At 66.5% G+C, this 55,287-nt stretch carries 61 protein-coding genes and 1 pseudogene (1 of these 62 only partly in view); 31 read left to right on the top strand and 31 right to left on the bottom strand.

Going from position 1 to position 55,287, the window contains the following annotated elements; all coding sequences use genetic code 11:
• The 5 genes from EV647_RS22915 to EV647_RS22935 all read right to left on the bottom strand — a co-directional run.
• A protein-coding gene (locus EV647_RS22915) for a DUF1707 domain-containing protein (RefSeq protein ID WP_134006171.1) crosses the window boundary here: on the bottom strand, positions 1–537 show its 5' portion. 18 nt of this gene lie to the left of the window's left edge; 537 of the gene's 555 nt are visible here — the first part of the coding sequence; the start codon lies at positions 535–537; its stop codon lies off the left edge, out of view.
• Complete coding sequence (locus tag EV647_RS22920; RefSeq protein WP_134006173.1) at positions 534–1,229, bottom strand: PadR family transcriptional regulator; 696 nt, start codon at positions 1,227–1,229, stop codon at positions 534–536. Before EV647_RS22920 ends, EV647_RS22915 begins: the two co-directional genes overlap by 4 nt.
• Positions 1,230–1,304: 75 nt before the next feature.
• Complete coding sequence (locus tag EV647_RS22925) at positions 1,305–2,024, bottom strand: DUF2993 domain-containing protein (RefSeq protein ID WP_134006175.1); 720 nt, start codon at positions 2,022–2,024, stop codon at positions 1,305–1,307.
• A complete protein-coding gene (locus EV647_RS22930) occupies positions 2,014–2,922 on the bottom strand; it encodes an NAD-dependent epimerase/dehydratase family protein (protein WP_134006177.1) in 909 nt (302 codons plus the stop codon). The genes EV647_RS22925 and EV647_RS22930 overlap by 11 nt, the downstream gene beginning before the upstream one ends.
• Before the next feature lie 54 nt (positions 2,923–2,976).
• On the bottom strand, positions 2,977–3,201 hold the full coding sequence (locus tag EV647_RS22935; protein WP_134006179.1) for a hypothetical protein: 225 nt from the start codon (positions 3,199–3,201) through the stop codon (positions 2,977–2,979).
• A 173-nt stretch (positions 3,202–3,374) separates the two neighbouring features.
• On the opposite strand from EV647_RS22935, the gene EV647_RS22940 reads away from it, so the two are divergent.
• Positions 3,375–3,905, top strand: a complete 531-nt coding sequence (locus tag EV647_RS22940) for an ATP-binding protein (RefSeq protein WP_255517912.1) — start codon at positions 3,375–3,377, stop codon at positions 3,903–3,905.
• On the opposite strand, the gene smpB is transcribed toward EV647_RS22940, so the two are convergent.
• The 7 genes from smpB to EV647_RS22975 form a co-directional block, all read right to left on the bottom strand.
• Positions 3,902–4,381: an SsrA-binding protein SmpB gene (smpB, locus tag EV647_RS22945; protein WP_134006183.1), complete on the bottom strand. Its 480-nt coding sequence runs from the start codon at positions 4,379–4,381 to the stop codon at positions 3,902–3,904. The genes EV647_RS22940 and smpB overlap by 4 nt on opposite strands.
• 102 nt (positions 4,382–4,483) lie before the next feature.
• The gene (locus EV647_RS22950) at positions 4,484–5,053 is read right to left on the bottom strand and encodes a hypothetical protein (protein WP_134006185.1); all 570 of its coding nucleotides are present in this window, start codon (positions 5,051–5,053) and stop codon (positions 4,484–4,486) included.
• 1 nt (position 5,054) lies between these two features.
• Positions 5,055–5,582 carry a DUF6286 domain-containing protein gene (locus tag EV647_RS22955; protein ID WP_134006187.1) on the bottom strand — a complete coding sequence of 176 codons (528 nt, stop codon included), beginning with the start codon at positions 5,580–5,582 and terminating at the stop codon, positions 5,055–5,057.
• The gene (locus tag EV647_RS22960; protein WP_134006189.1) at positions 5,579–6,010 is read right to left on the bottom strand and encodes an Asp23/Gls24 family envelope stress response protein; all 432 of its coding nucleotides are present in this window, start codon (positions 6,008–6,010) and stop codon (positions 5,579–5,581) included. Before EV647_RS22960 ends, EV647_RS22955 begins: the two co-directional genes overlap by 4 nt.
• A 13-nt stretch (positions 6,011–6,023) precedes the next feature.
• Complete coding sequence (locus EV647_RS22965) at positions 6,024–6,206, bottom strand: hypothetical protein (protein WP_133782675.1); 183 nt, start codon at positions 6,204–6,206, stop codon at positions 6,024–6,026.
• A complete protein-coding gene (locus EV647_RS22970; RefSeq protein WP_202876286.1) occupies positions 6,203–6,583 on the bottom strand; it encodes an Asp23/Gls24 family envelope stress response protein in 381 nt (126 codons plus the stop codon). The genes EV647_RS22965 and EV647_RS22970 overlap by 4 nt, the downstream gene beginning before the upstream one ends.
• On the bottom strand, positions 6,580–7,068 hold the full coding sequence (locus EV647_RS22975) for an Asp23/Gls24 family envelope stress response protein (RefSeq protein ID WP_134006191.1): 489 nt from the start codon (positions 7,066–7,068) through the stop codon (positions 6,580–6,582). The genes EV647_RS22970 and EV647_RS22975 overlap by 4 nt, the downstream gene beginning before the upstream one ends.
• 125 nt (positions 7,069–7,193) lie before the next feature.
• Between EV647_RS22975 and EV647_RS22980 the strand changes: the two genes are divergently transcribed.
• From EV647_RS22980 to EV647_RS22990, 3 genes are all read left to right on the top strand, one after another.
• Positions 7,194–7,790, top strand: coding sequence for an RNA polymerase sigma factor (locus EV647_RS22980; RefSeq protein WP_202876287.1), 597 nt, complete (start codon positions 7,194–7,196; stop codon positions 7,788–7,790).
• The gene (locus EV647_RS22985; RefSeq protein ID WP_134006193.1) at positions 7,787–8,227 is read left to right on the top strand and encodes a hypothetical protein; all 441 of its coding nucleotides are present in this window, start codon (positions 7,787–7,789) and stop codon (positions 8,225–8,227) included. Before EV647_RS22980 ends, EV647_RS22985 begins: the two co-directional genes overlap by 4 nt.
• 138 nt (positions 8,228–8,365) lie before the next feature.
• Positions 8,366–8,767 carry a hypothetical protein gene (locus EV647_RS22990; protein WP_134006195.1) on the top strand — a complete coding sequence of 134 codons (402 nt, stop codon included), beginning with the start codon at positions 8,366–8,368 and terminating at the stop codon, positions 8,765–8,767.
• A 698-nt stretch (positions 8,768–9,465) separates the two neighbouring features.
• On the opposite strand, the gene aac(3) is transcribed toward EV647_RS22990, so the two are convergent.
• The gene (gene aac(3) / locus EV647_RS22995) at positions 9,466–10,314 is read right to left on the bottom strand and encodes an aminoglycoside 3-N-acetyltransferase (RefSeq protein WP_202876288.1); all 849 of its coding nucleotides are present in this window, start codon (positions 10,312–10,314) and stop codon (positions 9,466–9,468) included.
• Between the two features lie 623 nt (positions 10,315–10,937).
• Here aac(3) and EV647_RS23000 point away from each other — a divergent pair.
• The gene (locus EV647_RS23000; protein ID WP_166680413.1) at positions 10,938–11,693 is read left to right on the top strand and encodes a nuclease-related domain-containing protein; all 756 of its coding nucleotides are present in this window, start codon (positions 10,938–10,940) and stop codon (positions 11,691–11,693) included.
• A 777-nt stretch (positions 11,694–12,470) separates the two neighbouring features.
• On the opposite strand, the gene EV647_RS23005 is transcribed toward EV647_RS23000, so the two are convergent.
• On the bottom strand, positions 12,471–12,911 hold the full coding sequence (locus tag EV647_RS23005) for a hypothetical protein (RefSeq protein ID WP_134006199.1): 441 nt from the start codon (positions 12,909–12,911) through the stop codon (positions 12,471–12,473).
• Positions 12,912–13,288: 377 nt separating this feature from the next.
• Positions 13,289–14,014: an HNH endonuclease family protein gene (locus tag EV647_RS23010; protein WP_134006201.1), complete on the bottom strand. Its 726-nt coding sequence runs from the start codon at positions 14,012–14,014 to the stop codon at positions 13,289–13,291.
• Between the two features lie 556 nt (positions 14,015–14,570).
• Between EV647_RS23010 and EV647_RS23015 the strand changes: the two genes are divergently transcribed.
• Positions 14,571–15,584 (top strand): pentapeptide repeat-containing protein, encoded by a 1,014-nt coding sequence (locus tag EV647_RS23015; RefSeq protein ID WP_166680414.1) that lies wholly within the window; start codon positions 14,571–14,573, stop codon positions 15,582–15,584.
• Between the two features lie 544 nt (positions 15,585–16,128).
• Here EV647_RS23015 and EV647_RS23020 read toward each other — a convergent pair.
• The 3 genes from EV647_RS23020 to EV647_RS42620 all read right to left on the bottom strand — a co-directional run bounded on the left by EV647_RS23020 (position 16,129) and on the right by EV647_RS42620 (position 19,041).
• A complete protein-coding gene (locus EV647_RS23020) occupies positions 16,129–16,668 on the bottom strand; it encodes a hypothetical protein (RefSeq protein ID WP_134006205.1) in 540 nt (179 codons plus the stop codon).
• A gap of 332 nt (positions 16,669–17,000) precedes the next feature.
• Entirely contained in the window at positions 17,001–17,453 is a 453-nt protein-coding gene (locus EV647_RS23025; protein WP_134006207.1) for a hypothetical protein, read from the bottom strand.
• Between the two features lie 298 nt (positions 17,454–17,751).
• Positions 17,752–19,041: a hypothetical protein gene (locus tag EV647_RS42620; protein ID WP_202876289.1), complete on the bottom strand. Its 1,290-nt coding sequence runs from the start codon at positions 19,039–19,041 to the stop codon at positions 17,752–17,754.
• A gap of 87 nt (positions 19,042–19,128) precedes the next feature.
• Here EV647_RS42620 and EV647_RS23035 point away from each other — a divergent pair, with 87 nt between their 5' ends.
• The 3 genes from EV647_RS23035 (at position 19,129) to EV647_RS23040 (ending at position 20,737) form a co-directional block, all read left to right on the top strand.
• Positions 19,129–19,452 carry a hypothetical protein gene (locus EV647_RS23035; RefSeq protein ID WP_134006209.1) on the top strand — a complete coding sequence of 108 codons (324 nt, stop codon included), beginning with the start codon at positions 19,129–19,131 and terminating at the stop codon, positions 19,450–19,452.
• 287 nt (positions 19,453–19,739) lie between these two features.
• Complete coding sequence (locus EV647_RS42625; protein ID WP_202876290.1) at positions 19,740–19,892, top strand: hypothetical protein; 153 nt, start codon at positions 19,740–19,742, stop codon at positions 19,890–19,892.
• A 92-nt stretch (positions 19,893–19,984) separates the two neighbouring features.
• On the top strand, positions 19,985–20,737 hold the full coding sequence (locus EV647_RS23040; RefSeq protein WP_134006211.1) for a hypothetical protein: 753 nt from the start codon (positions 19,985–19,987) through the stop codon (positions 20,735–20,737).
• A 375-nt stretch (positions 20,738–21,112) separates the two neighbouring features.
• On the opposite strand, the gene EV647_RS23045 is transcribed toward EV647_RS23040, so the two are convergent.
• The 3 genes from EV647_RS23045 to EV647_RS23055 form a co-directional block, all read right to left on the bottom strand.
• Complete coding sequence (locus EV647_RS23045) at positions 21,113–21,664, bottom strand: flavoprotein (protein WP_166680415.1); 552 nt, start codon at positions 21,662–21,664, stop codon at positions 21,113–21,115.
• Positions 21,661–22,854, bottom strand: coding sequence for a helix-turn-helix domain-containing protein (locus EV647_RS23050; RefSeq protein ID WP_166680416.1), 1,194 nt, complete (start codon positions 22,852–22,854; stop codon positions 21,661–21,663). Before EV647_RS23050 ends, EV647_RS23045 begins: the two co-directional genes overlap by 4 nt.
• 178 nt (positions 22,855–23,032) lie before the next feature.
• Complete coding sequence (locus tag EV647_RS23055) at positions 23,033–23,380, bottom strand: GntR family transcriptional regulator (RefSeq protein ID WP_134006217.1); 348 nt, start codon at positions 23,378–23,380, stop codon at positions 23,033–23,035.
• A gap of 116 nt (positions 23,381–23,496) precedes the next feature.
• Between EV647_RS23055 and EV647_RS23060 the strand changes: the two genes are divergently transcribed.
• From EV647_RS23060 to EV647_RS43110, 16 genes and pseudogenes are all read left to right on the top strand, one after another.
• Complete coding sequence (locus EV647_RS23060) at positions 23,497–23,745, top strand: helix-turn-helix domain-containing protein (RefSeq protein ID WP_134006219.1); 249 nt, start codon at positions 23,497–23,499, stop codon at positions 23,743–23,745.
• 110 nt (positions 23,746–23,855) lie between these two features.
• Positions 23,856–24,290 (top strand): hypothetical protein, encoded by a 435-nt coding sequence (locus EV647_RS23065; RefSeq protein ID WP_134006221.1) that lies wholly within the window; start codon positions 23,856–23,858, stop codon positions 24,288–24,290.
• Positions 24,287–24,802, top strand: a complete 516-nt coding sequence (locus tag EV647_RS23070) for a Pycsar system effector family protein (protein WP_134006223.1) — start codon at positions 24,287–24,289, stop codon at positions 24,800–24,802. The genes EV647_RS23065 and EV647_RS23070 overlap by 4 nt, the downstream gene beginning before the upstream one ends.
• A complete protein-coding gene (locus tag EV647_RS23075; protein ID WP_134006225.1) occupies positions 24,799–27,081 on the top strand; it encodes a type IV secretory system conjugative DNA transfer family protein in 2,283 nt (760 codons plus the stop codon). Before EV647_RS23070 ends, EV647_RS23075 begins: the two co-directional genes overlap by 4 nt.
• Positions 27,078–27,269, top strand: coding sequence for a hypothetical protein (locus tag EV647_RS23080; protein ID WP_134006227.1), 192 nt, complete (start codon positions 27,078–27,080; stop codon positions 27,267–27,269). The genes EV647_RS23075 and EV647_RS23080 overlap by 4 nt, the downstream gene beginning before the upstream one ends.
• Positions 27,269–28,039 (top strand): hypothetical protein, encoded by a 771-nt coding sequence (locus tag EV647_RS23085; protein ID WP_134006229.1) that lies wholly within the window; start codon positions 27,269–27,271, stop codon positions 28,037–28,039. Before EV647_RS23080 ends, EV647_RS23085 begins: the two co-directional genes overlap by 1 nt.
• A complete protein-coding gene (locus EV647_RS23090; RefSeq protein ID WP_134006231.1) occupies positions 28,036–29,532 on the top strand; it encodes a DUF2637 domain-containing protein in 1,497 nt (498 codons plus the stop codon). The genes EV647_RS23085 and EV647_RS23090 overlap by 4 nt, the downstream gene beginning before the upstream one ends.
• Before the next feature lie 247 nt (positions 29,533–29,779).
• The gene (gene mobF, locus EV647_RS23095; protein ID WP_166680418.1) at positions 29,780–34,447 is read left to right on the top strand and encodes a MobF family relaxase; all 4,668 of its coding nucleotides are present in this window, start codon (positions 29,780–29,782) and stop codon (positions 34,445–34,447) included.
• A gap of 449 nt (positions 34,448–34,896) precedes the next feature.
• Complete coding sequence (locus EV647_RS23100; RefSeq protein WP_134006235.1) at positions 34,897–36,615, top strand: DNA cytosine methyltransferase; 1,719 nt, start codon at positions 34,897–34,899, stop codon at positions 36,613–36,615.
• Positions 36,616–36,695: 80 nt separating this feature from the next.
• A complete protein-coding gene (locus tag EV647_RS23105) occupies positions 36,696–37,103 on the top strand; it encodes a hypothetical protein (protein ID WP_134006237.1) in 408 nt (135 codons plus the stop codon).
• Entirely contained in the window at positions 37,103–37,300 is a 198-nt protein-coding gene (locus tag EV647_RS23110; protein ID WP_134006239.1) for a hypothetical protein, read from the top strand. Before EV647_RS23105 ends, EV647_RS23110 begins: the two co-directional genes overlap by 1 nt.
• 120 nt (positions 37,301–37,420) lie before the next feature.
• Positions 37,421–37,942: a hypothetical protein gene (locus tag EV647_RS23115; RefSeq protein WP_134006241.1), complete on the top strand. Its 522-nt coding sequence runs from the start codon at positions 37,421–37,423 to the stop codon at positions 37,940–37,942.
• 2 nt (positions 37,943–37,944) lie between these two features.
• Positions 37,945–38,241: a hypothetical protein gene (locus EV647_RS23120; RefSeq protein ID WP_134006243.1), complete on the top strand. Its 297-nt coding sequence runs from the start codon at positions 37,945–37,947 to the stop codon at positions 38,239–38,241.
• Positions 38,238–38,480 carry a DUF3970 family protein gene (locus EV647_RS23125; RefSeq protein WP_134006245.1) on the top strand — a complete coding sequence of 81 codons (243 nt, stop codon included), beginning with the start codon at positions 38,238–38,240 and terminating at the stop codon, positions 38,478–38,480. Before EV647_RS23120 ends, EV647_RS23125 begins: the two co-directional genes overlap by 4 nt.
• 99 nt (positions 38,481–38,579) lie before the next feature.
• Positions 38,580–38,903: pseudogene (locus EV647_RS43740) on the top strand (bifunctional DNA primase/polymerase); the annotation flags it as partial.
• Between the two features lie 55 nt (positions 38,904–38,958).
• On the top strand, positions 38,959–39,381 hold the full coding sequence (locus EV647_RS43110; RefSeq protein ID WP_238177350.1) for a hypothetical protein: 423 nt from the start codon (positions 38,959–38,961) through the stop codon (positions 39,379–39,381).
• 87 nt (positions 39,382–39,468) lie between these two features.
• Here the strand turns inward: EV647_RS43110 and EV647_RS23135 are convergent, their stop codons facing one another.
• Both EV647_RS23135 and EV647_RS23140 read right to left on the bottom strand, forming a co-directional pair.
• The gene (locus EV647_RS23135; protein WP_134006247.1) at positions 39,469–39,903 is read right to left on the bottom strand and encodes a hypothetical protein; all 435 of its coding nucleotides are present in this window, start codon (positions 39,901–39,903) and stop codon (positions 39,469–39,471) included.
• 267 nt (positions 39,904–40,170) lie between these two features.
• Complete coding sequence (locus EV647_RS23140) at positions 40,171–41,088, bottom strand: aminoglycoside phosphotransferase family protein (RefSeq protein ID WP_166679805.1); 918 nt, start codon at positions 41,086–41,088, stop codon at positions 40,171–40,173.
• A 44-nt stretch (positions 41,089–41,132) separates the two neighbouring features.
• Here EV647_RS23140 and EV647_RS23145 point away from each other — a divergent pair, with 44 nt between their 5' ends.
• Both EV647_RS23145 and EV647_RS23150 read left to right on the top strand, forming a co-directional pair.
• Entirely contained in the window at positions 41,133–41,348 is a 216-nt protein-coding gene (locus tag EV647_RS23145) for a hypothetical protein (protein ID WP_134006251.1), read from the top strand.
• A gap of 173 nt (positions 41,349–41,521) precedes the next feature.
• A complete protein-coding gene (locus tag EV647_RS23150; RefSeq protein ID WP_134006253.1) occupies positions 41,522–42,571 on the top strand; it encodes an ATP-dependent DNA ligase in 1,050 nt (349 codons plus the stop codon).
• Here the strand turns inward: EV647_RS23150 and EV647_RS23155 are convergent.
• Complete coding sequence (locus tag EV647_RS23155; protein ID WP_134006255.1) at positions 42,564–42,980, bottom strand: hypothetical protein; 417 nt, start codon at positions 42,978–42,980, stop codon at positions 42,564–42,566. The genes EV647_RS23150 and EV647_RS23155 overlap by 8 nt on opposite strands.
• A gap of 192 nt (positions 42,981–43,172) precedes the next feature.
• On the opposite strand from EV647_RS23155, the gene EV647_RS23160 reads away from it, so the two are divergent.
• On the top strand, positions 43,173–43,556 hold the full coding sequence (locus EV647_RS23160) for a hypothetical protein (RefSeq protein WP_134006257.1): 384 nt from the start codon (positions 43,173–43,175) through the stop codon (positions 43,554–43,556).
• A gap of 279 nt (positions 43,557–43,835) precedes the next feature.
• Here the strand turns inward: EV647_RS23160 and EV647_RS23165 are convergent, their stop codons facing one another.
• Positions 43,836–45,980, bottom strand: a complete 2,145-nt coding sequence (locus EV647_RS23165) for a hypothetical protein (RefSeq protein WP_134006259.1) — start codon at positions 45,978–45,980, stop codon at positions 43,836–43,838.
• 616 nt (positions 45,981–46,596) lie between these two features.
• Between EV647_RS23165 and EV647_RS23170 the strand changes: the two genes are divergently transcribed.
• Together EV647_RS23170 and EV647_RS23175 are read left to right on the top strand one after the other, a co-directional pair.
• Positions 46,597–47,004 (top strand): hypothetical protein, encoded by a 408-nt coding sequence (locus EV647_RS23170; protein WP_134006261.1) that lies wholly within the window; start codon positions 46,597–46,599, stop codon positions 47,002–47,004.
• Between the two features lie 244 nt (positions 47,005–47,248).
• Entirely contained in the window at positions 47,249–47,575 is a 327-nt protein-coding gene (locus EV647_RS23175) for a DUF2283 domain-containing protein (protein ID WP_134006263.1), read from the top strand.
• 119 nt (positions 47,576–47,694) lie between these two features.
• Here EV647_RS23175 and EV647_RS23180 read toward each other — a convergent pair whose 3' ends face one another.
• From EV647_RS23180 to EV647_RS23195, 4 genes are all read right to left on the bottom strand, one after another.
• Positions 47,695–48,255 carry a hypothetical protein gene (locus EV647_RS23180; protein WP_134006265.1) on the bottom strand — a complete coding sequence of 187 codons (561 nt, stop codon included), beginning with the start codon at positions 48,253–48,255 and terminating at the stop codon, positions 47,695–47,697.
• An 11-nt stretch (positions 48,256–48,266) separates the two neighbouring features.
• A complete protein-coding gene (locus EV647_RS23185; protein WP_166680419.1) occupies positions 48,267–49,505 on the bottom strand; it encodes an ATP-binding protein in 1,239 nt (412 codons plus the stop codon).
• Between the two features lie 359 nt (positions 49,506–49,864).
• Positions 49,865–51,346 (bottom strand): hypothetical protein, encoded by a 1,482-nt coding sequence (locus EV647_RS23190; RefSeq protein ID WP_134006269.1) that lies wholly within the window; start codon positions 51,344–51,346, stop codon positions 49,865–49,867.
• Positions 51,343–52,035 (bottom strand): hypothetical protein, encoded by a 693-nt coding sequence (locus EV647_RS23195; protein ID WP_134006271.1) that lies wholly within the window; start codon positions 52,033–52,035, stop codon positions 51,343–51,345. The genes EV647_RS23190 and EV647_RS23195 overlap by 4 nt, the downstream gene beginning before the upstream one ends.
• Before the next feature lie 238 nt (positions 52,036–52,273).
• Here EV647_RS23195 and EV647_RS23200 point away from each other — a divergent pair, with 238 nt between their 5' ends.
• Positions 52,274–52,858: a hypothetical protein gene (locus EV647_RS23200; RefSeq protein WP_134006273.1), complete on the top strand. Its 585-nt coding sequence runs from the start codon at positions 52,274–52,276 to the stop codon at positions 52,856–52,858.
• Between the two features lie 427 nt (positions 52,859–53,285).
• Here EV647_RS23200 and EV647_RS23205 read toward each other — a convergent pair whose 3' ends face one another.
• Positions 53,286–54,497 carry a cupin domain-containing protein gene (locus EV647_RS23205; RefSeq protein ID WP_134006274.1) on the bottom strand — a complete coding sequence of 404 codons (1,212 nt, stop codon included), beginning with the start codon at positions 54,495–54,497 and terminating at the stop codon, positions 53,286–53,288.
• A 17-nt stretch (positions 54,498–54,514) separates the two neighbouring features.
• The gene (locus EV647_RS23210) at positions 54,515–54,841 is read right to left on the bottom strand and encodes a hypothetical protein (RefSeq protein ID WP_134006276.1); all 327 of its coding nucleotides are present in this window, start codon (positions 54,839–54,841) and stop codon (positions 54,515–54,517) included.
• Positions 54,842–55,287: the final 446 nt, after the last annotated feature.

Genomic DNA, 55,287 nt, shown 5'->3' on the forward strand with positions numbered 1-55,287 from the left:
GCGGCGGGACACGCCGCTGATCATGACGATCCAGAACATGCCCCAGAGCAGCCAGGGAGCGGTGAGTGCGACCGAGGTGATCACGAGGCCGAGCATCAGCACCGGCGCGAGCATCAGGAACGGCGGCGGCGGACCCGGCCGGCGACGGAGGTCGGCCGGTCCCGGCACGACCTGCAGTTGCGTCGAGTTCGGCAGATCGTCGAACAACGGCTCGAGATCGTCCGAGTACCGCGCCCGCGTCACCACCTCGCTCCGCTCCTCGAACTCGGCCTGCGTCAACCGCCCGGCCACGAAGTGGTCGCTCAGCAACGAAACGGCCTGGTCGCGCTCGGCGTCACCGATCCGCACCCGTTTCCGAGGTACGTCGACCCGCGCAGCCTCCGGTGGCCGGTCCCAGCCGACCTGGTTCCACGTGCGACCGCGCCAGTCGCCGGCGGACTCGTCGTACCAGCCCGGACCACTCCAGCCCGGCCCGCTCCAACCGTGCCGCCTGCCGGGACCGCCTCGGCGTCGGCGGTCCCGGTCGGCGGAGCTCATGAACGGTCCTGCTGGTCCGTGGCGTCGTCCTCCTCGGCGAGGATGCCGTACAGCTTCCGGCGCAGGTCGGCGACCGCGTCGCGCGCCCTCGCCTGCTGCTCCGGCGTACCACTCGCGAGAATCTGCCACATCGCCGTCGCGACCTGCCCGAGGAGTGGCTTGAACCCGTTCTCGTCGTCACCCGACGGCGCGCTCATCGCCTCCCACGGCGCGGACACCTCGTCCTGGTGCTCGGCGACGTACGCACGGCCCTCATCGGTCAACTGGAACGTCCGCCGCCCGACGGCCGCGTCCGCCGTCACCAGACCCTCGTCCTCGAGCTGCTGCAGCGTCGGGTAGATCGAGCCCGGGCTCGGCTTCCACACGCCGCCGCTGCGCTCGGCGATCTCCTGGATGATGCCGTAGCCGTTCATCGGCTGCTCGGCGAGGACGGCGAGAATCGCTGCCCGTACGTCGCCGCGGCGCGCCTTCGGGCCCCGCCAGCGCGGCGGAGGTCCCCACGGCGGACCGAACATCTGCCCGCCGCCGAACATGCTCCACGGCGGCCCGAAGTGCTGCTGGTGACTGCGCCCCTGGTGCCCGCGGTGGCCGCTCATCGCCGCGCGCAACTCGTCCTTGATGTCGTCGAAGGTTGAACAGTGCCGCGCGAACTGCGCCCAAGGCCAGCCCGCGGCGTACGCCGATCCGGTCATCTGGACCACCCGTCCCTCACGAAAGTGATTGCGATAGTTCGACGATATATCGCGAACCATCGCAACCCAAGAGACTCACGCCGTGAACTTCAGGTCCTTCGCGACGGCGGTCAGGACGACGGAGTTGTCCACGACAGTGATGCCGGTGAGCTGGGCGCCGAACGGCAACTCGGGGATCGTGATGCCGCTGGCGAGCTGGCTGCGGATCGCGCTCTGCACGAACGACGGAACCGAATCGGGCAACTCCCCGAGCGTCAGCGCGACCCGCCCGTCCTTCACCTGCGGCGTGATCGGTGCGTCGATGCTGATGCCGCGCACCGTCGCCTTCGCCTGCAGTTGACCGTTGACGACCGACATCGACAATCCCTGGAGCCCGGTACTGCGGACCGCGAGCCGAGCCAGCTCACGCGGCGACAACTGCAGCCGCAGATCGGTCGCGTCGACAGTCACCGCACCGGACTGCTGCGTCAGCAGCGACCGCGGCACGTGTACGTTCTGCAGCTCGACCTTCAGATCCTCACTTGGTATGCCGGAGAACGTCGGCTTCTCCATCGTCAGCGTGACCTTGGAGAAGTTCTCTTTGACCAGCTGCGGCAGGAACCCGAAGCCGCCGATCTTCACCGAGGTGCCGGCCGAGCGTACGTCGTACTGCCTGGCCTCCTTGTCGGCCATCGAGGCGAGCTGGTTCTCGGCCACGTACGCCGCGGCGCGGTCGACGACGATCGCCAGGACCGCCAGCACCACCAGCGTGACGACGAGGCGGCGCAACCACCGGCGCGGTCTCCTAGAGCTCATCCCTGCCCTTTCCGATCATTTCCCGGAGCGCGTCGGCGGCCGGCGTGGGTTTGATGCCGAAGGCAACAGTTGCCGCGGTCGAGTCGATGACGAACGGCCGCTGCCACTGGTACAGCATCTCCACCATCTCCCGCGCGGCCGGGTCGACGAGTCCCGCAAGCCGCAGTACCAAGGTAGGCATCGACGCAACCTTCGCCGGCGGCGCACCTGCCAGTTCGGCGGCACGGGTCGCCAGTTCGCGCACCGACAACGGCTCCGGCGTCGGAACGTGCCAGGCCCGTCCCCACGCGCTCTCGTCGTCGGCCACCGCGATCAGCAGCCGCGCGACATCACCGACGTACGTCCAGCTGTGCGGTACGTCGAGATCGCCCGGCATCATGCCGCGATTGCCGGCGATCACCTTGGGCAACACCGTCACGCTGAACGGTGACACCGCGCCCGCGCCCAGGTAGTCGGACCCGCGCACCTCCGCGGTCCGGATCCGCCCCGCCTGATGCGCGGCCAGTGCGGCGGCCCAGACCTTCGCCCGCACCTGCCCCTTCACGGTGTTCGGCAGCAACGGAAGGTCCTCGCTCATCGGCCCGTCCACCGCACCGTACCCGTACAGATTGCCGGTGCTCACCAGCACCGCTCCGGACGCCTCGGCGGCCGCGACCAGAGCCGCACCGAGCCGCGGCCATTCGGTAGCCCACTTGTTGTACGCCGGGCCTGCGCACGAGTAGATCGCCGTCGCGCCCGTGACGTAGTCCGTCAGACCGTTCTTGGCGTCCGCGGCAATCCGCTCCACCCCGTCCGGCCCGCTTCCGGACCTCGTGATCACTCGGACCTGCTCACTCCGCGCCACCAACAGCCGGGCGACCACACTCCCCACGGCCCCAGCTCCGACGACAACCTGCACGCCTTACCCCTTTGACTCGACGAAGCCCTCAGTATCCCGGGGCTGTCGGGTCGTTCAGGACGGCAGCCCGCTGCGCAGGCGAAGCTCGTCGCGGATCACGGGTGGCACAGGCAGCCGGTACTTCTCCAGGGCCCTCGCGTAGGCCCGCAGTGACAGCGCCAGCCGTCCGGTGTCGCTGCGTGCGTTCTCGCCCTGACGCCGCGGGCCGCCCCGCGCTACGCGCTCGGCGGCGCGGGCGGACACGACCTCGGCGAACAGGTGGGAGAGATCGTCGTTCATGACCGAACGGCGGCCGACATCGGCAAGTACGGAAGTTGGCCTGAACATCGGCATCGCCTCATAGGACCCGCGGGTTCCCGACACGCCGCCTGGTATGTCATCGCTCCGGAATACTGCCAGTCTATCCGCACTGGCAATGGGTGGAGGCTGGGAAAGGGATGTTCCTGCTGCAGATGTCGGGCGTGCCAGGGTCTGGGAAGTCCACCCTCGCCGCTCATGTCGTCGACACGTTCGGTGCGGTTGCCATCGACTACGACGTGATTCTGACCGCTGTTCTCGACGGAGGTGTCGAGGTCGCCGGTTGTTCCAAGGCGGCGTACGAGGTCCTGTACGCCGTCACTCGCAGCGTGCTCGCCCAGGGGCGCTCTGTGGTCGTCGACAGTCCCTGCTTCTGGCCGCGGATCCTCACCGAAGGCATGGACATCGCGCGAGCGCACAATGCGACGTACAGATACATCGAGTGCCAGGTGCATGATCTGAAGGTGGTGGACGAGCGCCTCAGGCAGCGGCCGCAGCTGCGAAGCCAGCGTCGCGGCGTGTCCACTCCACCGGTCGACCTCGGCGACCAGCCGGATGACGGGGCGGCGCTGTTTCGCACGTGGTTGGACCGCGTCCAACGTCCCGCGGACAACTACCTCCTGTTGGACATGCACCGCCCGCTGTCCGACGTACTGCCCGAGGTCGACCTCTACCTGAAGGGCTAGTCCGGACGGCCTTTCAGCCGACGGCTCACCGCGCGCTCGACCTCCCGGGCCGCCTCGCGTTCGGCGAGCGTATGCCGCTTGTCCCAGGTCTTCTTGCCCCGCGCCAGGACGATCTCCACCTTCGCGCGACCGTCCTTGAAATACAGGCTCACCGGGACGATCGTCAGCCCACCCTCGTTGACCTTGCGCTCGATCTTGTCGATCTGAGCCCGATGCAGCAGCAACTTCCGCTTGCGCCGCGACCCGCCGTTGAACCAGCGGGACTGCGAGTACTGCGGGATGTGCACCCCGTGCAACCAGATCTCCCGCTCCTCGACGATGGCGAACCCCCCAACCAGCGAAGCCCGCCCAGCCCGAAGCGCCTTCACCTCAGGCCCCTGCAACACAAGCCCCGCTTCCCACCCCTCACCCAGGTGATAGTCATGCGCAGCCTTCCGATTCCGCGCAACAACCGGCTCCACCTCAGACTTCTTCACAACCCAATTCTCCCCGACAGCCCTGGGTGCCCCCGTCAAGCCCTCCGTCTGCTGTGGATCGCCGCGACGGCTTGCCTACTTGTCGGCGCGTTCCTGTCGGATCTAGCGCACGCGGGCTGGAGTTTTCTCGTGTCGGGCGACGTGGAGCTGGACGCGGTGGTGCAGGTCGTCGCGTCCGACGATGCGGTGCAGGTCGTGGCTGGTCTGTTCGGCTGCGGCTTGGACCGTGCCGAGGTCGGCGGTCGGTTCGATCGTGAGGTTCAGTTCGGCGACGAGCTGCCCCCGATCGGAGACCATGCGTCCACTGGAGCTGCGCACGCCGGCGGTCTGAGTCAGTCTGTCTCCAGCCGCCGTGGCGGCGGCCTTCGCATCGGCGGTGAGCAGCCCGGTGTGGTCGCTGCCCGCCAACTGCAGTCGGCGGACACCGCGGCTGCGGAAGTGCCTGATCAGCCAGATCAGGCCGATCAGCACCAGGAGCACTCCGGCAGCCCCTGTTGCCCAGGGCCACCACGCGGTCCGGGTGGCGTCGGCTAGCCAGCTGAACCGCAAGCGCTCAGGTGCGTCGGGGATGAGGTCGAATCGCCATCCGAGGCCGCCGGCACCAGCCGCGACGAGCCCGACGCCGAGAACGAATGCGACCACCCGATCCACCGCGATCACTCCACGTCCCATCTCAGTCCTCCTCGACGACGCGCCTGCGGATCCGTGGCGGTGGTGACAAGATCGCGAGCCGTTCACGCACAGTGGTGTCCACGTCGGTGGCGACCCGGTCGGTGTCGCCAGTGGCCCGGACGGTGAGCCGCACCGTCCTCCGCCGGGACTTGGCCGTGGCCGAGACGACGGAGTCCACCGACTCCGCGGATTCGGCGGCCAGGCGGGCGATATCGCGGCGCCGGATCCAGACGCCGTCCCGCCCGACGGCAGAGTGGGTGACGCGGCGCGGTTTCAATGCCGCGACCAAGAAGTACAGGCCGACGACCACGGCGATGATGCCGGCCGGGATCATCCAGCCACCTGGTTGGATCGTCTCGAGTCTGCCGGCCAGCCATTCGGTCCACGATGGTCCGCGCACCGCGCCGGCGGCCTGCAGAGCGTCATGGACGCCGACGACGCCGATTGCGACGGTGGCAACCGCGGCCAGGATCCCGACCGGCGCGACGGCGGCCGTGCCGGTCGGCCGTTTGGCGGTTTCGTTGCTCATGTCACGTCCTCGTCCCCGGCACCGGTCGCCGCTTGTGCCGGCGCGTCGGCCGCGACGGCCACGATGCCAACCGCTACCGAATCGACGACCAGCCCGGTCAGCTCGGAGACTTGTTCGGCGACCTGCGAGCGGACAGCAGCAGCGGTCTGGGGCAGCGGCCGCCCCCAGCGCACGGCGACCTCCACATCCAGCCGGACATGTTGACCTGCCACCTTCGCAGTCGCGTTGGGTAGGCCGCTGCCGAAGGTGGCGGGCTGCCGCACCACCTCGTCCACCCGCCGAGCGGCAACCTGGGCGATACGTTCCACTACTCGGGAACCGATCTCCAAATGGCCCCGCCGGCCGCTGTCGGCAGTCGGGTTCGGAACACGATCGCCTGGTGGTGCGCCCGTTGCTGCCGGCGGAGCCGCCGATTCCGACGTACTCATGTCAGTGGATGTGTCAGCCACGCCTGCGGCGCGACATCAGGTCGTCGAACGACTTCGAACCGCCGTCGGCGAACAGGCCGACGGCGAAACCGGCCGCACCCAGAACCAGTGCGAGCAGGAAACCGATGAACCCGCCGGCTGCGGCCGCGACCGCGACCAGCAGCCCGGCGAACAGGCCAATAACAGGGATGCTCATGAATTCTCCTTCCGGAGGTGCCCAGCGCCTGACCGGCGCATCACTGGCGGCCCGGCAACCGACGGGTCACCGCCAGGCCGGGAGTCATCTGCATGCCGCTGCACGAGGTCTTCGACCGTCACATAGACCGGTAGGTCGACCAACGGTTCGACCGCGGATCGGACGGCGTCGCCGGTGGCACGCACGGGGTAGTCCAGATAGAGCGTGACGTGGACCTCGACCCGCCGATCTGAGACCCGGACACCGGTAACCCGGCCGCCGGGAAGGTAGGTCCCGATCTCGCCGAACATCCCACCGTGCAGGTCTGCCACACCCGGCACCGACCGGGCCGCGGTGGCGATCCGCCCGGACAGCTCGGATGCCTCGGCAGGGGTCACTGGACCCGGCGCTCCACCACGGCCTCGGCCTCGCCGGTGTCGTCCTCGTCGTCCTCGTCGAGGTGGATGTCGTTGACGGCGATGTTCACCTCGGTGACCTCCAGCCCTGTCATCCGCTCGACCGCGTCGATCACGTTACGCCGGATGCCTTGGGCGAGGTCGGCGATGCTGACGCCGTACTCCACCACGATCGCGAGATCGATTGCGGCCTGAGTCTCTCCGACCTCGACCCCGACGCCCTGGGACATGTTGGTCCGCGATCCCGGGATCCGTTCCCGCAGCATCCCCATCGCGCGCGCCGTACCGCCGCCGAGATTGTGTACCCCGGTCACCTCGCGGGTCGCGATCCCGGCGATCTTCGACACCACGGTGTCCGCGATCGTCGTCATGCCCTGCTCGCTGCTCAGTGCTCCGCTGCCGCCGGCACCGACTGCCCTGCCACCGGACGCCTTCACGGCCTCGGTGCCGGCCTTGGTCTCGGTCATCAGCTGGCCTTCTTCCTGTCTTTCCCGATGTCGCCTCATCAGGTTGGACGAGGCGGCCGGCCGAAACCTCACGCAATGACTCCCGAAAACTTCCGCGTCCCGTACTCATCGGTTTGAATCGTTGTGTGAACGGGGTTACACCCTTTCCCCTACGTGCTGGAGATGCCGAAGCAGAAGCCTGGGCCACCTCGAGCGACGCCACACTGCGGCGCGCTGCGGCGCTGGGCGATCTCGAAGCCTTCGCCGTGATCATCGACAGACACGGACCGTCGATGTTCCGCTACGCCCGCCGTATGCTCAACGACCAGGGTGACGCTGAGGAGGTGGTCCAGGATGCCTTTGTCGCAGCCTGGAAAGCCCTTCCGGACTTTCGGGGCGATGCCACGCTGCGGACCTGGCTGTTCACCATCACCGGCCGCAAGGCCGTCGACCTGTTCCGGAAGAAACGCGCCGTCCCGGTCGAGGAGACCACCCTTACCGACCTGGCTGCGCCGGGCACAGACCCGGCAGGGCAGGCAGTCGAGGCCGGTCTGCTCGACGCACTCGGAGCGGCCTTGGCCGACCTGCCCTGGCTCCAGCGAGCCGTCTGGTTGCTCCGCGAAGTCGAACAGATGAGCTACACCGAGATCGCCATCGTGCTCAGTACCAGCCCCACCGTCGTCCGCGGTCAGCTCGCCCGCGCCCGGGCCACGCTGAAACACCGGTTGGAGGCCTGGCGATGACCGACAACGTCCTGAGCCGCGCCGGCCACGCGGCCCGCACTCACGTCGAACCAGGCTGGGTCGACATTTCGGCCACCATCAAGCAGCGACTCCGGACCATCACGCGGCGGTCGCGGCCGATCCGCGCTGCTGCTGACAACGGCATCACGCTCTTCGTCACCGACCACGTGTTGATCAGCGCCCTCCGTCGGGCGATCGCCGAACTGCGCTGCGAGCTGGACCGGGTCCAGTTGATTTGCGACGGCGACACCTGCACCGGCGCCGTACTCGATCTCGTGACTTCGTACGGCCAGGATCTGCACGAGGTCGCCCGCCACGTCCGAACCACCGCCTACGGAGTTTTCACCGACCTCCTCGGCCCGATCGATCCACCCTTCGGCGCCGACGGAATCGACATCGTCATCACGGGCCTCACCACCGACTCGGACCATCACTGACGGTGCGGTGGCCCTGTCACATACGTGTGCAGGCTGCGCCCCTGGGTGGATCGCCGATGAGGAACGATCACACGGTGGGGTCCTGACCGGCTCAGCGCCGTGCCACCATGGACGTAGTCTCGCTCAGGAGGCCACGACATGACAGCAACGAACACCGCCATCGGCGCGACCAGGAGCGCCCCCGTGGCGACGAGCCTCGCACCTGCGCTGAGTGACCTGCGAGAAGCGGCCCTGCTGTACGCCACTGCGAAGGTGTCGCGGAAGGTGGAGGACTGGGCCGACGACCTGAACGATTTTGTGGCAAGCGGAGGGCCCACCACGCAAGCCGTCTTCGCAGGGCTGGGAGCCATGCTGCGGGGACAGAACCCTGTCTGGGCTGCGATCAAGGGTGCTTGGTCGGGGGCAAGCCCCCAGCTGAAACTGGCTGTGGTCTTGATCTTGATACTGACGCTGTTGCTGAGTCCTGGTGTACTGCTCGTGCTCTTGCTCGGGCTGCTGATTGCCGCGCTCGTCGCAGGCATTCGAGCCGCCACACGGTGATCAGGTTCCGGATCGAGCGCGACCAGACACCGCCACACCGACGGTCACGTGTCAAGGCGCGGGCAGTGCGTCTGACCAGCGCATTTGTATGGTGCCCCCGGCAGGATTCGAACCTGCGACGCACGGTTTAGGAAACCGAGGGACTCCGTCGACGCCAGCCTCTCCGCGCCCAACGAGACATCACCAGTTCGGTTGGTTTCGACTCCAATCGACTTGGTTCTACGCCTCTTCGTTCCCACGCTGTTCCCCGCTGAACTGATGAGCCGGCAGAGCGAGAGCAGCGCCTATGCGGCGAGAGCCCGAGTCAGCCCGACGTCGCTCAGTATCCAGGTTGGGCCGGGTCTACTTGCGCGTGCGCCGGCTGCCGCGGCGGGCTCTTATGGATCAAGGGCGCGCCTTCGGCGCGCGGACCCGGACTGCGGGCGGCGCTGGCGCGCCGTCCTCGCCGGGTCCCAACGAGCAGGACGCTTCCCAGTCCACGCGATCCCAACTGCCACGAGCCGCGCACTGACGTATGACCGCCGGGTAGCCCAGTCCCCCCGGTCGCTCGATTGTCCGGCCGCCACGACGCACGTCAAGAGCGCTTCGCGTCCCTACGGGATCGGCAAGCCGACTCTTGACGTGCGCCGCGCTGACCTGGTCTGGCAGCTATCGGGGGGACGGGGCAGCTGTGTACGTCGGGCGCGGGCCGCCACGCTCTAGAAATGTCGTTCGATCCACGCGACAACGGCCTGAATTGTCGCGCGTGAGTCGAACAGCCAGGCTGTTGCCGCTCCGATGTTCCCCTCTCGTCCGGCACCTGCCTGAACCGCCTGTAGCGCGAGGGTTCCGACTGCGCTATCGATCGGGAGATCCGGGCGTTCCCAGTAGGGCAAAGCGCCGTAGAAGGTATCCAGCGTGCAGTAGTCCCGCCAGATGGTCCCAGCGTCTGTGCGTACCGGCATGCGATAGCTGTGGTAGCGCTTCCCTGCAACGTCGGCGACAGCCTCAGCGTGATGGCAGAGGGTCAAGGTCTTGAGGGGTGCGCCAAGTAGCAGCACCCGGCCGCCCAGGTCGACGAGACGGCCCAGCGGTCCGCCCGCGCCCCAAGGGTTGTCATCGTCGGTTCCCGTAACCAGGTTCGCGGCGTGGCGGCCGAGAGCAGCGAAGCTGACTTCGGGGTGGGTGCTGCGCAACGCTCCTGGCCACGTGCGGAGCCGTTCAGGGAAGCGCCCGAAGTCTCGACGAGCAGATGACACCTTTGGATCGAATGCCGGAATCTCTTCGTAGGCCTTCTGCCAGTGCGGCGGCCAGAACGAGACGTGATACGGGCTGTCGTCCCAACCGCAGAACGCGAGCAACGTGCCATCAGAGCCAAGGGCGTCTCGGAGGGACAGCACTACGGTGTCGATGCCACCGACTACCCACCCCAATGCCGACAGCCGGACGTGGACCATCAAGGTTTCGCCTTCGACTACGCCGAGGCCGATCAGAGCCCGTGTGATCTGTGACCGTGTCAGAGGTGCGAAGTCAGAATCGTTCAGCATCGACTCGGAAGGAAAGTCCACAACATCATCCTGGCGCAGTGGCAGCAACGTCGCCAGCGATTAGCGAGCGATTAGGAGGGGTCAGACGGGGTCAAGAAGGCGCACTCGGCGGACATCGGTTCAGGCTCACCACCAGATGGTCAGCGTGGCTTCGGCCGATCTTCCAAACTGGCTACTAGTCGAGCGGCCTGCGCGGCCCTCGGCCACACGCTCGATCAGGCACTCAAGCACCGCGGCCAAGGGATGAGTCCGACGGCCGTTGGCACGGGGCCGACTTACTTCAGTCTCCGACAGTTCTTATCCCGACCCGATCTGACGGCTCTATGTGACTCCTCTCGCCCACACAACTGATTCCACGCCGTCCGTACCAGACGAGGACGGCAACGGCGATACAAGTTCCGAGCGCAACCAGTTGTCGGCCGAACGGATGACACTTGTCGGCCGATCACCCGCTGTCGAGACTGGCCGCTTCGAAGCAGGCTGTCTCTGCGACAGCGATGGCGCCATCGATGGCGAAATGAGCCCATCGACAAGCGGCGCTTGGACGAGAGGAGACCTGTCCGCATGTGCGCCACCGGGAAACAGCCGACAATTGGTGGGCGTGAGCGCGCCAGCGTCCGAGGCCGCTGATGGAGCCTCAGAGGGTGACCCGTAAGCGCCGGCACCGGCGTCTACGTCGGCGCCGGTCCTACCCGCGCCGCAGACTCCGCCTGCAGCTCACCCGGTTCCTACGAACCAACTGGTGGCCGATCCTGGCCTTCGCCGGTATGTGCGCGACCGCGACGGTCCCGGTCACGTTGGTCGTGCACGGCTACCTGCTTGGCGTTGCGCACGGCGCGGTGGCGATGTTCTTCGTCGCCGCCGTGCGACACCTCTTCCTCGTCTACACCGGCTCGACCCGGGAGCTGTCCGGCGCATATGGGGAGGACAACACCCGCGACGTCCTACGGCGAGCCAGACGAAAGCGGCATGTCTGGAACTCGATCGACAACCTCGAGATTCAGAGCGGCGACGTCGACCACCTCGTCATTGCACCAGCCGGCATCTACGCTATCGACAGCAAGTGGCACGCCATGAACCTGACCGATGCCGTCCTCGACCGCGACGCTGCGACCGCCTGCGCCGCAGCGCGCCGCGCGAACCTGATCCTGCGCTCCATTCATCTGCAAGCCCTCGAAGCGCAGCCGATCGTGGTGGTCTGGGGCCGCGGGCAACGCGACCTACCCGAGGCAGGGTGTGTTGTCGGCGGCGTACTGATCCTCAGAGGATCAGACCTACGCAGCTGGCTGTCGCAGCGCCCCGCCGGTGCCATCAGCCAGGAACACGCCACGGAAGTAGTCACCAAGCTACGACTGTTCAAGGCCCGGGTAGACCCCACTCGACCACCACGAGCCAACTAGGCAGAGCCGACCAGGGACGGACCCGACGGCGAGTTGGGTGCGGCCTGCGGGCTGCAAGAGAGGGCTTCGTGATGCTCACGACAAGGACAACTGCTATGACGAATCCAACCCGTCCAAGCTTCCTAGACGCCTATCTGGTCGCGGAGAATTCAATGGGAGCACCCATGATTGGCGTTGTCCGCAAGCATCGGAACGTCTGGAGGGCCCTGCGATTCGGTGTCGGAGCTGATCAGCAGCCGCGGGAGGCGTTCGCGACGCGTGAGGAGGCAGGCGCCTACTTGTTAGAGACGGAGCAGCGCGGCGACTGAGGAGTCATTGCTGGCCGTCGGCCCGTGGATGGCGGCAGGTCTGCCAAACCTGATGCCCACGATCTACGGTTTGGCTGGGGATTATGAGAGCCATGCGGCTCGCCACGCTGGTCAACTTCAGGCTGCGTGGGTTCGGGATTCGGCACCTCTAGCTGACTGCATCCACTCTGTTTGACGTGATTTCATGTCACGTGGAGGCGTCTGCGGCCCGGGAGGTTCGTTCACCGCCTCGGTCGGCTGAGCGTGGCAGGCTGCCGAACGAGGATCAAGTAGATCAAGAGCCCCGCTCCGCGCGGGGAACCGGCACGTGTTTTCTGCTTGAGCACGGCCTTCAGCAGCAGTCGAGAGGCATCCAGCGAGGATCGGCCGCGGCGCCCTGCAGCTTCTAGGGGACCGCCCTGGCCGGGTCAGAAAGATCTGGAGTTCCAGCACGGTGCCTTTGCTGACTCCTCTCCCACACCAGAGGAAGTCACAGAACGGCGATGCGGTCCTCCATGGCGTTGAGGGCGTCCCCGATGCGGCCGGCGCCCTTCGAGATGGCGTCGACATCGCCAGAGGGGCATGCGTCGGTGCCGTCGGCCTCGACGGCGGCCAGCACATCGTCCCAAGCGGCGGAGAGCTCTTGGTCCTCCGGGCGCGGGTGGGTGCTGGCCTCTGCGGCCCAATCGTTGAGCGCGCTGCAGGCCTCGCGGCTGGGTGCCCGCTGGCCGGCGGGCGTCTGTGATGCCTTGGTCATGGCGGTATCGAGCGTGGCGAGGTCATTGTGCATAGTGGTCTTGAGCCACTCGGCGTTGTTGACGGTTCCGGCGCCGCAGCCGCCTAGGGCGCCGGTGACAACCAGGACAGAGGCGAGCAGCAGGTGGCGTGGGCGACGGCGGCGCGAACGGGTGCTTGCCGTGGCGTGCGTCATATTCGTGTAGCTCCCTTCGGCAGAAATATCGGCACGTGAAACCCGTGACCTGGGGGCAGTCGGTGCCCCACCGCGGCCTGAGGTCCCCGCACGACTCTGCACAGCCGTCAAAGACCCCGCCCCGCAGCACCCACATAAGGACAGTTTCCTCCCGTCCGGACGCTCCTTATCGACCGCACAGGCCAAGCCGGGGCCCAAGGCGCCACCTATCGGTGGCGGAACAGGACTCTAAGAGACAGCGTGCTTCGAAGCGGCCAGTCTCGACAGCGGGTGATCGGCCGACAAGTGTCATCCGTTCGGCCGACACGGCGGAAGGCTTAGCGGCTGGCCGAGGCTGAGTCGGCGAGGGGTGTCTGCCGGCGAGCTAACTCGGCTTCCTAAGGGCAGGATTGGGTTATCGCCTGGGCGGCGTCGCGATCAGCTGCGTTGATAGGCAGCGCGTACTTGCGGGCGACCTCGAGGTATCGGAGGACATAGGTGCACCGGTAGCTGCGATTGATCGGCATCCACTCACCCGGCCCATCGTCACTCTTGGAGGCGTTCGCCGGTCCGTCGACAGCCAGCAGGTTCGCGGTCTCGTCGTTAGCGAAGTCGACGCGTCGCTGCCGCGGCCAGTTGGCCGCGCCCATATCCCATGCCCGGGCCAGCGGGTACAAATGGTCGATCTGCACCTTGGTCGCGGCGGCCTTGCGGAACTCGATCCGGCGACCGGTGTAAGGGTCGATCGCAAGGGTGCCGGCGATGACGACGCACCTTGAGCGAGCGCGGTACTGGACCGCGGTCAACTGGGCCGCCAGAACGTCGTTGCGGGTGTCGCAGCCGTTGTGGCCACCACGGCCTGCGTGATCGTCGGTCCAGGTCTGCCCGAACTGGTCTCGCTTGTAGCCAGGCACGTCAGGCCGGGCGGCGATGACGCGGATCTGGCGGAGTTCGGCCGAGATCAGCTTGGCCGTGCCGATCGCTGGCTGCGCCGCGGCGGGACTGCGAGTGGCTGCGGTCCGTTGCGGCGGGTTCGACACCACCGGGTCCGCGCCGGCGCCTGGATAGGTGCACCCGGTGGCCGCGAAGCCGAGCAGGGTAGTCGCGGCAATGAGGGTGCGCATCAGGCGACCTTAAGCTACGGCTGAGGTCTCGCCTGCCTCAGGTACCGGCTCAGCCGGGGGATTATGAGAGCCATGCCACTTGCCACGCCGGTTCACTTCAGGCTGCGAGGGTTCGGGATTCAGCACCTCTAGCTCACTGAATCCGCTCTGTTTGACGCGATTTCATGTCACGAGTCATGTCACGCGGGGCGTCCGCGGCCGTGCGGCGCGCTCACTGTCGCGTAGCCGATGGAAGGCGTCGCCGGCCGCACACGTGGGAGGGGCGTCGAGGGCCCGCTCGATTCGCCGTGCTGTCACCACGGCCGCACGGCCTCGCGCCGCTCGCGGGACTGACCCCGGGCAAGTCCATCACAGGTAACAGCGGCACATGGGGGTTGTCGGCGCCTGGCAGGCCTGTCAGCCTGGGCCGGTGGGAAGTACGAGCGGTGGGCGGAAGCGCGGGCTCGGCTGGGTTGTCGTCGGACTGGCGTCCACGATCGCAGCCTCCGGACTGGTCGCGGGAGGCTGGCTCCTTCGCGGACTGCGGTGGACGCCTGAGCTGCGAAGTGACTTGGCGGTGCAGCTGATCGGCGGCGCAATGCCAGCGTTGGCGATCTTCGCAGCTGGCGGCATGCTGGCAATGCGCCAGCGGCGACTTGCGGATCGGCAACTTAGGTTTACTCAACTCGGATTGGCGCGCGACCTGAGTGGGGTAGCGCTTGAAGGAGAGGATCTCCAGGGCATCGATCTGCGGCACAAGAGTCTCCGCAATGCCAATCTTCGGAACGCTGACCTGCGCGGCGCGAGCTTGCTCGGATCCGATCTGCGAGGCGCTGAACTGACGGGCGCCGACCTGCGAGGCAGTACGTTGGATGGCGCTGACTTGCGCTTGGCCGTGCTCACCGGTGCGCTCTTGGACGGTGTACGGATGCACTTCGCGGACGCTCGTGGCGCATCGTTCGCCGACGCATCGATGCGACGTTTCGCGTCGCACGGCAGCGACTTCTCGTTCCTGTCGAACGATGAGGTGGAGACTCTCCTCGCGGACGGAATCATGCGTCACAGGGTTCACCCGCGCTGGGCTCGGGCCTGGCGCCCGGACAGCGGCGAGAGAACGTACTTAGTGGGCGTTTCAGCACCAGGATCGTCCTGGGTCGGCACGAGCTTACGGAATGCCGATCTCCGCAGAGCTGACCTGCGATCTTCTAACCTAAGCGGCGAGCAGTTCCGTCCCTCGTTCCTGCGCGAGCCCGGGATGACTTTCCTGGCTCGGATACGCAGCCACATCGATGAATGGCAGTGGGTTGCGGCGTCTGGCTACCCGGTAGTTTCTGGCGCCCTTGAGCCAGCAGACCTGAGCGAGGTCAACCTGACTGGAGCCGACGTGCGCTTTACGAGCCTGGCTCGAGTGCAGCTTGTGGGTGCTGAACTCACCGACTGCAGGTTTGACGATGGGCAGCTGGCGCGTGCAATAACTGTAGCGGCCGCTGACCCAGGGGACGCCGACGATCGCTTCGCGGAACCAAGGTGGCTCCGCTTTGCAAGAAGCGTCCGACGAGCGCTCGGGGCCAAGCCAGCCACCGGACAATGAGTCCGCGTTCCAGCATTCGCATCGCCTCCCACGCAACAAATGTCCCAACGCAACCGGAGGCATCCCCCTTGGGCCATAGCAACTGGCTCGCCCAGGTCCACCAAGGGCCTCGTGCCATTGAGTACGATCACGGCTCAGGGGCGGAGGTCGTCGCGCCGTTGGTGCTCAGGGCATCGGACTCGCAATGAGACGCTCCCGACATCGGTGACCGCGCCAGCGATCGCCGGCGAAGCTCGCTCGGGTGACCGACACGCGGTTTAGGAAACCGAGGGACCCCCTTGACACCAACCAGGTCAAGCCTCACCCGGCATCACCAGTTCGACTGGTTTCTACTCCAACTGACTCGATTCCACGCCACTTCGTTCCCACGCTGTTCCCCACTGAGATGACGTGCCCAGTGTGGCGTGCACACTCGGTCCCAGTACGTGCCTGGCTTCTGAACTCCGACTCCGAGCATCGCGGCGACGGCGGCGATTGGGAACTGTCCATGCGCGCCCGTCGCGCCGATCGGTCATGTGGAGAGGCAGTTGGCGGTGGGCACGCATCATCGCTCTTCATCCGCTTGGCTTTGGGAGACCTCACGGATCATCGACGCGGGTTCCTCCTCAAAGAGAAGGCCGAGATCGGTCCGCAGCGCATCTCGCAGGGCATTCTTGCATCGCCAAATCTGTTGCGTGGCGTGCTCCAGTTCGGCGCCGTCGAGCCGAGCACCGGCCAGCCGTTTGACGGCACGCCTGAGCTCAAGCAGGGCGCGGTGCGCGGTCGCCGACAGCAGGAGGCCAAGTTCGCCGGAATGTAGCTCATCGATATTGGCGATCGAGGCGCGCAGATGCTGAGGAAGGTCGGATGCGTTCGACATGGCTGACCAGCGGAAGGCGCCAGTCGCGGCGAATAGCACCGGGTAGGTCGCAACCCGCCGATCGTACAGACGATCGGTCATCTTCCGGCGCAGATCCGTCTCCTGACGCGCCTGCTCCCGTTGAAGGGCAGCGCGCGTCGTCGCGGCGGTAACTGCAACCGTCGCTATAGCGACCAGCAGCGAGACACCGCCTGCGATGAGCGCTGCGCTCAACTCAGCCGACACACCGAGGAGCGTACTGGCGCAGACCTCTCATCGGAAGTCTGTTGACGGCGGCCTTCCTACGCCAGCCTCTCCCTCGTACGTCGGTCGACACGAGGCAAGGTCTCGAGCCAAGTCGCGAAGCATTGTGAGAGCCATGCCTCCTGCCACACTGGCCGACTTGAGACTGCGAGGCTTACGGAACCGACCCCTTCAGCCGCGTTCCGCCTCTCTCTTAGACGTGATTTCATGGCACGAACCATGCACGCGGAGAGCAATGCCGACACCACGCTCCTTCTGGTGGCTGGCCACAAGGACAAGTCCGCCAATCCTGACAGGCAGGTATCGCCCAGTCTTCAACGCATCAGGTCTAAGCGTGCGCTGCGCAGCGCTTGGTCAAGCGCTGCGCTGACACCTTCGTGGCGTCGCTTCAAATCGACGCGATCGACTGCCTCGTTTAGATCTCCGACAGCGGCGCGCACGGCCTCAAGCTCCTGCCGCAGATGTTCGGTGCCGCTGAGCACACCCGCTTGTCCAAGAGCTGATCGCGCACGTGTGTTGCAGCGATACGCCTCTTGTCGAAGCTCTTCTCGCTTTGTCTCAGGAAGCGACTCCAACCGCGCCTTAACACGGTTGTACGTGGCTCGCTCATATTCGTACAAGGCTGCGGCACAATCACCGTAGGCGCGCAACTTGGCGGTAAGAAGCTGGCCCTCGCGACTGGCGCGCCGCTGCCAGTACGCAGCTAACCATGCTCCGAGGAGCGTCGACGCGAAGCCCATGGCGGCGACCAAGACCGTGGCGTTCATTGTGTGACTCTACGGCTCAATGTGACATGGATGAGCGCAACTCGCGTGCGTTCCTGCTGACCGGTGTACATCGGTCAAACGCGCCGCATGAGCATGCGTAGCGGCTTCACGTCTGGCCAGCCGATCACACCGACCGGAATCGCTCGTGCGAGCTCTGCGCTGGACATCGTTGCCTTGAGACCCGGTGCAGCCTGCCACGACGAGTACGGAGATGGAGTCCACCAACGCATGGCCAGTCACGAGGACGCGGCGGCGGAGTAGATTCAGGGGCGGCCAACGGACACGGAGGCTCTGGTAGTCATAGCCGAAGTGCCTGGCGCGCTAGGGAAGTCAAGGCAAAACCGGACGTCGACGCAGGCCACATGCTCCCGATGCCGCGGTCGTCCTCGAGGTAGGCGAGCCACTCGGCCGGTACAGGCTGATCGCTCAGCAAGATCAGCGCGGCATCAGGCCGTGCGACCTGGAAGTAGCGGTACTCGTAAAGCTGCCCGATGGCAGCGCGAATAGCGCCCGGCCAGCCGCCCGCAGTGAGCTTGGCTTCGATGATGACAGTTCCGTCGAGTAATCCGAGATCCACCGCGGCGTTGCGGGCCGGTGTGTGGCCTCTTGATTGAAGCCACAGAGCACAGGCGTTCACAAGCGTCTCGTGGTCACGATGGCGACGCTGTGTTCTCGCCGTCACCAAAGCCTCGTACGTTGTATCGGCCTTGGGCTTGAAAGGCGCAAGGAACGCAGGGGCCGGCACCTGACGACTGACGATACGACGCGACTGGGTAGGAGCTGACGCACCCGTCAGGGTGCGCGGGTGCCAGTTCGTCTCTGCACCGAAGAGCTCGGCGACGAGGGCGGCAGGGAGCTTGGCGAAGTAGTTCGACATGAACCGAAGCTGAGATCGGTCTCTCGTGAATTGGAACGGAAGGTTGAGCGGCCGGCCGTGGTGCTCCTCGAGCTCATCGCGCAGGTCGTAGATGAAGTCGGCCTTCGCGCGAAGCACTCGGTGGTCAACAGTCACCGCGAGGGGTCTGAATCCCTCAAGGTCAACCCAATACCCGCCAGTGCCACCACTGCGGGTAACGCGGGCTGGTGTGGCGACTTGGCTGACTCCCACGAACCGTCCCTCACGAACGCTCCAATGGAAGATGACGTCTCCGACCGAAACGGTTGGGACCAGTTCGTACCAAGGGTCCTTCTGGCCGTTCTCCCTGACCAGAGGACACTGCAGATAGGTGCCGATGCCTTCGACCTGGCGGATCTCCACCCAGCAACGCTCACGCGGATCTCCATCCCACCAGTAAGACGTACCAGCCGCCGCGCTCGTGGTGACGTGGAAGCCCAACCGTCGCATGAGGGCGGCGACGGTGGCATCACCGCCGCTGAAGTCGGCGGGCCCGAGCGCTGCGCCGTGCTGGATGCCGTGGGCAGCACCGGCAATGGCCTTGGAGTCGTAAAGACTTCCACCGTGCTCGATGAAGTACGAGCGGGCACGTCCGAAACCGTACTTGGCGAGGAATGCCTCGCGACCCATCTGATCGAACTCGGATAACGCACTGACCACCGCCTGACGGTCGGTAATGTCGCCAAGACCCATAGTCGGCACGGTAACTGAGACGATCGCCGACGTCATCCGAATGACCACACGACTTCAGCGCGCCGCTGATGCCTCGTCCGCAGACTCTTGAGGATCGAGGCGGCGGGAGCAAGGGGCGAGTTCGACGCCAAGCAGGAGACGCTTATCCTCGGCGCCGAGATCAGCGAGAGCGGCGAGCGGGTCCTCAACCCAGCCATGGAGGCGACGCGAGTCATGAGCTATGCGGGCGGACTCGGCGACGGGGAAGCTCCCACGGCGGACGGAATGTCGCCGGGCACGCAACGTGATGTCGACGGCGGGTCGCTCGAGGCCGGCGTGGGAGCCGACTTTGCGGCCCGGGGCACCTTCGGAACCTTCGGGCCGTCTAAGCCTGGCGCCACCGATGTTGAGGCTTGGGTAAGTTGGTCGTAACGCGAGAATGCCCTTACCCGCTGGGAAAGTTGGACTTGTCTAAGGTCCCAAAATTCGCAGCCGGAAGGGCATCTCTGACGTGCAACTCGCTCATACTCCGCGGGCGATCTCGGCGGTGTTCGATGATCCGAATCTCGCTCGAGGGGGCTGCGGAAGGTCGCGGAGCGGGCGGGGTTGGACCGCAAGACCGCCCGCCGGTATGTCCAGGCCGCCGAGGCCGAGGGGCTACCGCGGGAGGCGGGTGTCGGGGCGCTGACCGACGAGTTGGTCGGCGCCGTCGTTGGGCGGTGCGGCCGGCGCGCCCGAACGGGCACGGCGGGTCGTGGCAGGAGCTGCTGGAGCACGAGGAGCGGATCAAGGCGTGGGTGCCTGGAGGCGACGGAGTCGAGCCATTGAGCATCGTGAAGATCGAGGAGCTGCTGGCCGACCGGCCACATTGAGCATAAGGTTGCAGGCAATATCACTTGTCCGGGGGGACGCGATGAATGGGGCTTCCAAGCCTGTCAGCGTTGGACTGACACGGTTCAAGTCAGTGAGCGTCATCGTTTTAGCGCTCGCGGTCGTTGGCTTAGCCATCTGGTTGATCATTGGCATCGATTCACGAGTGCTGCGCTTGCTGACTCTGGTGATCGCGTCCGTGATGGCCGCCGGCATTGCAGTTCTCGTGCCAAGTGGTTGGCGTGCGCGCCTGAAGCTATCTGTGGGCGCATTTCTGGCCACAGCCGCGTTGCTAGCCATTTTCGCAGGGGATGGGAAGGATTCCGAGCTCCCCAATCCTTCACCTCCCAAGGCTGAGGCACCCACATCACCAACCCCAAGTTCATCGGCTCAGACCCGCGAACCCACGGCCGCCCTGAGTGGCCGCCCCACCCCCGTCGCCTCCACGGCGCCGGCGACGAGGACCCTAGGAGATGCCTGCCTGGACCTTAAAACGGCGGCTCGTAATGAGGCCGACGCATTACAGGCGTTCCAGTCCTCGGTGCCAATCGATGGCGGGAAGCATGTCACTGGACGCGGACCTGGCTTCGAAGCGGCGTACCAGACTGCGAAAACTGCGGTCAACACCGCGAGTGACCGGTTCGCCGACTTCCTCAACCTCGGTGGGTCATTGCCGAAGGACTGGACGTTCGAGGGAGACCTTGGCGAGCTATCAAACGCTGATTTGGACAGGCTACACAGCGGTGCCCTCGCAGGCGGAAATGAACTCGCAGACGCCGCGCACAACCAGATGACCACTTATGTCAGTGAAGCCAGGAAGGTTCAGCGTATGAAGTGTCCCAGATGACGGCCGCTTGCGTTGGCAATGTGTCCGGCGAGGAATGCGACCTCGCCGCAGCCCTGGCCGTGTTTCGGTGGGCCATGTTTCCGCTGCTTTTTCACGGTGTTCGGTGGTGTTGTCGGGACTAACGTACCGGTCGAAGGAGGGTTAGCCAGGTTCGCGCGGTCCGTCCGAGCTCGATCGCATAGTCGTACGACTGCCAGCTCGGCGGTGTCACGCTAGAAGGTTGTATCTGCACCCGCTGTCATGCAGCAGATTGCCCCGCGTGGACGGCGGAAAGCATCTGAGACGGCCCGCCTAAGTCGATGGCATCCGGTCCAGTGCACAGTTCCCGTCATGGGCCTGCACGCCGGCGTTGCAGTCAGAGTGACCTCGACGAGATCACGAGTCATTGCGCGTCATGCGCTCGAGTTCGGTGAATACCCAGTCCCACCGGAAGTCTCCTGCGACCTGATCTCCGGTCCCGGATTCGAGTGGCCTGAGTGATGTGGCCGAGCCGTTGTGCGGGTCACAGATGCCCACTCCTGCGTACCGGAGCACTGCGAGGGATGCGAGCCAGGCGGGGTGTCCGGCCAGGTCAGATTTGGCGAATGGGATCGCGACAGTTGGGGTGCGCGATCCGAGCGCCGCACAGAGGACTGTCAGCGGGTAGGTGTTGGCGTTGCCATTGGCCCATCCGTTGAGGGTGTTGAACGTCGTCGGGACGACAGCTACGGCGTCGGCCTCTGGCGTGCGCCTCGGGTCGCCTGGCCTACGATTGCCGGTCAGGACTGGAGCGTCCGCGAGGTCTTGGCCTTCAAGCCACGGTAGGGCCGCGTCAGTGGGGATGACGTAGGGAGTCCAGCCGTGTTCGCGGGCGGCACGGACGCCGTCGCCTACGCGAGAGGCGAGTGGGGCGCCGCAGGTGACAATGTAAAGGGTTCCGTTGGTCACGCGAGAACTCCTGCGCGGGTTGCGATAGCGGTTAGGGCTGGGCTGGGCTTTCGAGATCGTTTGAGGAGTTCGCGGACGAGTTCGCGGGCGATCGTGTGGTAGCGGATTGATTCAGGTGCGACCCGTTCCGCTTGCTGTAGGTGGAGGATCGCTTCCATGTCGTTCTTGACGTGGGCTTGTGCCCAGGCGAGGTCGATATGGAGGCGGGATCGGCGGCCCTGGAGTCCGGCCGGCATCGCTTCGGTGTCGATCTCTGTGGCCACCCGCAGTACCCCGCTCGGATCCCCGAACTCGGCTGCAACCGAGGCGCGATGAATCAAGACGTTCGTTGGACCGAAGGCGGTCCACCAGTGGTTGCCGTCGTGGGCCAGGAGGTCCCCGAGTTGGGTCGCTGTTGCGAGTCGCTCGGTGGAGGTGGCGCGGTCAGAGCGCCGGGCAGCGATCACAGACGAGATCAGCCACAGCGATCCGGCGAGTGAAACGGCATCCGGAGAGTCCGAGCCCGCGAGGGACATGAGTCCCTCGGCTGAGCGGACGGCGATGCGTTCTGCGTCATCGGTTCGCTGGCTGCGCAGTAGCGCGATGACGACCTGGTAGGCAGCCATGCCTTGAGCGGGCTTGGACTCGGCCGCTAGAGCAGCGTGGCTGGCGCGGTCGGCTGCCAGCCAGCCAAGCTGGTTTTCGCCGACCTTGGTCAACAGTTTTGCGGTCGCTGCATACACCGAGCAGCGGGCGAGGTGTATCTCGCGGCCGTCGCGGCCTTGGTAGCCGTCGTAGGCGTCGGCGGCCTCCAGGAGGGCCGGGAGCATCGCGGTGGCGCGCTGGTACTGGGCGGCCTGGTATCCCTGGTTTACCTGCACGGCGCCGTTGCGGAGCTGGGGAAGAGGCCACGGAGTTGCGGGCTCACCGAGTAAGTGGCGGTAGCTCGCGAGTTGGCTGCGGACGACGTCGACGGCGGTTACGTGCTCTGGCGCGTCGGGAGCGAATACCCAGTCCCGGCCGATGAGGTCGGCGACGTCGACGCGCAGGACGGTTGCTAGGTCGTTCAGGGTGGACAGGCGATCGACGCCACGGATGCCGCGTTCCACCTGCGACAGCCAGGAGCGCGACATTCCGATGAGACCAGCCAGTGCGTCTTGCGACATACCGCGCCGTTTGCGGTAGGCCCCGATGCGCTCGCCTACATGCATCTGCACTTCCCCTCGTTGGTGTCGTCCCGTCCCTCTAGTGAACCGCCAGTTGGTGCGAACAATGCACACAAAAGTGCGCAGGTCGCCGAGTACACATCAGTCGATCGTTTCGCCGCCACGCTGCACGTATGAACGAAGCCAAGTACACGGAAGAAGCCGGGAGTCGAGTGGAGCAGCCTCAAGTCGATGCGCCATCGTTGGAGCCTAGGCGTGCTTCGACCACATCGAGTCTGCGCCGCAGCTCCTCGACGACCTCCCGTAGCGCAGATAGGTCATCGGTCGGTGGTGCTCCATCCCGAGACGCAACGAACACGCCGCGGCCCCGTTGGGTGTACACGAGTCCTTCGACGCGCAGTTGGTCGATGGCCTTCTGCAGAGTCATCAGAGCAACCCCCCACTCGTTAGCGAGTTCGCGGCCGGAGGGGAGCTTGGTGCCGGCGGACAGTTCGCCGGACTGGATCGCCCGACGTAGCCCGTCAGCGACCTGGACATACGGCGGCCGTGGGTCGTTGGTCTCTACTTTCATGCCTCAACCGTAGTCGACCTAGGTAGCTAGGTCAGTTGCCCAGTGAAGTCTTGTATAACCGAGTGACCTAGGTTAACCTAGGTCAACCTAGTTAACCCTTGATAAGGAGAGACCCCGTGAGTGAAAACGCATCCGCCACAGAGGCCGTACGGAAGTTCCTCAGCGTTGCTGCCGCCGCGAAGGTGCTCGGACTGTCTGAGATGACGCTCTATCGGGTGATCCAGGCCAATTCATTTCCGGCCGTCAGGGTCGGCCGACGGCTGTTCATCCCGAGTCAGGCCCTTGACGACATGGCAACCGCGGCCATCGCCACTGGGGGAGTCGTCGATGCGGCCGAGTGGCGTCCCGCACAGGTCGCGGGATGAGCCGTCAATTGTCGTCACCCTCAGGTATCGAAGACCGGCCCTGCACGGGCGCCAACCAGAACAGGGCCGGTTCTCCCATCACTCACCAACGAGTTCGAGAGGTCTACAGCATGACTGACGCAGTGCAGGCCGGCATGGAGTGGGTGCCGCCGGTTGGAATGTTGGAGGTACCGGCCGCGCATGCTGCGGTGATTCGCGGGCTGTTTGAGCTGGCCGCGTTCGTGGCGGATCACCCGGAGTTGCCCGCCCCGATGGTGCGGGCGACCTTGCACACGCCGCGTGAGTTCGACCGCGAGCTGCCGGAGGCGGAGCAGTACCAGGCCGCTCGAGCGTTCGTGGATCAGTTGGCCGCGGTGCTGGGGGTGACGCCGATGACCAGCCTGGGGGGAAGTCACTACACCGCCGAGCGGGCCATGGGCCCGGTCAGCGTGAGTAGCTGCGCTATCACTCCGGCGCACATGGCCGGGTGGCAAGCGCTGATGTCGTACGGCGACAGCGTTCAGCCCGAGGCGGCTCCCGCCGACGGCGCGGGTGGTGCGCGATGAGCGAGCGCATGCAGATGGATCTGGCGTGGCGGATGCACGACTCGGCCGCAGCGGCGATCGACAAGGCTGACACCAAGGGGGGTTTCGCAGCGACGCTAGAGACCGCACTCGCGGCGGTAGTGCTGACGTTGGTGTCGCAGTCGCATGGCTCACCGCTGGTCGCTCGAGTGGCGTTCGGTCTGGCGCTGGTGGCGTTGGCTGTTGCGCTGGGTTCAGCGCTGCTGGTTGTGGTTCCGCGGCTGCACCGCCCGGCGGACACGCTGGTGCCGGGGGAGTTCTTGTACTTCGGTGCGGTACGTCGCCGGTCGGTTGAGCAGCTGCTCAACCGCCACATCGACCCGCAAATGATCCGGGACAAGGTGGCCGACCCGCTGGTGGCGGTGACGCATCAGGCCAAGCGGCTGGCCGATATCGCGTGGACCAAGCACCGGTGGCTGCGGGTGTCGTCCGTCGCGGCTGTTGCCGGCGCGGTGCTGGCGGTGGCCGGTGTGTTGATCGGGGGTGCGCGATGATGCGGCGGCCGACGCGGACCGAAGGCGTGATGGTCCCGCGCTTCACGCTCGCGATGGTCGCGATGCTGGCCACGGGCCTGGCCGCGATCGCATGGGACAAGTCGCCCGCGATGGCCGAGCTGGGCTACTGGGCCGCCGCGACCGGCATGGTCGGGCTGGCGACTGCCGGGTTGCTGTTCTGGCGGCTCATGCATGGCGCCCTGATCGCCACCCCGCTGTGGGTCCTGCTCTCCGGCGTCGTCGGGCTGCGGCTCGGCGCACCGGGCGGCGCGGCGGGGTGGACACTCGGCAGCGGTGTCCTGCTGCTCGTGACTCTGGGCTTGGTGGCGGTGAACCGCGCGGTCGGCGGTGGTCTGGCGGCGGCTCTGTGGCTCGCGTACGCCGGGTTCGTGCTGCACGCACTCCCGACAGCCGTGCAGGCGTCGGGACACTGGTGGCAGCTGCTCGTCGCCGCCGGCCTGGTGATGCTCGGCACCGCGGGATTCACGCTGCGGTCACGGTCCAGCTCGCGTGGGCTCCTGCGCCGTCTCGGCCGCGCCGGCCGCATGACCGATGGCCTGGCGTCAGGCTGGGATGTGCGCCGGGTGTCGTCGGCGCGGATGCTGCGCAAGAAGGCCAAGATCGTGCGCCCCTCGCTGGCCGAGGTGTCGGCGTGGCGGCGGCGGTTCGTGCCTCTAACGCAGCTCGGCACGACCGTTGCGACGGTCGGCTGGGTCAAGGTCCGGTCGTCTGCTGAGGACCACACGCTGGCCGTCGCGGGGCCACGGGCGGGTAAGACCGGGTTGATGATGAACCACCTGCTGGACGCTCCCGGCGCGGTGATCGCGACCAGCACGAAGACCGACATTCTCGACATCACCCGGACGCAGCGCGCCAAGCGCGGACCGGTGTGGGTGTTCGACCCCGACGGTCTGACCGGCGAGAGATCCACGATCACGTTCGACCCGCTGACCGGGTGCACCGACCCGGGTGTGGTGATGGACCGCGCGTCCGATCTGCTTGACGGTGTCGGGGCGAAGTCCGACGACGCCGAGCACTGGCTGAACCTCGCGAGGCAGGCGCTGACTGCGCTGATGCACGCCGCCGCGCTCGGCGGCTACACGATGGCCGACGTTCAGCGCTGGATCGCGCACCCCGACGACCAGGCCAAGTCCGACGCGCTGTGGGAGCTGCGGGTGGCGAACGCGACCGGGTTTGAGCAGCAGGCGATGCAGTTCTTCACCAACAACGAACGCACCCGCTCCAGCATCTCCACCACGATCATGCCCGCGCTGTCGTGGCTGTCGGTGCCGACCGCCGCCGCCGCAGCGGCCCCGGGCAGGGTGCCGTTCGACGTGGAGCGGCTGCTCGCCGAGACCGGCACCGTGTACCTGCTCGGCGCGGAGGACAAGAAGACCGCGCCGCTCGTCACAGCTCTCACTGCGCACATCGCGCGCCAGTCCAAGACCCTCGCGGTCCGTACGCCGGGCCGCCGGTTGGACCCGCAGCTGACGATGGTGCTGGACGAGGCCGCGCTGATCTGCCTGATCCCGCTGGACCGGTGGACCGGCGACTTCGGCTCGCGCGGGATCACCTTGCACATCTCCGCGCAGTCCCGCGCCCAGCTGCGCGACCGGTTCGGCGAGGCCGCGACCGGTGCGCTGCTGACCAACGTGACCACGAAGGTCGTGCTGGCCGGAACGAGCGACGACGACGACCTGCAGTTCTGGTCCACGCTGTGCGGGGAACGGCTGGAGCAGGTCGCGACCCGCGACCGCACCACCGGCGGGGTCTCGATCAGCGACCGGCGCGTTCCGGTCCTCACCCCGGGCCAGGTCGCGCAGCTGCGCGCCGGGCAGGCGCTGATCATCACCCGCGGCATGCCGCCCGCGATCGGCCGGGTCAAGATGGCGTGGAACCGGCGCGACCTGCGCATGGAGCGGCTCCACAACCGCCGCACCGTCCAGTGGACCCGCAGTCAACTGGCCGCACTCGAGAACCGCCTGGGTGCCCGAGTGCTCGGCGATGCCGCCTGGCTGCGTGACCAGCTGGTCGCCGTGATCGACCGGCTGACCGCCGTGCGGCAGCGCCTGACCGCGCCCGTCGCACGGCGTCTCGTGGACCGCATCGACGGCTTGGTCTCGTGGCTGGAAGCCACCGACCCGGCGCGCGAACTGCTCGCCCGGCTGCGGCTCGCCGGCGCCATGCGGAAGGCCCGCGCGGCGCTCGCGGCCCGCGACGTCAGCCGAACCCGTGAGCTGATCGGCGGCAGCCGCGACACCGACGGGGGTGCGGCATGACGACCCCGACCGGATCACACGGCGACGAGCTGCGTGCTCGCTGGAGCTGCGACTACCTCGCCGAGGTGCTCGACCTTGAGGCAGTGCCCGCCTACGACCGCGACGGCCAGCCGACCGGATGGGTCGCCATCGACCCGGTCGTGATCGAAGACCGCTTCGTGGACCTCTACGCCGAGGGAGACGACTGATGCAGTACGACGACGAGAAGGACCCCGGTACCGCCGCGCTCGCGGCAGTCGCCGGGCTCGCCCGCTCGGTCGAGACGCTTAGCCGCGACGTGGCCGCGATGAAGACCGGCATGCAGCAGACCGCATCCAAGACCGCCGTCGCTCGGCTCAACGACACCGTGGCCTCGCTCGGCAACACCGTCGCCTCGTTCGAGGATCTGCTGACCCGGATCGCGTCAACGCCCGCCGGCGCGCGCAAGGCGGCAGGCTCCGGCGACTGCAGCGATGTGGAGCCGCTGCGGTCCTGGCTGCGGCTGCCCGAACACGACCAGGCCGCGGTCGAGACGGTGCTGAGCGAGCTGCTGCCGTGGATGGAGTCGGTCTATCTGCGGTACGCGACCGCGTGGGAGACGCTGCCGCCGTGCTGGCTGTGGCACCCCGAGATCGTCGAGGAACTGCTGTGGCTGATGGACGCCTGGACGATCGCCTACGAAGGCGAGGAGGCGTCGAACAAGGCCGTCGGCGACTGGCACGACCGGCAGCGCCCCGGCGTCACCCGCCGCATCGGCGAGTACGCCCCGGCCTGCGACGTGCTCGCCCACCGCGACACCGCCGGTCAGCGCGCGATCACCGTTCCGCTGGCGGCCGACGCCGACCCGTTCGTGACCTGGTGGGCCACGGCCCGCGACGACAACGGGCCCGCGCCGACACCTGAGCAGATCAAGGCAGGCCGGCGCGGTGACCGCAGCGGCCTGACCGCCGTACGCGATACCGCTGGAGGCCAGCGATGATCACCCTGTCCATCAACCTGCCCGACAGGCTTGACCATCTGGGCGCGCTCACCTGGCCGATGATCGCGGCCGGGGCCGCCGGGCTGATCCTCCTCGCAGCCGTCGTCACCGGCCTGATCTGGTCGGTCCGCCGTGCGGTTCGCGGCATGACCGCCGCGATCGAGGCCGGGCGGCTGACGACCCGACGCGTTCTCATCGTTGTCGCGGTCATCGCCGCGCTCGCCGTCGCCGGCATCGGCGGCGCCCGCTCGTTCGGTGCCGTGTCGCACAAGTTCGACAGCCCGCTAGTGCCGTTGGTCGCCGACGGCATGATCGTCGCCTGCACCGCGCTCCGGCTCGCCGCCCTGACCCGAGGCTGGCGCATTCCGGGCGCGCTGGTCACCACGTACGTGTTCATCGGCGGCACCGTGTGGCTGAACATCGACACCGCTCACGGCATCGCCGACGCCGTCGCGCACGCGCTCGCGCCGCTCGCCTACGCGGTCCTGGTCGAGATGCTCGCCCACCTGCTGCGGCTGCACCTTCGGCTCGCACAACCAGCGAAGCCGCGACTGTCGGCGCTGACCTGGATCACCTCCCCGGTGATCACCACCCGCGTATGGCTGCACCTGTCACGCACCGGTAGCGACGATCCGATCGCCGCGCGGGCACTCGTTCAGCAGGTCGTCCGCATGGCATCCCGGCTCGCGACGCTGTGCCCGAGCCGCAAGCTGTGGCCACTCGACGCCGCACGGGCCGCTCGTACTGCCGCGCTACAGACGATCCGCGACGGGCTGCTGTCGGCCAGCGAACTGGCCTTGCTGCTTCCGGCCGGTGGACGGCTGACGCCCGGCGAGCTGCTCGCGCTGGTCGATTCCGCCGCGCTCGGACTCACCGACCCCAGCAGGCCGGACGAGTCCGAAGGCCCAGCTGATGTGCCCAGCAGCGCCGAGCGCATCGAGCCGCGGGCTGCACCGGTGTGGCTGCTCACCTACCTGCTCGGTGCACTCCGCACCGCATCGGCAACTGCAATGGCGGCCGCACCGGTGCACCCCCCGGTCCGCACCGCACCGACTGCACCGGTGCACGACGCCGCCCCGAGCGGTGCACCCGCACCGATGCATGCACCGCACCGCACCGAACCGGCGACGCACCAGCCCACAGAGACCGGCGAGGCCGCACCGCGCAAGACCGCGGGGCCGTCCGACGCCGAACTGCTCGATGCGGTGGTGCGCCACGCAGCCGAGCAGGGCGGTACGCCCCTCGGGCAACGCGAAATCCGCCGCGCCACGGAGGAAGCGTTCGGGCGGCCGGTCGGCTTTGGCCGGGCCAAGCGCCTCCAGGAGCTGGCGGGGTGGGCCGAGCCAGCCGCCGACAGCGGCGACGACGGCTCACCTGCCCCGCAGGTCCGTGGACAACTCCAACTCGTCAACGACGACGGCGAAAACACCCTCGACAACAACTCCGACGACACCACCGCTAGCCGCGAACTCGAATCGAGCAGCAGCCGATGAACATCCACGACACGAACCCAGCGACCAGGAACCAGCACAGGAATCGACTCGCAGCGACCATGACGCAGCCGACGAGCAATCTGACGATTCAGCAGCAGCCAGCAGGCAGCGACAGGATCAAAGAACCCAGATCACACCTAGGCATCACGATCAAATGGAGCCTCGACTCCGCTTCGCGTCGTCGTATCGGCTTACCGCGGTCGGCGGTTGTCGGCACTGCCGCCCCGGTTGGGACCGGGGGTGCGGCATGGCTGTAGTGAGCGTCCGCAGTGGTCACCGGGCCGACTACCTGACCGGCGCGGTCGCGTCCGGCCGGGAGAACTACTACACCGGCGCAGTCGCGGCCGGCGAGCCGCCGGGGCGCTGGTTCGGCAAGGGCGCTGAGGCGCTCGGGCTGACCGGGGAGGTCGATGCGCAGGACATGACCGCGCTGTACGAGCGGTTCATCGACCCGCGCAGCGACGCGTTCCGGGACCCGGCGCGGTGGGACGAGGCAGAGACCCTCGGCCACACCGGCCGCAACTACAAGTCCGAGGAACAGGTCTACGCCGATGCACTGGCCAAGGAGCCCGGTGCATCACCAGAGCGCCGCGCCGAACTGCGTGCACTGGCAGGCAAAGCGGTGCGCAAGAACGTGTCCTTCCACGATGCCACGTTCAGTCCGCAGAAATCGGTGACGGTGCTCCACACCGCGTTCGAGGCGCAAGAAGTGCAGGCCCGCACCGAAGCGGAGCAGGCACGCGGTGCACTGGCCGACGCCGAGCGCACCGGCAACCGCGCAGCGGTGCACCTGCACCGCACGGCGGTGCAGCGCGCGGAGCGCGAAGCGGTGCACTGGGGCAAGCACCGCCAGGCGGTCGAGGACGCGATCTGGGCAGGCAACCGCGCCGCACTCAACTACCTTCAGGACAAGGCCGGCTACACCCGCGTCGGTCACTTCGGGGGAGCATCCGGCCGGTGGGCCGATGCGCACGGCTGGACGATCGCATCCTTCTTCCAGCACGACAGCCGCGAGCACGACCCGCAGCTGCACATTCACAACGCGATCCTCAACCGCGTGCAGGGACCTGACGGCAAATGGCGCACGGTCGACTCCAAGGCGCTGCACCGGGTGCAGCCCGCCGCGGCGGCCGTCGGCGAGCGGGTCTTGGAACAGCACCTGATCAAGGCACTCGGCGTGCAGTTCAAGACCCGGCCCGACGGCAAGGCCCGCGAGATTGTCGGCATCGACCAAGCCGTGATGGACCTGTTCTCCTCGCGCCGCAAGGCGATCACCAAGAAGACCGCGCCGATGGTGCGCGCGTTCGAGGCCAAGAAGGGCCGCGAGCCGAACAACCTGGAACTGGCCTACATCCAGCAGCAGGCGTCGCTGGCGACCCGCAAGGCCAAGTCACACACCGGTGAGACCGTCGAGCAGCGCCTGGAGCGGTGGGACCGTCAGCTGCGCGCCGAGGTCCGCGGGGGACTCGGCAAGGTCGCCCGTGACGTGCTCGCGTTGCAGCAACGTCAGTGGCTGCCCGGCCGGATCAACCAGGCAAAGGTGCTCGAGACGGCACTGGCCGAGGTGCAGGCCAAGCAGGCGACCTGGCGCGCCGCTGACCTGACGAAGGCGATCAGCGACGCGCTGCCCGACAACCTCGGCAACATGCGCCCGGCCAGGATCGAACGGCTGCTGGACCGGCTGACCGAGCGCGGCCTCAAGCTCGCCCAGCAGGTCGACGCCGATCGGCCCGGCCAGAGTCCTGACCAGCTCGCGGCGCTGCCCGACGAACTGCGCCGCGGCGACGGGTCGTCGGCGTACGCCGCGCCGGGCGCGACCCGGTACGTGACACCTGATCACGTCAAGGCCGAGCGGCAGCTCGCTGCGGCCGGCTACGCCCGCGGGGCCGCCGCGATGAGCCCGCCGTGCGTGCAGGCGTTCGTGGAGCGACTGACCGCAGATGGTCTCCAGCTCGGCGCCGATCAGGAGGCCGCGGTCCGTGGCGTCCTCACCTCCGGTGCCAAGGTCGAGACCCTCGTCGGCCCGGCCGGCACCGGCAAATCCCGCGTCGTCGGCGCGCTCGCGAAAGCGTGGGAAGACCCGACCCTGTGGGGCGGCCAGCAGCGACGGCTGGTCGGGCTGGCCGCCTCGCAGGTCGCGACCGAAGTACTCGCCGCCGACGGCGTCACCGCGAAGAACATCACCCGGTGGCTGGCGACCCAGCAACGGCTCACCGACGGTACCGCCGCCACCGAGGATCAGGCGTGGACGCTGCGCGACGGCGACCTGGTTGTCGTGGACGAGTCCGCGATGGCCAACACCACCGACCTGGCCCAGATCCAGACCTACTGCAACGCCGCCGGTGCGAAGCTGCTACTAGTCGGTGACCACCGACAGCTCGCCGCTGTCGGAGCCGGCGGCGGCATGCGGCTGGTGACCGCGAACGCGCTCCACCACGAGCTGAGCGAAACCCGCCGCTTCACCGCCGGATGGGAAGGCCCGGCGTCGCTGCGGCTGCGCGACGGCGACGAGTCGGTGTTGGGCGAGTACCACAAGCAGGGCCGCATTCTCGACGGCGGCCACTTCGAAGCCGCGCAACGGTCGGCGGCCGACGCGTGGCTGGCCGACCATCTCAACGGACGCCACGCACTGCTGATCGTGGACAGCAACGCCCAGGCCGCCGAGCTGTCCGCGCAGCTGCGCGCCAGGCTGGTCGCCTACGGCCAAGTGGACGACGAACGCACCGCCTGGCTGTCCTCGACCGGCAACCGGGTCGGCGCCGGTGACCTGATCCAGACCAGGCTCAACGCCTGGCACCTCAACGGCTACCAAGGAAACAAGCGCGCCGCGTTCAACCGCGACGAGTTCAAGGTAGTCGACGTCTTGGACGATGGCGGCCTGCGGGTCGCGCCGCTGATCCGCGGCACCCGTCAACCCGTGCCCGACGAAACCATGGTGCTGCCCGCGCAGTACGTCCAGGACTGGGTGTCTCTGGCGTACGCCGCCACCGTCCACTCCTCCCAGGGCCTGACCGTGGACTCCAGCCACCTGGTCGCCACCCAGAACACATCCGTGTACGCGCTGTACGTCGCGATGACCCGCGGGCGGGTCGCGAACACCGCGCACGTCGTCACCCAATCACTCGCCAAGGAAGCCGAGTACGGCGAAACCGCCACCGCCGCGAAACACTCGGCGCTGTCCGTGCTGCGAAACGCGTTCGACATGGACGACCCGCAACTATCGGCGTTGCAGACCGCCGCCGAAGACGCCGCCGAAGCAAACCGGCTCCGCACGCCCGCCGAGCTACTCGCCGACGGCATCTCACTCGCCACCGCTGGCCGCACAGCCAGCTGGCTGGACGAACTCACCGAGACCGGTGCACTCACGGCCGACCAGCGCACCGCGCTGGCAGTCGAGGACGGCGCCGGAACACTCCAGACGCTGCTACGCCGCGTCGAGCTGGCCGGGCACAACCCGCGCCAGGTGCTGACCGACGCGATCCAGCAGCGTTCGCTACACGACGCCCGCAAGATCAGCCACGTCATCCAAGACCGAATCACGAACACCTACCCGAACCTCGATCCAGCCGGCGACAGCTTCGCCGACCGGCTTCCCCAGATCGATGACCCGAAGTGGTCGGCGTACCTGGCCAGCCTCGCCGCCGAGGCCGACAGCCGCACCAAGCAACTCGGCGAACAGGTCGCCGCCGAGCGACCCCAGTGGGCACTCGAAGCGTTCGGCGAGCCGCCAACCGCCGCCGAGGTAGACGAGCGCAGCGTCTGGATCCGACGCGTCGGCATCGTGGCCGCACACCGCGAGGTCATGAGCCACGAGGCCAGCGACGACGCGCTCGGCACAGCTCCGAAGCCCGGCCAAGTCGAGCAATACGCCTCCTGGCGCTCCGCGTGGCGAGCACTCGGAAGACCGGAGGCCGACCGCGCGGAGGCCGAGATGTCCAACGGCCAGCTCCGGGTCCGGGTCCGCGCCTACGAACGCGAGAAGGCCTGGGCACCGCCGTACGTCGGCGAGGAACTCGCCGGCACCCGCCAGTCCGCAGAGCGCGAACGACGCACCGCCGCACTCCGAATCGCCGAAGCCGACGCCAGCGACGACGAGGCAACGAGAGAGCAGCTGCGCACCGAAGCCGAGCAGGCCAAAGCCCTGGCCGAGGCACTCGACGCCCGCGCCGCCGAACTCCAAGCCGCCGACGACGCCCGCGCCGTCTGGCTCGCCCACACCGCCGAGACCCGGGCCGCCGCCGAACGCGCCGCGTTCGAGCTCGAGACCCGCGGCATCGACAACTCCGACGACGGACCAACACCGGAGGAATGGCTCGACACCGACGAACCGAACGACGATCTGGCTGTCGTCGATGAGCACGACTTGACCGAGGTCGCCGAGGCCCGCGCTCAGGACTTCGCGACCGCACAGCCGGGCGACGAGTTCGTACAGGCCGAACTCGTCAACGACCAGCTTCCCAGCGAGACAGCCGAACCTGACCTGGCTGACGACGAATACCTCGACGCGGAGATCGTCTCCGACGACAACACTCCCGAAGCGGTCGTGGATGTTGAGGCCGCCGAAGCCAAGCCGGTCGAGGACCGGGCTGCGCAGGAGAACCTGGCACCGGCCGACATCCGCGACGTCGCCGCCGACGAAGAACAGGTCGCGGAATCCGATGTGCCGCGGGTCCCGTCGGCGGAGGAGACCGCCGAGGCGGTACGCCGGGCGCAGCGGGCACTGATCGAGATTCAGCACCGCCGGGAAGCCGAAGAACTGCACGCCACCGACGACGCCGAAGCCCGCGCCGAAGAACTCGCCCGCTGGCACGCCGACGACACCGCCACCCACGCCCAGCCAGCAACGGCGACGCTCACCACTGAAGCCGTCCACGACGACGGCCCAGCGCTGGAGCTGGGCAGCTACGACGACTGACCGCGTGTAGTCCAGGCTCTCCCGCCCCTGGCGGGCGGGAGAGCAACCCCGGCCTCCGGCCGGGCGAAAAGCCTTCTGTGGCTGGGTTTGGCGGGCGGTGCCAGACCGCCCCCTCCAAAGTCAAGGGGTTCTCGCCTGGAGGACGGCGGCGCTCGCTGCGCTCGCTTATTTCCTTGTCCACCAACCGAGAACCCCTTGACTTCGGAGCCTCTAGCGGCCTGGCAGACGGCAGCAGCCGGCAGGCCCCAAAGGACGGGGACTGCCGTCACACAAGCCCACCAGCGGGAGGCGACAGATCCCATGAAGACGAAACGAATCGAGGGCGTGTCCAAGACCGCGTGCCAGCCCTGGTGCACCCCGGCACACAAGTGCGGCTCGCAGTACTGCTGTCCCGAGGTCTACACCGTCCGGAACCGGGGCAACGGCCTTATCCGTAAGGGGGACAAGCGATGAGCAAGGCTCGTGTTGCTACGCATCGTCCGGCGCCGGTTCGGCGGCGGTTCCGGCACGACACCCTTGTTGCTGTTGATCTGTTCTCCGGGTTCGGTGGCCTGAGTCAAGGGATCGAGCGGGCCGGGTTCGACGTGATCACCGCCGCGAACCACAACCCGTACAAGGTCGAGGTGCACGAGGCGAACCACCCGGGCACCGAGCACTGGATCGCCGACCTTGTCGACCCGGAGTCGGCCGACTACCACGACGCCCGCGACCTGCCGCCGGGTGACCTGCTCGCCGCCGGCGTGTCCTGTGTGAACCACTCACAGGCCAACACGCAGAAGGCGTACGAGCAGGGACTGACCCTGTTCAACTTCAATGATCCGGACTACGAGGATCGCGTCACCCGCAGCGAGCGTGACCGAGCCACTGCCAACTGTGTGCTGCACTACGCCCAGCGGCATCACCCGCGGTTGATCGTGGTCGAGTGCACGACCGAGCTGCAGTCGTGGGGGCAGCTAGTGCCCGGGAAGAAGAAGGTCGGTGACGGCTCCACCTACCGCTGGTGGCTGAAGCAGTTCAAGAACCTGAACTACGAGTACAAGATCCTGTTTCTGAACTCGATGTTCTTCGGCGTCGGGCAGTCCCGCGACCGCTGGTACGGGGTGTTCTGGGACAAGAGGCTCCCGGCCCCGGACCTGGAGCACCGGCCGCTGGCGTGGTGTGAGCACTGCGGGACCGTCGAGAAATCATTCCAGGCGTGGAAAACCGGCATCCCGGCGACCGGCTCGGTTCGTTACGGCAAGCAGTACGAGTACCTGTGCGAGCGTTGCCGTAAGGCAGTTGTTCCGCACTACACGCCGAGCCTCGACGCCCTTGACCTGTCGAACCTCGGCACCCGCATCGGCGACCGGGAAAGGCCTCTCGCTCCCGCGACGATGGCACGGGCAGAGCGATGCCGTCAGCGGTTCGCGGAGTTCCCGGCGGTGCTGATGCCGGCCAAGTCCGCACACGGCTCCGAACGCCACCCATGGCAGCCGATGTCCACGCAGACCAGCCAGCAGGAGACCGCGATCCTGTCGACCGGTCAGGTCATGGTTGCGCACCGCCACAACGGCGACGGACAGCACCTGACCCAGCCGATGGACACCGTCACGGCCACCCACGAGAAGGCTGTGCTGCTTGCCGTGAACAACTTCCAGGGCACGGCACGCGGCGCCAACGAACCCCTGCCGACACAAGGCGGCTCGGAGACCATGGGGCTGCTGTCGAGCGGCCTATCTGCGGGAGTCGTTCCGTTCCGGAAGAACACGACCCCAACGATTCACGCCGAGGCCATGCCGACCGTCACGGCCGAACAGATTCCCGGCCTGCTGTTCACCGGCTGGTACAAGCAGAACGGCTCCACCGGCACCGAGACCGCGCCGCATCCGGTCACTGACCCGTTCGGCACCCTCACCTCCCGCGACACCACCGCACTTCTGGCCGCCGAATGGCGCGAGACCCTGCGCGACCTGCGGCTCGAGGACTGCTACTTCCGAATGATGGGCCCGCACGAGATCGGCCGCGGCTGCGGCTTCGACGTCACCTTCGGCAACCACCAAGGCACCTACCAGGTGTGGGGATCCGCCCGCGACCAGGTCGACGGATACGGCAACGCCGTCACTCCCGCAGTCGGCGAATGGATCGGATCCCGGCTCCGCCCTGTCCTCCACCGCGAGCAGATCGCCTGACCCCAGCTCCCGGTCCGGCGCTGGCCCACCCGGTGCCGGACCGGGACCCAATCCTCAACCACACAAGGAGATACCGACCGATGACCCAACCGATCCCGAACCAGATCCCGTCAAAGTGGCGCTGCGTGGAATGCGACACCGAGATCGAGCTAGCAGCCACAACCCAACCAGGCCGCCAAGACGAGCGGATCGCGGCCACGACTTGTTCCCACTGCGGAGGCCGCGACTTCGAGCAGTCCGGAGGTCTGACCCTGGTCGCGATCGCGATCGCGACCTTGGCCATGGCCGGAATCACGCCTGAGCAGTGGATCGAGGCCTCTTGGTACGGCTACGTCCCGCCGGCGGGCCAGACCCTGACCTGGACCGGCGACCTGTGCGGCTGCACCGATGACCGGTGCGCGAACGGCTTCCACCACATGGGACTCACCGACTGCGGATGCCTACCCGTGCTCATCGAGGACTACCTGTCGAACGGGAGCCTGATCTGATGAGCGACACAACCGACCCGACCGTGTCGGCCGAGCTGCCGGGGCCCGGCGAACCCCGGCCGGACGACTTCCAGATCGCGGTCCAGGCCGCGACCCGAGCAATCCGCGCGATCAACGCCGGCGAACGTAGCGGTGACGGTGCAGAGTTCATCACGCACCTGCTCGCCACAGTCGCCGCGAACCTTGGCAGCAGCTAGGCCATCATCAAAGCCCGCCCCGGATCGTGGGAAGCCGATCGGGTCGCGGCCCTACTCGCATCGACCGTCGGCGAAGGCGACGAGTACCTCCTCGGTTACCGCAGCGAACCGGTCGAACTCGTGGTCAACAGCGTCTACGAACTGGACGACCTGGGCATGTACGAGACCTACGAGGCCAGCACCAACCACATCGGCTCGGTGTTGTTCGGCGACCGCTGGACCCCCTCACGCGACCGGCTGACTCTTGACCAGCTGGAGCAGATCGAGGACATCGAGCAGGCCCTCGCCGACCTCGAAGACGCCGACCGCTCCGAATACGAACGCCGCTTCACCGTCGCCGTGACCACCGAATTCGAGCGGCGCCGCGCCGCGACCGGCTGGCACATGCCCAACCAGCTCACCGTCAACGTCCGATTCGTGAACCACCACGACAACCTCACCGACGGCTGGGAGCACGGTCCGGCCAGCGAACTCTACGTACACGCCCGCGGCGCCGTTCTGCTGCCCGGCAGCGACACCGCACCCGACTGGTCCAAGCCGACGCCAGCCCACTCCCTGCTGGACGCCGGGCACTGGCCCCACCTGCGCATCCCCAGCCTCGCCCACTACGGCACCCCCAGGGCCACGACGAAGGAGAGCTGACCATGTCACAGCGCATCCCCAACGGAACCCTCCTGACGACGTACGACGACCTGATCGAGTTGGTGTTGTGGGCGATGACCGCAGTGGTGATCGACCACGCCGGCTGGCCCTGGATCGTGTTCCAGACCGAAGACGGAGACGACTGCGCCGTCACGGCGGCCTGTCCTGACGACGACATTCCCGGCCGTACGGACTTCGACAGTCTCTGCGAGCGTGGCCCGCTGCGTGTGGCGTTCAACGGCGACTTCGGTCCGAAGGCGTGGCCCGGCACGAACACCGACCAGGAGGAGACGGCATGACGATCAAGGTCCGGCTGTCCGGAGAACCCGACGAAATCACCCGCCTCGTGGACCACCTACGCGACCACTTCGAGGTCGCAGGCACCGACCGCGCCTACCCCAACCGAGGCTCCTTCGGCGTCCGCGTCTACCTCGAACTGCGCCAACGCACCGACCACACCGACCACACCGACCGGAGTGCACCGCAGCGGGTCCGCAGCGAACGAGTCCACCCCCACCGCAACGAGGTCGAACCGTGACCACCACCCAGCCACAGCGACAAGTCACCGACCCGGCCCACCAGGCGCTCAGCCGGGCCGCCCACTGGCACGCCGACCAAGGTTTTCTCAGTCTTCCCCCTGGCGCCCGGACGCAAGACGCCAGCCGTTACTGACTGGGAAGCCGCCGCCACCACCGACCACCTCGCGATCGCCCGCACCTGGCGCAAAGCGCCGTACAACGTCGGCGTCGCCGCCGGGCCGTCCGGGCTGCTCGTCGTGGACATGGACCAGCCGAAAAACCTGAGTGATCAAGCACCCGAACCGTGGCGAGGGCGCGGTGCATCAAGCGGCGCCGACGTACTCGCCTTCGTGGCCGCCAGCCATGGCGCCATTCCTCAGCCGACCTACACCGTCGCCACGCCCTCGGGCGAACAACACCTGTACTACCGCCAGCCCGCACGCAACGAGCTCGGCAACAGCGCCGGCCGCATTGGATGGAAGATCGACACCCGCGGGCATGGGCTACGTCGTCGGCGCCGGGTCGATCACCACCGACGGCCGTTACCTCGCGACCGGCCCCAGCGCACTACAGCCCTTGCCCAGCTGGATCATCGACGCACTCGCCCCCTGCCCACCAATCGCCCAGGCACCGCAGCAGTCCGCCAGCCTCAGCAACAGCGATGCCTACACACTGGCCGCGCTCACCGGAGAACTCGAGAGAGTCCTCGCCGCTACACCCGGCCACCGCAACGACACCCTCAACCGTGCAGCCTTCGCCCTCGGACAACTGGTCGGCGCCCAACTGCTCGACCAGCGCATCGCACGAGACGAACTAACGTCCGCCGCCGACAGGATCGGCCTGCCGCGCAGCGAGGCTCAGCGCACCATCACCTCCGGACTCACCGCCGGTATCCGCTGCCCACGCCAGCGCACAGCCTGACCACCCAGGCCAGGGCACGCTGCGCCACACCCACTCCGGGGCCACAGAAGCCTTAACGGCTCCTTGTGGCCCCGGGGTGCAGCGCCTCTATCCCGTCTGCTTCACCGGGACCTGCTCCACATCGATCGGTGGAACACCCGACCACCGCCATGCCCAGGCCAGCGTGGCATGTGCGCCAGCCACGAACTCGGCGCCTCGATCCTTCCGATCCTGCGCGACCGCACGCTCGGCTGCGTCCGTCTCCGCCGCGATCAGCTCCTCGTACGCCCGGTCCTCGCGGCGCGTGATCGGCGCCGGCGACGCCAGCGCCACACGTCCGGACCGGCCCTCCACGACTTTGATCACGCCAGCCAGCCAGCGGCAGGTCACCTGTACGCCGAGCAAGTACAAGTCGTCTCCACCCGCCCGCAGCACGGCATCCCCCCGGCGCTCAGCCGTCAGCCACAGCCGAGCAAACTCACGCACCGGCACGTGCAGATTCGTCCGCGGTATCCGCTCGAAATCCCGGCCAGTCAGCTCCATACCACAACACGATCCCACCGCCTGCCGACAGTTTCCACCTATCGCTCGCTCCGAGATGGTGTAGTCCGGTGGCCACAGGAGGCCTGCGGGTTGGCCCTGTGATGCACCGCGCTACCGGGCTGTAGCCACGCGCGTTCCTGAGCTGAGGCGTGTCAGCCTGGGTACCGGGGCCATGAGCAACAGTTCCGAACGGCGAAGGACCCTGACTATGTCGTCTTACAGGCCCCCAAGTGGAGAGCAGCGTCGATTTCGGCACGCGCGACCACTTTATGACCACTGACTGAGAGCGGTGCGAAGGAAAGCGTCGCGCCTTTCGGTGACGGCAGCGGCGCCCAGGAGGCTACCGTCGTCGGCGAATCCCGCCCAACCGTCCATCACTGTCGGCGTGTTCAGCGCGGCCACGGCATCCCAGTAGGGCACGCCGACTGCCTCCCGGCCCGCCTGCCGCTCCCAGCCCTCCAACACATGGGACGGCGCGTCCTGGCCGTACTGAAGGGTCATCTGCATCCGCAGGCTGCCGAGATCGACGCCCGGATTACCAGCCCCGGCTGTATTCCAGTCGATCAGCGCAACGCAACGGTCACCCTCCCAGAGCATGTTGCCGCCCCAGGCGTCACCATGCACGAACACCGACGCGACTGCCGGCATCCCGTGCGACCTGACCCGCTCGTCGGCCTGCTGCAGCAAAGGTGTGGTCGGCATCAGGCCCCGCCAGCGTTCATCGGCGCGGTCGTCGACGGCGCACGGCCGGGGCCGGTATGGCAGATGGGCCTGCGGAACCAGCCTGAAGGCGTGGACCCTGGCAAGGGCCGCTCCCGCTTCGCGGAGCCGGGCGACCGAAACCGTCGGCGAGAGACCGGCGCTGCCGGGCAGGAAGGTCTCCAGGGTGGCGACGGTTCCGCTCGCCTTCCCGTCGAGATCCGCAGCGATCAGCCGCGGCGCGGCCAGGCCATGAGTCTCGGCCAGCTGAAGCGCGCGTGCGTTCGTGATCACCCACGCGGCGGCGATCCATCCCCGGACAGGGACCTTCAAGATCACGTCCCTGGTCCGGGCCGCCGGTCCTTCGATTCCCAGGCGGAACGTGCCCGAAGGGCGGTGCTCGCCGCGGGTCAGGCCCTCGGACGAAACGACGCTCGTCCCGCCAACCGCGTCGGCCGCCCAGCGCAGAACCTGGTCATTCGGCATCTTGCCTGTGTGTGCTCTTGCCATTTCATTACTATTACGCAGCAGTGGCTTTCCCAACACACAGTGAGACGAAAAGCAGCGGCAAGGCGTGGACCGACGATGACGTGCAGCAGTTGCGGGAACTGGCCGCAGGCAACACCCCGGTCGGGGTGATGAGCATCAGGCTCAACCGCACCGAGGACGCCATCCGTTCCAGGGCACACGCCGAGAGGATCGCGCTCTCGCCGCCGAACCGACCGCCGTACGGTGACATGAGCTGAGTCACGAGCGCATGCTGGTGCCGTGGCCGGCATCTGGCGGTGCGGGAAGTGCGACGGGGCCAAGGTCCCGGAGCACCATCGCTTCTGCCCGCTCCGCGCCGCGCCACTGCCCGTGACAAGCCCGCGGATTGTCGTGTGGCCGCGTTGGACCGGCTGGCGCGGCTGGAGTAGCGATGAGTCCCGCGCGTCGTCGAACTGAGACCACGCAGGTGCGGATCCCGGCCGACCTGGCCGGGCCGGTCGAGGTCGCGCTGGCGAGATCGGTCGACCAGATCCCCGGCCCGCGGGCGATGCCGGGCGGATCACGCTATGAGGTGAAGTGGGACGGCTACCGGGTCGCGATCGTCCGCCGCGGGCAGGCCGCGAGGCTGTGGACCCGCAACCGCAACGACATCACCGACCGGTTCCCCGACATCGCCTCCGCCGCAATCCGCCAGATCCCAGACGGCGTAGTGCTCGACGGCGAGCTGGTAATCCTCGGTGCCGATGGTCGGCTGAGTTTCGACGCGCTCCAGCAGCGCCTCGTCACCAGCCCCTCGAAGGCCCGCACCAAGGCGGCCGAGCTGCCCGCCTCCTACGCCGCGTTCGACTTGCTCACGGTGAGCGGCGTCGACCTGCGCACGCAGCGCTGGACCGTCCGCCGGCAACGACTCGAGCAGCTGTCCAAGGGTTGGGTCCCGCCACTGCAGCTGACCCCTGTCACCGATGACGTCGACGAGGCCACCGAGTGGTTCGAGGTGCTGCCCGCCGCGATGGGCGTCGAAGGACTTGTCGTCAAAGGCGCATCCTCGCGCTACACGCCGGGTCGACGCGACGCCTGGGTCAAGGTGAAGCACCGCGAAACCCGCGAGGTCATCGTCGGCGGAGTCCTCGGACCGATCAGCCACCCCGACGTCGTGATCGCCGGCCTGTACACCGGCGAAGGCGAGCTGGTCGTCGTCGGCCGCACCGTGCCGCTCAAACCCGACCAGTCCACCCAGCTCGCCGCCGTACTCCGCCCCGCCACGAGCAGCCATCCATGGCCCGACGAGATCACCTCGTACCGATGGGGAGGCCCTGACTCCAAGAAGCCGCTGACCAAGGTTCAGCCCACCGTCGTGGCGGAAGTCGCCGCCGACGCCGCCACCCAAGCCGGCCAGGCCCGGCACGGGATGCGCTACATCCGCCACCGCCCGGACCTGGGACCGGGCGACCTCCCGACCCTGCCGGGAAGCCTCAGCTGACCACCTTGCCGATCTCAAGCAGGCTGCCGAGCGCACCGTGCAATGACCGGGCGAACCCGGATCCGAGGCCGTGGCCGCGGTTGCCGTCGGCGGTAAAGCCGAGCCAGTTCTGCTCGACCTCCTTGAACCGGTACCAGTTGTCGATGAGCTTCGGGTCGAGGTCGCCGGTAGCCCTGGACTTCAGGAAGCGCAGGTAGTCGATGATCTGGTCGTGGAGCGCCTGGTACTCATCGTTCTCGCTGTTGAACAGCAGGAACGGGTCGATGAACAACGGCAGGTCAGTGACGACTGAGATATCAAACGCGCCGTACTTCTTGAGCGTTTGAGGGTCGACCTCGAACCGGTCCGAGAAGTAGACCCCAGCCGGGTCAGGCTCCCAGCCTGAATCCGGGGCGGGTTCGGAGGTCACTTGCGTCTCCCGTCTGCTGGACTCTCCACGGTACTCGACTTCGGCCGGCGGGTCGGGTTTGAGCCTTCCCTGATCCCTTTGGGCGGGTCCGGAGCGTCGACAACACCCAAATGACGACAAGCACCCAACCTTCGTCGACTACATCAAAGACATCACTGTGAAGCTTAAGGGAACATGTGTTCTAATATTGGCGTGACAAGTAGGGGTATTGGTGACGTACGGCGCGTTCTCGGACAACCGCAGAGCTGGATCGACCAGAACTTCACCCGGCCGAGGCCGGATCTGCCCAAAGCCAACGGTGACCGGCTCCTCGAGTTCCTCTGCCTCCACATCATCCGGTGGGAGAGCGAGGTGGCTACCGAGGCGCGCGAGTACAGCAGGGGACCAGGCGGCGCTGCGTTCCTCCGCTGGGCGATCAACATCCGCCGGCAGTGCGACGCGCTGCGACTCGTCCTCGCCCGGTACGGCGAAGCCCGAGACACGGATGCTCCCGAAGCACCGTTGCTGCGGGAGCAACTCCGCGACCTAGCGACTGCCTTCAATAACGATCCAGACTGGCGCGAGCACTGGGACTGAGCGGGATGGGTGTCCCGTTCGGGGGGCTGTACAAACCTCGCCGCGATCGCCCGCGAGGGCGAGCATGGTGTCGTACGGGGAGTCTCCGGGCGGCCTTCCGCTTTGCTCAACCCCGAAGCCGGCATATGCGGTCACGTGACTGGCGCGGTAGCGGTGGCCTCGGCCCGGAGATCCACCAACAGGATGCAGCATTTTCGGAATGGCCGTGCCGAGTTATCCACAGTGGCCGGCGGCGCCGGCCTCAGTCACTGCCGCAGGATTGGTAGAAGCCGTTGATATCTATACGAACGGATCAGACCGCGGAGGCGGCAGCTCATTGCCCACATTGTCGACTACAGATGCCTCGAGTTCAGGAGCCAGTGAGCGGACGCGGGCAACTGCGGCTTGGGCTTCGAGAAGACGGACTTCCGCCTCTCTGACTTCAGCTTGACCTTCGATCCACTTGGCGTGAGCCTTGGGGATTACAGCACCCCACTCCGCGATCTGCCCCGGACCTTCGCGGAGAGCCTTTGCGACACGCCACAGCACTGCTCCGGCTACAGGAACTATCGCGAACTGGGCGATGCTCGGAGCTTGTTGGACCAGGTCCAACCACACCGAGCCCATCCGCATCTCTCGTACGATGAGAGGTGGAGGAAGCGGCCCGATTGCAAATCGTTCACCGCTGGGTTCAAGAGACATGGTCTGAAGATGTAGTGCTGGCTCACTCGCTGGTTCCGCTGCCGACAGGGCGATCGGGCTCGCGCTGGTTGCGCCCAGCGCCGAGGTCAGCCGGGCGACCGCTAGGTACGGTGCAAGGTCGAGCAGCGTCTGCCCGCGCAGTGACTCGTCGGTCAGAGCAAGGGCCGCTTCCAGCGCCGCGAGCAGTTGGTCGGCCAGCAGGTACGGCGCAAGCCCGGCCAGCGCTTGTGCGCGCGCCGACTCGTCGGTGAAGGCGAGCGCGGCGCCCAGCGCCGCGGCCGACTGGTCGCCGGATAGGTGGGGTGCCAGCCCAGTCAGCGCCTCTATCCGCAACGCGTCGTCGGTCACAGCTAGGGCCGCGGCGAGCGCCACAGTCATCTGGTCGGCCTGTAGATGTGGTGCAAGGCCGGTCAGCGCTCGTATCCGCCATAACTCGTCGGTGATAGCAAGGGCCGCTTCCAGCGCTCTGATCAACTGGTCGTCGGGTAGGTACGGTGCAAGGTCGGTCAGCGCCTCCATCCGCGACCACTCGTTGGTGATCCTGACTGTCAGATCCAGAGCCTGTGCCAGTACTGCAGCTTGCTGGTCTGCAGGAAGCTGCGGTGCGACCGCTGTCAGCGCTCGCGCCCGCGCCAACTCGTCGGCAATGCCGCGGGCCGCGTCCAGCACCAACGCCAACTGGTCGGCGTTTAAGCGCGGGGCCAACCCTGTCAGCGCTCTCGCCCTGGCCGACTCGTTGGAGACGGTGAGTGCGGCGTCCAGCGCTGTGGCGAGCTGATCGTCGGGTAGGTACGGTGCCAGCCCGGCCAGCGCCTGGACCAGCGACACGTCGTCGGTGAAAGCAAGGGCCGCCTCGAGTGCCGTGCCCAGTTGGTCGACGGCTAGGTACGGTGCCAGCCGGGTCAGTACCTGCGCCCGGCTCGACTCGTCGGTGATCGCGCCGGCCGCTTCCAGAGCGTTTGCCACAACTGCATGTTGCTGGTCGGCGGGTAGATGCGGTGCCAGCCCAGTCAGCGCCCACGCCTGCCATGACCCAGTGATCGCGCTGGCGGCGTCCAGGGCGTGTGCAAGCACCGCAGGTTGCTGGTCGATGGGTAGGTGCGGTGCAAGCCCTGTCAGCGCCTGCACCCGCCATGACTCGTCGGTGATAGCAAGCGCCGCTTCCACCGCCGTTGCCAGCTGGTCTGCCAGCAGGTACGGCGCAAGGCCGGTCAGCGCCCGCCCGCGCGCATGTTCGCTGGTGATGGCGAGGGCCGCTTCCAGGGCCGTTGCCAACTGGTCGGCGGTTAGGTGCGGTGCCAACTGAGTCAGCGCCTTGGCCCGCGATACGTTGTCGGCGATCGCGCTGACCGCTTCCACTGCGCGTGCCACGACGGTCGTTCGCAAGTCATCGGGAAGGTGCGGCGCAAGGGCGGTGAGTGCCCGCAGTTGCGAAGAATCGCCTGGGTTTGTAATGACCCCACTGAGCAACCACGCCAAGGGAGTGCGGCGATACCCCCCTTCGGCACGCACCTTCGCAGCCCGCGGACGGCCTGCACGGGAACGTGAAGCCATCTGGGGTCGCGGCCCACGCGCGTATTCGGTCGCCGGGAGCACCACAGTCATGTACGCCGAGTAGACCGTTTGGATGTCATTCAAGAACGTGGCCAGCGCTGATACTTCGCGGAGCCGAGAACCAGGGTCGTGCACCCGCAGAACGGCAGTGACGATCGCCCTCTCTGCCGCGATGTCGATGTCTGTCACGGTTCACTCCTGCGGCAGTAGCTCGGTGGATTAGGTCATGAGTCTACGGACGGTCCCTCCGCAGGCGCCGCAAGCTCCGAGATGGCTCTTGCTCTCGATAACAACGCCCGACCTAATCGACCATCGACACTATGGAGTTGGCGGGGTGCTGGGGTCGACAGCGTCGACGAGGTAGTTGGTTCGGCGGTGAGCCAAGCGCGGCGCAGCATGGCTAAGTTGTTCAGAGCCCCGGGCCGCGAGGCTCGGCGTGTGATCGAACGGCGGGCTTGGTTCCGGTGGGTGGTGGCTAGAACGTCGTCGAGCTCGTCCAGCTCGCGGATCGTCTCGGTTATGTCGACCGTGATGGTCCGCGCACCTTCATTGATCACATCGGCGTCGACGAGCGCCTCAGCGCTGGTGGCCCGCTGTCGCAAGGCCCGGCCGCTGAACATAGGAGGTCAACACCCCCGCCAGGGACTCACTCTCCCGAGGGCAGCCCGGCGGCGGTACTCGAGGCCCGCGGCGACCCGGTCTGCGTCCCAACACAGCAGCAGCAGCCGGCTACATGCTCGCCGAGGGTACTGCTGTCCGGTGCGCCGCTGTGTGGTCCTAGTCTCTCCATCGATAGGCTCCCAAGGTGGCCACCCTCGATTATGCCTTCCTGGCGGACTATGCCAAGGTCCAGCCGAACGGAACTCTTACCTCGGTCGGCGCCAGTTTCACCTTCGTCGAGGCTCAGAGCCTTCCGACGACTCATCGGATGGCCGTCGCGGCCCGCGTCCGAGCGCGGATAGACGAGCAAATCATCCCCTTCCGGGTGGAGATCACTGGTCCTGGGGAATCTTTCCGGTTGGGTGTCGACGGTCAGCTCAGCCCTGGACCAGACAGCCGCCCCTACGGAGAAGGCTTCGTCGGTCACCTCCTGGCGATGGACATTCAGATACCGCTGCCTTCGGCCGGCCTGTACACCGTGAACATCGAGCTCGAGGGCAAGCACGTCCGGCGTCTCGCGTTCGACGTTGTGCGTGCAACACCGCAGTCATGAGGTTGATCATCCGAGGCCACGCGCTTCAGCGGATGCGTGAGCGGCACGTCACGCGCGAGGACGTCGAGAATGCCCTACGCGGGCGGTGGTTGACGCTGCCAGAGCGGCAGAACGGGATCCAATACGAGGGTCCAGGATTGGATGGCCGGACACTTAAGGTGTGGCTATTGCCACCGGGCTATGTGAATGAGGACACTACGATGGTGTTGAAGTCCGTGGCGTGGAAGGACGAGGAGGGTACCTGATGCCAAGCATCACCATCGAGGTGGACACCGTTCTTGATACCGCCTACATCCGGCTCGCTGAGTCGCCGGTCGCGCGCACCGTTGAGCACAACGAGGAGATCAACATCGATCTCGACTCGTTCAACGTCGCAATCGGCATCGAACTCCTAGCCGAAGGCGCACCCGTGCCGTTCACTGATCTGGTCGAGAGGTACCACGTGCACACCGACGTGGTGGAGCTGCTCCGACTCATCCGGCCCGACGTCGCGTCGTACCTCGAACTCACCAAAGGCAACGACGGTACAACGAGGGCCCACGCAGCGGACCACCTGGAGATCGTCGCCTAGATTTTCCAACGGCCCGGGCTCGACAGAACCGAGGCCGCTGGCTGCTGGCTGGCGATCGGCCACTCGGCCGGGGTTTCGGAGTTCGTGCCACACGCGGGGACGCGAGAGTGCAGTTGCGGCTAGTCGGCGGTCGGCGGATGACCGAGGATCTGGCTGACGAGTCCGGCGACTTGGGCCCGTTCGGCCGAGGTCAGGATCTCCCGGGTGTCGCTGTTCCCGTGCAGGTCGTCGAGGTATTCGTGCAGCGCGAGCAGGAGGGTCAGAGACTCGCGCGCGTATTCGGGAAGCGCCGAGTCGTTGTGGTGCGCTTTGGCGATCTCGCGGCAGCCGGCGAGGTCACCGGCGTACCAGCCGGACGAGGGGCTGCGTTGTTCGTAGCCGAGCTCGGACGAGCTGGAGAAGAATTCGTCGGTGCGGGCGGGGTTGTCGCCCAGCGAGGCGATGAACTGGGCGACTTGTGCGCGTTCGGCCCTAGTGAGGAACTGGTCAAGCCGGCGGTTCCCGTGGAGTTCCTCGAGGTAGGTGACGAGGGCTTCGGTGCAGTGGATCGTGCTGGAGATCTCGCGCGGCAGGGTGTCGGAGGCGATCTTGTCGACCATGGCCGGAGTGTCGATCGCGTCGTCGAGTTCCATGTCGAGGCCCGGGACCAGCCGCGGACGTTCGGTGGGTGGGGTCTGCATCAGATGTCCACCTATCGTTCGTGAGTCGGGTTGATCGACTGCCGACTTCGGTCAAGCGCTGCCGGGGTCGGCTGCGCTTGCGCCGCTGACGGCGCCGAGCCTATCTGTTTGGCCGGTGGTGACGCGTGAAGTACGTGGTTGGCTGAGCCGGCGGGTGGCCGGTTGCGGAGCACCCATTCGGCGGTGCCTGGGTCGGTGAACGCGAGTCGACCGGCAGGGATCTCCTTGACCACGTTCTTCCGGATCAGCGCAATGACCGCGGACTCGACGTTGGCAACGCGTCTGCTGGCGGACAAGCGCGCTTCGATCGACGTCCTCGACTGCGTCGCGGGACCGTCGGCCAGAGTCTGCACAACGACCTGCTCCGACCGTGACAGGGAGGTCCAGGTCGCGGCGTGGACTTGCCGGTCAAGTTTGGTGCGGGCGCGGTCGACTCCAACCTGCGCGGCATGCCCAGTGATATGGAGCGTCCCGTGCGGGGCGGCCCGCCACGCTTCGTGCGCGGCGAGCTGGAGCCGGAGGGGGTGGCCTTGAGAGAAGTTGACCACCGTGTCGTGCGCCTGCTGGTCAAACCTGCCCCCGACCGTAGCCGCTGTGTCCCGAAGGACCGCGCTGGCCTCGGCCGGCGTCAGTACCTCGAGACGGGCTACGTCGACGACCTGACCGCGATCTGCCTTCGCCAGGTCAGCGTCGGCGGCCGCAGATCCAGAGGCAATGACACCCACGGGGTGACGTGCGCGCGAGCACTCGCTGAGGCCCTCACACAGCTGCCTCAGCTGAGATGGAGACCAGCGGTCCAAATCGTCGATGACAATGACGGCCGGACGAGCAGCGCGGCGAGCCTGCTCGCCGGCGTCGATGACCAGCTTCGCGATCTGCGGTCCGCGGTCGGCGCGCTCGATGTCCACCGACGCGGACGGTCCACGCAGCCCAACCGACAGGCTCCCTCCCCTCACGGATTTGCGAAGGTTCCCCACGGGATCGCGGAATCGCGCGCCACCCCGCATCCGTGCGCTATCGAGACTGTCCCGCAGCGCTTCGTTCGCCGACAGGCTCTCGCTGACTCTGACCTCCGCTACGCGCCACCCCATCGAGCGAAGATCTGTGGCCAGACCTCCAAGCAGCGTTGACTTACCGATCCCTCGCGACCCCACGAACATCAGTCCGTTCGTCTCAACCTGTGCATGCGCTACGTCAGTCACAAAGCGCCGTGCCAAGGCCGCCTCGGTGCCACGACCACGCGGGGCCACGGTCGCGGCACCAGGGCGAGGCGAGAACGGACTCCCGTACGCCATGCCCATACCCCCGAGCGACTCGACACCAACAGGTCCACAACTCTATTGGCGTTCCGCCGGCGGTGCAGACGGTCCTGTGGATAAGTCGGCTTGCGGCCTGCTGCGCGGCCTTCCGGCTCGGCGTCGGCGACTCTAATTGACACGGTTCGCCTAGGCTTCGCACCACGTGTAGCCCCACGTTGAGCCGAATGGGTAGGATCTATGGATGCCCAACCCCCGTCTGACCTGCGTGTTCGCGGAGCGCCCCCGGCAGGATTCGAACCTGCGACCCACAGATTAGAAGCCCTCCGCTCGATGTTGCCAACTAGCGACGGTCATTCAGGTGCATCCGTCCGCGATCGGTCGACAGCCCGCTCGATCGCCGAGGGCATTGGGTCTACAGCCTGCTCGATTGCCGAGTGCGGTGCGTCATCCACGTTTTCAACTTCGCGTGTTGTCCGCGCAAGCATCGCCTCCACTGAGCTGGCCGATGACGGATCCGGGGCGATGAACAGTGGGACGGCGATTCCTGCCAGCTCCGACAGAAGGAATCTAGCGGAACTATTTCCAGCCGCGGTCCGGGTGCTGAAGGTGCACCGGACTTCCTTCGTCCCGGCAAACGCCGTTGCGGCCGTCAGGGTGGCGTTCGGGATGAGCTGCTGCATCGACGCCAGAGCAGCAGCCTGCGCTACGTCGGCGTCGTCCTCGGCGCCGTAGGAGATCACGTGGTCACCGTTCGACAGCCGAACCTCTCCCAGACGAACTCGGCTCGACTGTGCCCGGATCTGAAGCTGGTCGACTGTAATTGCTGGCTGGTCCGGCTGCGGCGACGGAAGTTGGTCGACTGCGCGCGGGGCGAAGTGGATGGCGCTGTTCTCGATTCGGAGAACAAGGTTGCTCGCCGCGACAGACCACTCTGGGGAGTCAGGCCAGGTTTCCGTCCTGCGCAGGACGCGGGCGGCCTTCGCTATCAGGCGGTGCGCATTGCCAGCGAGAAGCCGCTGAAGGTTCTCGGAGGCTGGAAACGACTGCAGTTCGCAGAGGCGGTCAGTTGTGAGACCAGATCCGAGGCGGGTCCAGAAATCGGGGTCGTCGATATCAGGCAGGTCGAGCACAAAGCGCAATGACTCTGCATCCAGAATGGCTGTGAGCCCGGCTGCACCAGGAAAGCTGCTCGCCGGCCGCCCAGATCCAACCCAGACTGCGTGAAGCAGACGGTTGATTTGTGATGCACGGTAAGAGTCCAGCAAGTCGGCCGCCTCATCGACGGCGGCTGACGTTGTCGTCGGATCGCCGGCGCGGGCTCCGTCGAACCCAGCGTCGACGCTGTCGCCGGAGGCTCGCGCGCTATTGGAGCTCATCAGTCCCCGGCCGCCCTGTAGAACGGCATGGGAGAGCAGCGTGACGACCGGCTTGGTCGCGGCGGTCTCGTCGAGAACCTCTAAGCCGTAAGGGTCAGCGACGAGGGAGTTGGTCTCCTTGGCCCGACGACTCAGGATCGCATTCGACTCATCTCGGTCGGGCAGCCGGGCAAGGCTCAGGAGGATGGGGCGCTCGGCACCGAGTGTGTCGATATCGCGCCTGATGTCGGCTTCGTGGAAGGCGGTTCGTAGGAACACCTGGCGAGTGCCCTTTGTGCCCGGCCAGGACAGCACCAGGTCCGGTACGAACGAGTGGTTGAAGTGGTCTGTAACGTCGACGTGCACTCGATTGTCAGTGGCCTGGAGTTGCTCCTTCACCGCGTCCTTGATCGCGGTGATGTTCCCGCGCGGATCGTCCGCGTCGAGCGATCGCACTACCTCGGCGAAGTCGATCACACGATCCCCCTCCGTACCCGCTCTTGAACGATTAGGGCACGGTCATCGTGAGAGATCAACAGCTGCTCCTGCTTCTCGGACAACACGAACAACCACAGGTTGCCGCACAGACGATCAACGACGTCTTGGTCCAGATCCGTCTGTGCTGCTGCCGAGGCCTCCTCTTCGGCCGCGAGAGCGGCGGCCTTGGCAGTCGCCCCCGCGGCCACCTTCTGCGCCGTGGTGGCGGCAAGCTCAGCATGGTCATCGATGTCGAGGAGACGCATCCGGTTCTTAGGTGTCGTGCAGCCATCGAGCACGGAGCTGCGGTCGGTGAGCTGCGTCCACGTCTTCACTCGAAAGGGGTGCCAGGTGATGAACATGAACTGGTTCGCCAGCTTCGGATGGTCCCGCGCCACCAGATAGCACTTCGCCAGGAAGTCGTCGAAGTCTGCGCCAAGACCATCGCCGCTGTAGTTCTTCACCTCAGCAACGAATGCATGGTTGTCAAAGGGCTCTCCGAACAGGATGCCGCCGACGTCGTATGAGAACTCGTTCTGACCGGCGTACGGCCAGTTGAAGGTCAGACGGCCCGCCGCTACCGCGTCCTCATTCGTCCAGGTCGCACGGGTGCGTGTCGTCGCATCGAGCCACGCCTTCGCCCGGCGCGCACCGTCCGCACCCTTATGGTGCATCGCTTCGCCCGGCATGGGGTCAACTTACCGGTCTAGAGAGCATGGCGCGATCGCCGCCGCAACTGTCCGTGTCGCCCTCTGCTGGCCGCGCGGTCAGGGTTGACCGTTCGAAGACGACCTGCCGGCTCGAGATGCTGCCGCCAAGGTTGCCGACGCCGAAGGCCGCTTGCAACCCGCGTAACCCGTCGATGAGCGAGTGGTCGCGGCCCGGGGAACTGGCGGCCTACCGCAGTGATGCCCCACAGTGCACTGCATGGCAGATGCACAACTGTGGGATGGCTTGCTGGGCGGGCTGATCGGGGCTGCGATCGGCGCTGTCACGGCGACACTGGCCCTGCTCAGCATGCGCAAGGCGAACACCACCGCCGCCGGAGCCCTCGAAGAGTCCAAACGATCGACCGCTGCTGCAGAGTCCGCGAACAAGATCGCCGCTGATGCTCTGGCCGCGGGCCAACGGGAGGCTGCTGCCGCCGAAGCGGCGAATCAGATCGCGACTACCGCGCTCGAAGAGGCGAGCCGATCCCGCGAGCTGCAAGAGGCGCAAGCCCATCAGCAGTCCAAGCCGAACCTGACGGTGGAGTGTGGCGACGTTCCGAGCCAGGGGTGGATCCCGGTGCAAATCAGGTGTGATGTGGCGTTCGCTTCGGCAACCATCGCCTTGGTTGACGACGATGTCCGGAAGCTGTTTGCGGGACTGGGGCCGGGTCCGGACGACCCACATCGGCACGAGTTCAGCCCGCAGATGGATCTCCCGGCCACGCCGGCCGGACACCCTGTCACCAGAGGGCTCTGGGTCTTTCGATCGGAGGCGAAACGGTCCGGTTCGTCTGCTCGGTGACCGGCACGGCCCGCATGCCACCTTGGGAGCGTAAGCCGCCTTGCGCATGGCGTAAAACGAGATCCGAAGGTTGCCACATTCATCGGGGTGGCACCTTTCTCCAGTTGACGTGCCCCGGGTGGAGGGCGCTGCGGGGCTGCGGCCATCGGTGGCTCGGCCACACTGATGGTGAGCTACCACGATCATCACCACCATCGCGCACCTCCAGCCGGACGTCGAGAGAAACTGGAGCAACCTTGAAGACGTCTCACTTCGTCGGGATCCGACCTGGACAGATCGCAGGGGCACAGCCTCATAAGCATCCGCGATAGCCCTTTCCATACCCCATGCCAACCAGAATCAGCGACGCCGGGTGATGGAAGCCGCCAGGGGCAGGCTAGGTACCTGACGAACCGGCGACGGACGATTCTCGAGTCGGTAATGCTCGCTAAACTCGCTCTATCGGGACAAGCAGTCCTTCCTCGACAAGCCGACGAACAAGAACAAGTCTGCCTTCGCGGTCGATTCCTGGGGGAAGGTCGCTCGCGCAAATCGGCTGGCCGGCGAACAGGGCCCGCACATGGACCTCCGTAAAAGACGGCAGTGTCAGGACTCGATCGCCGAAGCGCAGTACTAGCTCGCCGTCAGTTCGCGTCATGTCGGGGGCCTGAGTTCCGCAGGGCCGCAAGCGGGTGTCAGAACAAATTCTGTCCACTGAATGCATATAGTAGAGGACGCCGCGCAGACGAGCGGGGCCTCGATCGCTACGTTCGCGAGTTATACGGTCCACTGATCGGCTGACGAGTTCGTTACTCACGTATAGCTTTCGGGTCAATCGGGAAAGCGTGACTTGATAGTCTTCGCCGGTATCACCCACCCGCCTCAGGCCAGTAGGGACCGAACTTCTAAACTCCGCATCCGTTGTCTCCACCTGTTCGACCAGGTCGTGGAGAAGTTGGGCCCATGTAAAGGGATTCATGCCAATTGTCAGGTGGGCAGACATTTCCTTAGAGGTCACACCTTCGTGAAGAACCCCGCGCGGGATGTACAACAGTTCACCGCTCTGGAGATGGATCGTTGTCTGCGTTCCTTGAGGCGCCAGCTGGTCTTCGTTTTGCGCTTCAAATGTGGCCAGCGGAACCTGTGAGTGAGCGAGTTCCCAACGCTTTTCTCCGACGATTTGAAGAAGGAAGACGTCATGGGAATCAAAGTGCACTGGAAAGCCCTGGGCGGCTGGCGGAGTGATGTAGACATTGCCATGGACGTGAATGCCCATCGAGTCGGAGAGTGCTCGACACAGCTCACCCACGGGACGTAATGCCTCGTGGACGGAATTGAGGATGATCGATGCGCCCGCCCTGTGTAGTTCAAGCACCCGATCGACGTCGACATCTGCCATTGGCCCATTTCGATTAGAGAGGTACATCTCTGGCGAGATCATTATCCCGCCCTGTCCCATTCGGATCGAATCCCACCGTCGCTGACGGGTGGCATATGTTGTCGTCAGAAGCTCGTCGATATCCTCAAAGGTAATCAGCTCTTCAAAGAAGGATAGGAGTTCAGGGTTCTCCTCACGAGTTATATGAAGATGCTCTCTTTCCCAGACACTCGAGAAGAAATCCTCGACAGTATGTGGATGCAAGAGCCGGTGAAGTGTCACATTTCCTCAATGGGTCATCAGAAGTCGCCGAAGTTTACCTTATTGAAAGGATTGTAGTCGCAGTTTGCGCCGCGGTCGCCGGTGTCGTTATCGCCGCTAATCCCCACGGAGCCGCGCCCGAAGAGATCGCCCTGGGATTTTATCATTGCACGCATTCCCCAGCGAATAGTGTTTAGGGAACCTACTGACACGGATAGCTCGTCTTCATCTTTTGCGTCAGCAAGACGCCGTTCCAGGCTCGCAAGCTCGCGAAGCACCTTTGGAAAGAATTCTTGATCGGTCCTGTAGTCTGCTTTGACTTGAACCTGATCGTCACTGAGCGAGTGTTCGGATTCTTCGGACATTTCTGCTTCCCGATCATCAACTTGGGTTTAAGAGAGGTTGTGTCGCTGGCCTTGAGGACGCCGTCGCGGTGTGCAGCCTGGGTGTCCGGCCTGCGACCAATTCGTTGAAGTCGGGCTAGCCGTCAACTTTGGTGAATCGCATTGCAACTGCGTGAGTCCACACACGTGTCCTGGCAAGGTCGCTCCCCGTAGCTTGGAATCATGTCTGTCGCCGAATGGCAGACCTCAGGGGCTCGATTGATGAGATGCGATCAATGCCCATCTACCGGGCTCATCGTCCACGTGATCCGAGGGATCGGTTGAATTTCCGACCATGCGCACGATTTTGGGCCGTCGGTGACGGCGAACCTTTCCTTTCACCGTCCTCCGACTTTCGCGCCGCGTCAACCACCAGAGTTGGCTTTAGGCAGTCGATTGATTATTTCGATCGCTTGAATCTATCGGCT

The sequence above is a fragment of the Kribbella sp. VKM Ac-2566 genome (genome assembly GCF_004366005.1).
Taxonomy (GTDB): domain Bacteria; phylum Actinomycetota; class Actinomycetes; order Propionibacteriales; family Kribbellaceae; genus Kribbella; species Kribbella pratensis.

Bases quoted from the DNA above. Each gene is read 5' to 3' on its own strand.
- EV647_RS22950 (WP_134006185.1), bottom strand. From the start codon at position 5,053: ATGGGACGTGGAGTGATCGCGGTGGATCGGGTGGTCGCATTCGTTCTC.
- mobF (WP_166680418.1), top strand. From the start codon at position 29,780: ATGGCTGTAGTGAGCGTCCGCAGTGGTCACCGGGCCGACTACCTGACC.
- EV647_RS22925 (WP_134006175.1), bottom strand. From the start codon at position 2,024: ATGAGCTCTAGGAGACCGCGCCGGTGGTTGCGCCGCCTCGTCGTCACG.
- EV647_RS23090 (WP_134006231.1), top strand. From the start codon at position 28,036: ATGATCACCCTGTCCATCAACCTGCCCGACAGGCTTGACCATCTGGGC.
- EV647_RS23085 (WP_134006229.1), top strand. From the start codon at position 27,269: ATGCAGTACGACGACGAGAAGGACCCCGGTACCGCCGCGCTCGCGGCA.
- EV647_RS23150 (WP_134006253.1), top strand. From the start codon at position 41,522: ATGAGTCCCGCGCGTCGTCGAACTGAGACCACGCAGGTGCGGATCCCG.
- EV647_RS23120 (WP_134006243.1), top strand. From the start codon at position 37,945: ATGTCACAGCGCATCCCCAACGGAACCCTCCTGACGACGTACGACGAC.
- EV647_RS23050 (WP_166680416.1), bottom strand. From the start codon at position 22,854: ATGCATGTAGGCGAGCGCATCGGGGCCTACCGCAAACGGCGCGGTATG.
- EV647_RS22960 (WP_134006189.1), bottom strand. From the start codon at position 6,010: ATGAGTACGTCGGAATCGGCGGCTCCGCCGGCAGCAACGGGCGCACCA.
- EV647_RS23210 (WP_134006276.1), bottom strand. From the start codon at position 54,841: ATGTCCGAAGAATCCGAACACTCGCTCAGTGACGATCAGGTTCAAGTC.
- EV647_RS22940 (WP_255517912.1), top strand. From the start codon at position 3,375: ATGTCGGGCGTGCCAGGGTCTGGGAAGTCCACCCTCGCCGCTCATGTC.
- EV647_RS23200 (WP_134006273.1), top strand. From the start codon at position 52,274: ATGGCAGATGCACAACTGTGGGATGGCTTGCTGGGCGGGCTGATCGGG.
- EV647_RS22975 (WP_134006191.1), bottom strand. From the start codon at position 7,068: ATGACCGAGACCAAGGCCGGCACCGAGGCCGTGAAGGCGTCCGGTGGC.
- EV647_RS22920 (WP_134006173.1), bottom strand. From the start codon at position 1,229: ATGACCGGATCGGCGTACGCCGCGGGCTGGCCTTGGGCGCAGTTCGCG.
- EV647_RS23080 (WP_134006227.1), top strand. From the start codon at position 27,078: ATGACGACCCCGACCGGATCACACGGCGACGAGCTGCGTGCTCGCTGG.
- EV647_RS23010 (WP_134006201.1), bottom strand. From the start codon at position 14,014: ATGCGCACCCTCATTGCCGCGACTACCCTGCTCGGCTTCGCGGCCACC.
- EV647_RS23135 (WP_134006247.1), bottom strand. From the start codon at position 39,903: ATGGAGCTGACTGGCCGGGATTTCGAGCGGATACCGCGGACGAATCTG.
- EV647_RS23110 (WP_134006239.1), top strand. From the start codon at position 37,103: ATGAGCGACACAACCGACCCGACCGTGTCGGCCGAGCTGCCGGGGCCC.
- EV647_RS23065 (WP_134006221.1), top strand. From the start codon at position 23,856: ATGACTGACGCAGTGCAGGCCGGCATGGAGTGGGTGCCGCCGGTTGGA.
- EV647_RS22935 (WP_134006179.1), bottom strand. From the start codon at position 3,201: ATGAACGACGATCTCTCCCACCTGTTCGCCGAGGTCGTGTCCGCCCGC.
- EV647_RS23180 (WP_134006265.1), bottom strand. From the start codon at position 48,255: ATGCAGACCCCACCCACCGAACGTCCGCGGCTGGTCCCGGGCCTCGAC.
- EV647_RS42620 (WP_202876289.1), bottom strand. From the start codon at position 19,041: ATGGGTCTTGGCGACATTACCGACCGTCAGGCGGTGGTCAGTGCGTTA.
- EV647_RS23105 (WP_134006237.1), top strand. From the start codon at position 36,696: ATGACCCAACCGATCCCGAACCAGATCCCGTCAAAGTGGCGCTGCGTG.
- EV647_RS23070 (WP_134006223.1), top strand. From the start codon at position 24,287: ATGAGCGAGCGCATGCAGATGGATCTGGCGTGGCGGATGCACGACTCG.
- EV647_RS23140 (WP_166679805.1), bottom strand. From the start codon at position 41,088: ATGCCGAATGACCAGGTTCTGCGCTGGGCGGCCGACGCGGTTGGCGGG.
- EV647_RS23005 (WP_134006199.1), bottom strand. From the start codon at position 12,911: ATGACGCACGCCACGGCAAGCACCCGTTCGCGCCGCCGTCGCCCACGC.
- EV647_RS23195 (WP_134006271.1), bottom strand. From the start codon at position 52,035: ATGCCGGGCGAAGCGATGCACCATAAGGGTGCGGACGGTGCGCGCCGG.
- EV647_RS23025 (WP_134006207.1), bottom strand. From the start codon at position 17,453: ATGAACGCCACGGTCTTGGTCGCCGCCATGGGCTTCGCGTCGACGCTC.
- EV647_RS22955 (WP_134006187.1), bottom strand. From the start codon at position 5,582: ATGAGCAACGAAACCGCCAAACGGCCGACCGGCACGGCCGCCGTCGCG.
- EV647_RS23075 (WP_134006225.1), top strand. From the start codon at position 24,799: ATGATGCGGCGGCCGACGCGGACCGAAGGCGTGATGGTCCCGCGCTTC.
- EV647_RS23125 (WP_134006245.1), top strand. From the start codon at position 38,238: ATGACGATCAAGGTCCGGCTGTCCGGAGAACCCGACGAAATCACCCGC.
- EV647_RS43110 (WP_238177350.1), top strand. From the start codon at position 38,959: ATGGGCTACGTCGTCGGCGCCGGGTCGATCACCACCGACGGCCGTTAC.
- EV647_RS22985 (WP_134006193.1), top strand. From the start codon at position 7,787: ATGACCGACAACGTCCTGAGCCGCGCCGGCCACGCGGCCCGCACTCAC.
- EV647_RS23055 (WP_134006217.1), bottom strand. From the start codon at position 23,380: ATGAAAGTAGAGACCAACGACCCACGGCCGCCGTATGTCCAGGTCGCT.
- EV647_RS23175 (WP_134006263.1), top strand. From the start codon at position 47,249: ATGCCAAGCATCACCATCGAGGTGGACACCGTTCTTGATACCGCCTAC.
- EV647_RS22965 (WP_133782675.1), bottom strand. From the start codon at position 6,206: ATGAGCATCCCTGTTATTGGCCTGTTCGCCGGGCTGCTGGTCGCGGTC.
- EV647_RS23100 (WP_134006235.1), top strand. From the start codon at position 34,897: ATGAGCAAGGCTCGTGTTGCTACGCATCGTCCGGCGCCGGTTCGGCGG.
- EV647_RS22990 (WP_134006195.1), top strand. From the start codon at position 8,366: ATGACAGCAACGAACACCGCCATCGGCGCGACCAGGAGCGCCCCCGTG.